Origin of the sequence: Bordetella genomosp. 7 (assembly GCF_002261415.1) — a bacterium.
In the GTDB taxonomy this organism is placed as follows: Bacteria; Pseudomonadota; Gammaproteobacteria; order Burkholderiales; family Burkholderiaceae_B; genus Bordetella_A.
This window is the reverse complement of sequence record NZ_NEVI01000016.1, coordinates 112,785-167,904: the sequence shown is the minus strand read 5'-3', so window position 1 is coordinate 167,904 and position 55,120 is coordinate 112,785. Positions and strand designations below refer to the sequence as shown.

At 66.1% G+C, this 55,120-nt stretch carries 57 protein-coding genes (2 of these 57 only partly in view); 43 read left to right on the top strand and 14 right to left on the bottom strand.

Annotated elements, in window-relative coordinates:
- Positions 1–598: the 3' portion of an acyl-CoA dehydrogenase gene (locus CAL18_RS11535; RefSeq protein WP_094817877.1), read on the top strand. 452 nt of this gene lie to the left of the window's left edge; only the last 598 of its 1,050 coding nucleotides appear in the window; its start codon lies beyond the left edge, outside the window; its stop codon occupies positions 596–598.
- A 6-nt stretch (positions 599–604) separates the two neighbouring features.
- On the opposite strand, the gene CAL18_RS11530 is transcribed toward CAL18_RS11535, so the two are convergent.
- Positions 605–2,182, bottom strand: coding sequence for a gamma-glutamyltransferase (locus CAL18_RS11530; protein ID WP_094817876.1), 1,578 nt, complete (start codon positions 2,180–2,182; stop codon positions 605–607).
- A gap of 59 nt (positions 2,183–2,241) precedes the next feature.
- Between CAL18_RS11530 and CAL18_RS11525 the strand changes: the two genes are divergently transcribed.
- The 9 genes from CAL18_RS11525 (at position 2,242) to CAL18_RS11485 (ending at position 11,572) form a co-directional block, all read left to right on the top strand.
- Positions 2,242–3,012 (top strand): spermidine synthase, encoded by a 771-nt coding sequence (locus tag CAL18_RS11525; protein ID WP_094817875.1) that lies wholly within the window; start codon positions 2,242–2,244, stop codon positions 3,010–3,012.
- Between the two features lie 110 nt (positions 3,013–3,122).
- Positions 3,123–3,872 (top strand): GntR family transcriptional regulator, encoded by a 750-nt coding sequence (locus CAL18_RS11520; RefSeq protein ID WP_094817874.1) that lies wholly within the window; start codon positions 3,123–3,125, stop codon positions 3,870–3,872.
- A complete protein-coding gene (locus CAL18_RS11515; protein ID WP_026639102.1) occupies positions 3,823–5,124 on the top strand; it encodes a malonyl-CoA decarboxylase domain-containing protein in 1,302 nt (433 codons plus the stop codon). Before CAL18_RS11520 ends, CAL18_RS11515 begins: the two co-directional genes overlap by 50 nt.
- 6 nt (positions 5,125–5,130) lie before the next feature.
- On the top strand, positions 5,131–5,925 hold the full coding sequence (locus CAL18_RS11510; protein WP_094817873.1) for an enoyl-CoA hydratase/isomerase family protein: 795 nt from the start codon (positions 5,131–5,133) through the stop codon (positions 5,923–5,925).
- 5 nt (positions 5,926–5,930) lie between these two features.
- Positions 5,931–7,472 carry a malonate--CoA ligase gene (locus tag CAL18_RS11505; RefSeq protein ID WP_026639100.1) on the top strand — a complete coding sequence of 514 codons (1,542 nt, stop codon included), beginning with the start codon at positions 5,931–5,933 and terminating at the stop codon, positions 7,470–7,472.
- 155 nt (positions 7,473–7,627) lie between these two features.
- Positions 7,628–8,611 (top strand): Bug family tripartite tricarboxylate transporter substrate binding protein, encoded by a 984-nt coding sequence (locus tag CAL18_RS11500; protein WP_026639099.1) that lies wholly within the window; start codon positions 7,628–7,630, stop codon positions 8,609–8,611.
- A 199-nt stretch (positions 8,612–8,810) separates the two neighbouring features.
- The gene (locus CAL18_RS11495; RefSeq protein WP_026639098.1) at positions 8,811–9,785 is read left to right on the top strand and encodes an ABC transporter substrate-binding protein; all 975 of its coding nucleotides are present in this window, start codon (positions 8,811–8,813) and stop codon (positions 9,783–9,785) included.
- A gap of 99 nt (positions 9,786–9,884) precedes the next feature.
- A complete protein-coding gene (locus CAL18_RS11490) occupies positions 9,885–10,775 on the top strand; it encodes an ABC transporter permease (protein ID WP_026639097.1) in 891 nt (296 codons plus the stop codon).
- Positions 10,776–10,777: 2 nt separating this feature from the next.
- Positions 10,778–11,572: an ABC transporter ATP-binding protein gene (locus CAL18_RS11485; RefSeq protein WP_094796854.1), complete on the top strand. Its 795-nt coding sequence runs from the start codon at positions 10,778–10,780 to the stop codon at positions 11,570–11,572.
- A gap of 68 nt (positions 11,573–11,640) precedes the next feature.
- Here the strand turns inward: CAL18_RS11485 and CAL18_RS11480 are convergent, their stop codons facing one another.
- The gene (locus CAL18_RS11480) at positions 11,641–12,444 is read right to left on the bottom strand and encodes a TOBE domain-containing protein (protein ID WP_026639095.1); all 804 of its coding nucleotides are present in this window, start codon (positions 12,442–12,444) and stop codon (positions 11,641–11,643) included.
- Positions 12,445–12,637: 193 nt separating this feature from the next.
- Here CAL18_RS11480 and CAL18_RS11475 point away from each other — a divergent pair, with 193 nt between their 5' ends.
- From CAL18_RS11475 to CAL18_RS11415, 13 genes are all read left to right on the top strand, one after another.
- Complete coding sequence (locus CAL18_RS11475) at positions 12,638–13,228, top strand: DUF4136 domain-containing protein (RefSeq protein WP_038852188.1); 591 nt, start codon at positions 12,638–12,640, stop codon at positions 13,226–13,228.
- Positions 13,228–14,412, top strand: a complete 1,185-nt coding sequence (locus CAL18_RS11470; protein ID WP_026639093.1) for a DUF3734 domain-containing protein — start codon at positions 13,228–13,230, stop codon at positions 14,410–14,412. Before CAL18_RS11475 ends, CAL18_RS11470 begins: the two co-directional genes overlap by 1 nt.
- Positions 14,413–14,593: 181 nt before the next feature.
- Positions 14,594–14,977: a helix-turn-helix domain-containing protein gene (locus CAL18_RS11465; protein ID WP_026639092.1), complete on the top strand. Its 384-nt coding sequence runs from the start codon at positions 14,594–14,596 to the stop codon at positions 14,975–14,977.
- 155 nt (positions 14,978–15,132) lie between these two features.
- Entirely contained in the window at positions 15,133–16,392 is a 1,260-nt protein-coding gene (locus tag CAL18_RS11460) for an efflux RND transporter periplasmic adaptor subunit (RefSeq protein WP_094796852.1), read from the top strand.
- A gap of 59 nt (positions 16,393–16,451) precedes the next feature.
- Positions 16,452–19,676, top strand: coding sequence for an efflux RND transporter permease subunit (locus CAL18_RS11455; RefSeq protein ID WP_026639090.1), 3,225 nt, complete (start codon positions 16,452–16,454; stop codon positions 19,674–19,676).
- Positions 19,673–21,175 (top strand): efflux transporter outer membrane subunit, encoded by a 1,503-nt coding sequence (locus CAL18_RS11450; protein ID WP_094817872.1) that lies wholly within the window; start codon positions 19,673–19,675, stop codon positions 21,173–21,175. Before CAL18_RS11455 ends, CAL18_RS11450 begins: the two co-directional genes overlap by 4 nt.
- Positions 21,172–21,912 (top strand): pyridoxine 5'-phosphate synthase, encoded by a 741-nt coding sequence (locus CAL18_RS11445; RefSeq protein ID WP_026639088.1) that lies wholly within the window; start codon positions 21,172–21,174, stop codon positions 21,910–21,912. Before CAL18_RS11450 ends, CAL18_RS11445 begins: the two co-directional genes overlap by 4 nt.
- 84 nt (positions 21,913–21,996) lie before the next feature.
- A complete protein-coding gene (gene acpS / locus CAL18_RS11440; RefSeq protein ID WP_094796851.1) occupies positions 21,997–22,434 on the top strand; it encodes a holo-ACP synthase in 438 nt (145 codons plus the stop codon).
- A gap of 40 nt (positions 22,435–22,474) precedes the next feature.
- Positions 22,475–23,530 (top strand): beta-N-acetylhexosaminidase, encoded by a 1,056-nt coding sequence (gene nagZ, locus CAL18_RS11435; RefSeq protein WP_026639086.1) that lies wholly within the window; start codon positions 22,475–22,477, stop codon positions 23,528–23,530.
- Complete coding sequence (gene uvrC / locus CAL18_RS11430) at positions 23,493–25,322, top strand: excinuclease ABC subunit UvrC (protein ID WP_094817871.1); 1,830 nt, start codon at positions 23,493–23,495, stop codon at positions 25,320–25,322. The genes nagZ and uvrC overlap by 38 nt, the downstream gene beginning before the upstream one ends.
- An 88-nt stretch (positions 25,323–25,410) precedes the next feature.
- Positions 25,411–25,983 (top strand): CDP-diacylglycerol--glycerol-3-phosphate 3-phosphatidyltransferase, encoded by a 573-nt coding sequence (gene pgsA / locus CAL18_RS11425; protein ID WP_026639084.1) that lies wholly within the window; start codon positions 25,411–25,413, stop codon positions 25,981–25,983.
- A gap of 60 nt (positions 25,984–26,043) precedes the next feature.
- Complete coding sequence (locus CAL18_RS11420) at positions 26,044–27,327, top strand: MFS transporter (RefSeq protein WP_094796849.1); 1,284 nt, start codon at positions 26,044–26,046, stop codon at positions 27,325–27,327.
- A 120-nt stretch (positions 27,328–27,447) separates the two neighbouring features.
- Positions 27,448–28,446 (top strand): cytochrome-c peroxidase, encoded by a 999-nt coding sequence (locus CAL18_RS11415; RefSeq protein ID WP_038852187.1) that lies wholly within the window; start codon positions 27,448–27,450, stop codon positions 28,444–28,446.
- Positions 28,447–28,461: 15 nt separating this feature from the next.
- Here the strand turns inward: CAL18_RS11415 and queF are convergent, their stop codons facing one another.
- On the bottom strand, positions 28,462–29,283 hold the full coding sequence (gene queF / locus CAL18_RS11410) for an NADPH-dependent 7-cyano-7-deazaguanine reductase QueF (protein WP_094817870.1): 822 nt from the start codon (positions 29,281–29,283) through the stop codon (positions 28,462–28,464).
- Positions 29,284–29,596: 313 nt separating this feature from the next.
- Between queF and aceA the strand changes: the two genes are divergently transcribed.
- The 13 genes from aceA to CAL18_RS11345 all read left to right on the top strand — a co-directional run bounded on the left by aceA (position 29,597) and on the right by CAL18_RS11345 (position 40,250).
- Complete coding sequence (gene aceA / locus CAL18_RS11405; RefSeq protein ID WP_026639080.1) at positions 29,597–30,922, top strand: isocitrate lyase; 1,326 nt, start codon at positions 29,597–29,599, stop codon at positions 30,920–30,922.
- Between the two features lie 184 nt (positions 30,923–31,106).
- The gene (locus CAL18_RS11400; protein WP_094817869.1) at positions 31,107–32,093 is read left to right on the top strand and encodes a hypothetical protein; all 987 of its coding nucleotides are present in this window, start codon (positions 31,107–31,109) and stop codon (positions 32,091–32,093) included.
- Complete coding sequence (ccoS, locus tag CAL18_RS11395) at positions 32,090–32,233, top strand: cbb3-type cytochrome oxidase assembly protein CcoS (RefSeq protein ID WP_026639078.1); 144 nt, start codon at positions 32,090–32,092, stop codon at positions 32,231–32,233. The genes CAL18_RS11400 and ccoS overlap by 4 nt, the downstream gene beginning before the upstream one ends.
- Before the next feature lie 86 nt (positions 32,234–32,319).
- Positions 32,320–33,801 (top strand): cytochrome-c oxidase, cbb3-type subunit I, encoded by a 1,482-nt coding sequence (gene ccoN / locus CAL18_RS11390; RefSeq protein ID WP_094796845.1) that lies wholly within the window; start codon positions 32,320–32,322, stop codon positions 33,799–33,801.
- Between the two features lie 10 nt (positions 33,802–33,811).
- Complete coding sequence (gene ccoO / locus CAL18_RS11385) at positions 33,812–34,504, top strand: cytochrome-c oxidase, cbb3-type subunit II (protein ID WP_026639076.1); 693 nt, start codon at positions 33,812–33,814, stop codon at positions 34,502–34,504.
- A 3-nt stretch (positions 34,505–34,507) separates the two neighbouring features.
- Positions 34,508–34,675 (top strand): cbb3-type cytochrome oxidase subunit 3, encoded by a 168-nt coding sequence (locus CAL18_RS11380; RefSeq protein WP_026639075.1) that lies wholly within the window; start codon positions 34,508–34,510, stop codon positions 34,673–34,675.
- Positions 34,672–35,622: a cytochrome-c oxidase, cbb3-type subunit III gene (ccoP, locus tag CAL18_RS11375; RefSeq protein WP_026639074.1), complete on the top strand. Its 951-nt coding sequence runs from the start codon at positions 34,672–34,674 to the stop codon at positions 35,620–35,622. Before CAL18_RS11380 ends, ccoP begins: the two co-directional genes overlap by 4 nt.
- Complete coding sequence (ccoG, locus tag CAL18_RS11370) at positions 35,622–37,139, top strand: cytochrome c oxidase accessory protein CcoG (RefSeq protein ID WP_026639073.1); 1,518 nt, start codon at positions 35,622–35,624, stop codon at positions 37,137–37,139. Before ccoP ends, ccoG begins: the two co-directional genes overlap by 1 nt.
- Positions 37,140–37,158: 19 nt before the next feature.
- Positions 37,159–37,383 (top strand): FixH family protein, encoded by a 225-nt coding sequence (locus CAL18_RS11365; protein WP_026639072.1) that lies wholly within the window; start codon positions 37,159–37,161, stop codon positions 37,381–37,383.
- Positions 37,380–37,634, top strand: coding sequence for a hypothetical protein (locus CAL18_RS11360; RefSeq protein WP_231494551.1), 255 nt, complete (start codon positions 37,380–37,382; stop codon positions 37,632–37,634). Before CAL18_RS11365 ends, CAL18_RS11360 begins: the two co-directional genes overlap by 4 nt.
- Positions 37,635–37,833: 199 nt before the next feature.
- Positions 37,834–38,760: an ABC transporter ATP-binding protein gene (locus CAL18_RS11355; protein WP_026639070.1), complete on the top strand. Its 927-nt coding sequence runs from the start codon at positions 37,834–37,836 to the stop codon at positions 38,758–38,760.
- Positions 38,757–39,518 (top strand): ABC transporter permease, encoded by a 762-nt coding sequence (locus CAL18_RS11350; protein ID WP_094796842.1) that lies wholly within the window; start codon positions 38,757–38,759, stop codon positions 39,516–39,518. The genes CAL18_RS11355 and CAL18_RS11350 overlap by 4 nt, the downstream gene beginning before the upstream one ends.
- A gap of 9 nt (positions 39,519–39,527) precedes the next feature.
- Positions 39,528–40,250 (top strand): haloacid dehalogenase type II, encoded by a 723-nt coding sequence (locus CAL18_RS11345; RefSeq protein ID WP_026639068.1) that lies wholly within the window; start codon positions 39,528–39,530, stop codon positions 40,248–40,250.
- Positions 40,251–40,292: 42 nt separating this feature from the next.
- Here CAL18_RS11345 and CAL18_RS11340 read toward each other — a convergent pair whose 3' ends face one another.
- A complete protein-coding gene (locus CAL18_RS11340) occupies positions 40,293–41,339 on the bottom strand; it encodes an NADP(H)-dependent aldo-keto reductase (RefSeq protein ID WP_026639067.1) in 1,047 nt (348 codons plus the stop codon).
- 115 nt (positions 41,340–41,454) lie between these two features.
- On the opposite strand from CAL18_RS11340, the gene CAL18_RS11335 reads away from it, so the two are divergent.
- Positions 41,455–41,877, top strand: coding sequence for a VOC family protein (locus CAL18_RS11335; RefSeq protein ID WP_094817868.1), 423 nt, complete (start codon positions 41,455–41,457; stop codon positions 41,875–41,877).
- Positions 41,878–41,896: 19 nt separating this feature from the next.
- On the opposite strand, the gene CAL18_RS11330 is transcribed toward CAL18_RS11335, so the two are convergent.
- Entirely contained in the window at positions 41,897–42,274 is a 378-nt protein-coding gene (locus tag CAL18_RS11330) for a c-type cytochrome (protein ID WP_094796840.1), read from the bottom strand.
- The gene (locus CAL18_RS11325) at positions 42,271–43,509 is read right to left on the bottom strand and encodes a sulfite oxidase (RefSeq protein WP_026639064.1); all 1,239 of its coding nucleotides are present in this window, start codon (positions 43,507–43,509) and stop codon (positions 42,271–42,273) included. Before CAL18_RS11325 ends, CAL18_RS11330 begins: the two co-directional genes overlap by 4 nt.
- Before the next feature lie 265 nt (positions 43,510–43,774).
- Between CAL18_RS11325 and CAL18_RS11320 the strand changes: the two genes are divergently transcribed.
- Entirely contained in the window at positions 43,775–44,611 is an 837-nt protein-coding gene (locus tag CAL18_RS11320) for a class II glutamine amidotransferase (protein ID WP_026639063.1), read from the top strand.
- Positions 44,612–44,618: 7 nt separating this feature from the next.
- Here the strand turns inward: CAL18_RS11320 and trhA are convergent, their stop codons facing one another.
- From trhA to CAL18_RS11305, 3 genes are all read right to left on the bottom strand, one after another.
- Positions 44,619–45,275: a PAQR family membrane homeostasis protein TrhA gene (gene trhA, locus CAL18_RS11315; protein ID WP_026639062.1), complete on the bottom strand. Its 657-nt coding sequence runs from the start codon at positions 45,273–45,275 to the stop codon at positions 44,619–44,621.
- A gap of 164 nt (positions 45,276–45,439) precedes the next feature.
- Positions 45,440–45,937, bottom strand: a complete 498-nt coding sequence (locus CAL18_RS11310) for a VOC family protein (RefSeq protein ID WP_038852186.1) — start codon at positions 45,935–45,937, stop codon at positions 45,440–45,442.
- A 118-nt stretch (positions 45,938–46,055) separates the two neighbouring features.
- The gene (locus CAL18_RS11305) at positions 46,056–46,469 is read right to left on the bottom strand and encodes a winged helix-turn-helix transcriptional regulator (RefSeq protein ID WP_026639061.1); all 414 of its coding nucleotides are present in this window, start codon (positions 46,467–46,469) and stop codon (positions 46,056–46,058) included.
- A gap of 254 nt (positions 46,470–46,723) precedes the next feature.
- On the opposite strand from CAL18_RS11305, the gene CAL18_RS11300 reads away from it, so the two are divergent.
- The gene (locus tag CAL18_RS11300) at positions 46,724–47,995 is read left to right on the top strand and encodes an NTP/NDP exchange transporter (RefSeq protein ID WP_026639060.1); all 1,272 of its coding nucleotides are present in this window, start codon (positions 46,724–46,726) and stop codon (positions 47,993–47,995) included.
- A 57-nt stretch (positions 47,996–48,052) separates the two neighbouring features.
- Positions 48,053–48,964: an SDR family oxidoreductase gene (locus tag CAL18_RS11295; RefSeq protein WP_231494550.1), complete on the top strand. Its 912-nt coding sequence runs from the start codon at positions 48,053–48,055 to the stop codon at positions 48,962–48,964.
- A 22-nt stretch (positions 48,965–48,986) separates the two neighbouring features.
- Here CAL18_RS11295 and CAL18_RS11290 read toward each other — a convergent pair whose 3' ends face one another.
- Positions 48,987–49,343: a DUF1428 domain-containing protein gene (locus CAL18_RS11290; protein ID WP_026639058.1), complete on the bottom strand. Its 357-nt coding sequence runs from the start codon at positions 49,341–49,343 to the stop codon at positions 48,987–48,989.
- A 135-nt stretch (positions 49,344–49,478) separates the two neighbouring features.
- Between CAL18_RS11290 and CAL18_RS11285 the strand changes: the two genes are divergently transcribed.
- On the top strand, positions 49,479–50,441 hold the full coding sequence (locus tag CAL18_RS11285; protein WP_026639057.1) for a GlxA family transcriptional regulator: 963 nt from the start codon (positions 49,479–49,481) through the stop codon (positions 50,439–50,441).
- Positions 50,442–50,471: 30 nt separating this feature from the next.
- Here the strand turns inward: CAL18_RS11285 and CAL18_RS11280 are convergent, their stop codons facing one another.
- Positions 50,472–51,350, bottom strand: a complete 879-nt coding sequence (locus tag CAL18_RS11280) for a LysR substrate-binding domain-containing protein (RefSeq protein WP_094796835.1) — start codon at positions 51,348–51,350, stop codon at positions 50,472–50,474.
- Positions 51,351–51,413: 63 nt separating this feature from the next.
- Between CAL18_RS11280 and CAL18_RS11275 the strand changes: the two genes are divergently transcribed.
- Together CAL18_RS11275 and CAL18_RS11270 are read left to right on the top strand one after the other, a co-directional pair.
- Positions 51,414–52,598, top strand: coding sequence for a YbfB/YjiJ family MFS transporter (locus CAL18_RS11275; protein ID WP_094817867.1), 1,185 nt, complete (start codon positions 51,414–51,416; stop codon positions 52,596–52,598).
- Complete coding sequence (locus tag CAL18_RS11270; protein WP_026639055.1) at positions 52,595–53,191, top strand: carboxymuconolactone decarboxylase family protein; 597 nt, start codon at positions 52,595–52,597, stop codon at positions 53,189–53,191. Before CAL18_RS11275 ends, CAL18_RS11270 begins: the two co-directional genes overlap by 4 nt.
- A gap of 31 nt (positions 53,192–53,222) precedes the next feature.
- On the opposite strand, the gene CAL18_RS11265 is transcribed toward CAL18_RS11270, so the two are convergent.
- The 3 genes in view from CAL18_RS11265 to araD are tightly spaced (at most 51 nt apart) and all read right to left on the bottom strand, a layout consistent with a single transcriptional unit that may run on beyond the window.
- Positions 53,223–54,212, bottom strand: a complete 990-nt coding sequence (locus CAL18_RS11265; protein WP_094817866.1) for a Bug family tripartite tricarboxylate transporter substrate binding protein — start codon at positions 54,210–54,212, stop codon at positions 53,223–53,225.
- A gap of 51 nt (positions 54,213–54,263) precedes the next feature.
- The gene (locus CAL18_RS11260; RefSeq protein WP_419670178.1) at positions 54,264–54,983 is read right to left on the bottom strand and encodes a ribonuclease activity regulator RraA; all 720 of its coding nucleotides are present in this window, start codon (positions 54,981–54,983) and stop codon (positions 54,264–54,266) included.
- 42 nt (positions 54,984–55,025) lie between these two features.
- Positions 55,026–55,120: the final stretch of an L-arabinonate dehydratase gene (araD, locus tag CAL18_RS11255; protein WP_026639052.1), read on the bottom strand. The gene runs 1,639 nt beyond the window's last position; the window shows 95 of its 1,734 coding nt (coding positions 1,640–1,734); the start codon falls outside the window, past its right edge; the stop codon is at positions 55,026–55,028.

Here is a 55,120-nt window from a genome sequence, read left to right as displayed (position 1 = left end):
CGGCATTCGGCTCGAATTGCACGGGCCGTGCGCCGGCCCCGCAGGCGTCGGCATCGACCCGACCGTCGGTTCACTGCGGCTCGCGGCAGGGCGGTCGGCTGATATCCTGGACGTGTCCATGAGCGATGGGCAGCGTGCCGCATGGCTGCAGGGCTATCGCCTGCTGCGCGCGGCGGAAATGCTGGGGGCGGCCTGGGCAGCGCTGGACGCGGCTGCCGCACACGCGCGGCAACGGCAGCAGTTCGGACGCGCAATCGGCGCAAACCAGGCCGTCAAACATCGGCTGGCCAACGACTGGATGGCGCTGGACGATGCCGCCTTGGCCGGCAAGGAAGCGGCGCGGCTGCTTGACGACGCCGCGGACCAGCCCGCCGCGCGCGCCTGCGCCGTGTTCGAGTTGCTGGCGCTGGAAAGCGCGCCGCGCGCCGCACAGCACGCAATTCAGCTGCATGGCGCGCTGGGCATCGCCTGGGAAAGCGGCATGCATTTGTACCTGAAGCGCGTGCTGCACATTGCCGCCATGCTGGGCGGCGGCCGGCGCCGCACCGAACTGCTCGACATCCTGTGGAACGACGGCGGCCAGGCCGCTGCGGCATGACGCCCGTCAGCCGCGCGGCGGCTCCGGCGCCACGTCACCCCATGGCGCCATGATTTCGGTGCAGCCTTCGTTCTCGCCGCCATCACGCAGCACGGCCGACGGGCAGGCATACGCATAGGGGTAGAAGGTGCGCGGCGCCTGTGCATGCGGGTATGCGGCGGCCACGGCCTGGTAGGCCTGAACGGGCAGGCCGGGATCCAGCGTCACGATGTCGGTGCTGGCGTCCAGCCGGGCATGGTGGAAGGCGTCTTCCAGGCTCATCCGGTAATCCACCAGGAACGACACCAGCTGCATGACGGCAGGCAGGATCTTGCGCCCCCCCGAGGCGCCCAGCGCAAAGCGGCGGCCGTCCGCCTCGCCGATCACGGGGCAGATATTCATCAGGCACCGCCGCGCTGGCGCCAGGGAATTCGCCTTGCCGGGTTCGGGATCGAACCACATGATGCCGTTGTTCAGCAGCATGCCGGTCGATGGCGAGACCACATGCGACCCGAAAGCCGACAGCAGCGTCTGCGTGACGGCGCACTGGTTGCCATGGCGGTCTACGACGCTGAAATGCGTGGTGCAGGCGGGCGTGCGCGGGTCTTCGTTGTCGCCCATGTTGGACAGCCGCCACCGGTATTCTTCGCGCAATACGTCGGCATAGGCGAGGAATGCACCGGCATCGGGCGCCTGCCCGGGTTGCAGCCGGGTCTGCAGGCGCTGCAGACAGCGGGCCAGGCTGGGGCCCGCCGTCATTTCGGGCGTGGCGTAGACCCGTCCGCCGCGATATGGAATAGACAGCGGCTCCTGGATCGACGCCCGATAGTCGCGCAGGTCTTGCGGGGTCAGGCATCCGCCCTTGTCCCGCACGTCGCGCGCCAGTTGCGCGCCGATGTCGCCTTCGTAGAATGCGCGTGGCCCGTCCTCGGCCAGGCAAGCCAGCGTGTCGGCGGCGCGGGCCATCATGATGCGCTGGCCCGCGGCGGTGGCCCACCCGCCGGTTTTGGGCCAGATGCCGTCATCCAGGAACATCTGCGCGGCATCGGCGTCGCGCGCGAGCCAGCGCGCCGAGCCCGCGATCATCAAGGTTGTGTACCAGTCGACCGGCAGGCCTTCGCGCGCCAGCGCAATTGCCGGCTGCAGCAACTCGCGCCAGGGCAGGCGCCCGTGCGTGGCATGGGCCAGCTCCATGCCCGCCACCGTGCCCGGCACCGCCACGGCGGTCGCGCCGCGCGCATTGCGGTCGTCTACCACCGCCGGCCAGGGGAACAGGTCGGTCGACACGGCGCCCGTGCCCGCCAGCGGATAGTGGGCGGGGTCGAGTCCCGCCGGCGACCGCATGCCGAAATACACCACCTGGGCGCGGTTCTGGTCTGCCCGGTACAGGGTCATGGCGCCGCCGCCCATCGGGCCGCTCATCCAGGGCTCGGCCACGCCGGCGGCAAACGACACCGCCACTGCGGCATCGACGGCGTCGCCGCCCGCAGCCAGCACCTGCGCGCCCGCTTCGGCCGCCCTGCGGTGTTGTGAGGCCACCAGTCCACCGGCGGTGCGAATGACGGTTTTACGTACGACTTGCGTGCTCGAGAGCGCGTTGGACATCGACATGGCTCCATCAACAGGGACAAGCCACAGGGTACCGCGCTGGCTACAATCGCGCGATGCCTGTCCGACCCGCTCCCCATACTCTCGACCAGCCCACGCTTTCTGAAGCCGACGGCATCCGCTATTTGCATTTCGGCACCGAATGGATCCAAGGCGCCATGCGCATCAAGACGCCCGCCGCCCTGGTGCTGGAATACACCGCGCAGATGATGGCGTGGCTGCTGTTTCTCGAGCCGCCCAAAGAACAATCCATCGGCCTGTTGGGGCTGGGGGCCGGTTCGTTGGCCCGCTTCTGCCTGAAACACACCCGCAGTCCGGTGGTTGCCGTGGAATGGAACCCGCAAGTCACGGCCGTATGCCAGATGTTCTTCCGCCTGCCGGCGGCAGAGCGCCTTTCGGTCGAGCACGACGACGCCGCCGCCTGGGTGGCGGACCCGCGCCACGCGGGTCTTTGCCCGGTGCTGATGGTCGACCTCTACGACGCTTCGGCGCGCGGGCCGGTGCGTGATTCCGTGGCCTTTTACAGTGGCTGCCGGCGCGTGCTGGGCGAAGTAGGGGTTCTGTCGGTGAACCTGTTCGGCCGGCACGAAAGTTTCGGCCGCAATATCGAGAACCTGCGCAAGGCGTTCGACGACCGCATCCTGTTGTTGCCCGAAATCGACGCCGGCAACCAGATCGTGCTGGCCTTCACCGGGCCGCCCCTGGCGGTCACACCCGCGCAATTGCTCGCCCGCGCCGAAGACGTAGAGGGGCAATACGGCCTGCCGGCGCGGCGCTGGGCGCGCGCCCTGATGCGCCACGCCGTGGACGGCATGCTGCATTTCTAGCCGCCCGCCACGGCGGTATCGGGATAGTACCTATGGCGCGGGGGCTTCCCGCGCCGGGGGGAGGTCGGTATGATGGGTGTTCATAATTATGAATTACGGCATCCCGCCTCATGACTGCTCCCATCGTCCGGCAAGCGCTGTACCTCGAGGTTGCCGACCGCCTGCGCGCCATGATCCGTTCGCACGCCCTGGCCAGCGGCGAATGGATAGACGAAACCCGGCTGACGGGCCTGCTCGGCATTTCGCGCACCCCCTTGCGCGAGGCGCTCAAAGTCTTGGCCACCGAAGGCCTCGTACGGCTGGAACCGCGGCGCGGCTGCTTCGTCAACGAACTGTCGCTGCAAGACCTCGAAGACATCTTTCCCCTGATGGCCATGCTGGAAGGGCGATGCGCCCACGAGGCCGCCATCAAGGCTTCGGACGCAGACCTGGCGGCGCTTGAACCGCTGCACCGTGCGCTGGCCGAACATGCCGCGGCCGGCCGCATCGACGCGTATTACGACACCAACGCCCTCATCCACGAAGCCGTGCAGGCGCTGGCCAGGAATCACTGGCTGTCGGACATGGTGGGCAACCTACGCAAGGTGCTCAGCCTGTTTCGCCACAAGAGCCTGGTATTGCCCGGCCGCATGGCCGACTCGTGCGCCGAGCACCTGGCGATCTTCGCGGCCCTGAAGGCCCGCGACCCCGAAGCGGCCGAAGCGCTGGCGCGCAAGCACCTGCTGCGCCAGCTCGACGCATTGCGCGTATTGGCCAGCCAGGCCGAGGCGGCGACCGAATCTTCCCCCACTTACACGCAGGAGCCCGCTCATGACCGCCCTAGACTCCAGTCCGTACGCACGCGGCACCCGGCAGCCTGAGCCGGACGTCGCCGTCGACGACAGCGCCGCGGCAGAAAGTGCCGGCCTGATGGCTCGCCTGGGGCGTTGGTGGGATCGCGGGCGCCTGCCGGGCGCCGCCGAGCTCCTGCCCCTGTTCCAGGCGCGCCTGACCGATGTCGCGGCCAACAAGCTGGCGCGCGGCTGGTGCAGCGGCTATACCGCAGCCGACAGCAAGCGGCGGCGCGAGCTGCTGGCCGGACTGGCCGGCGTCAGCGGCGGGCTGGAACCGCGCGGCGACCAGGGCCTGAGGCTTTTCAGGCGTTTCAACGCCTTGCCCGACGGCTTGCGTTTCCTGGTGGCGCTGCGCGCCGACATGCTGCGCTGGCGCAAGCAGGTGGCCGGGTTGCAGGCGCTGGAAAAAGACCTGGAATCGCTGCTGTCGGCATGGTTCGATGTCGGCCTGCTCGAACTGCGTCCGCTTACCTGGGATTCGCCCGCTTCACTGCTTGAAAAGCTCATCCTGTACGAGGCCGTGCACGAAATCCGGTCATGGGATGACCTGCGCCACCGGGTGGCGGCGCCCGACCGGCGTTGCTACGCATACTTCCATCCGCAGATGCCGGACGTGCCGCTGATCTTCGTCGAGGTCGCATTCGCGGCGCAGATCGCCGACAACGTGCAGACGCTGCTTGACACCAATGCGCCGTCGCACGACCTGGACAAGGCGCGCTGGGCAATCTTCTATTCCATCTCGAACACCCAGCCGGGCCTGCGCGGCATCAGTTTCGGCAACTTCCTGCTCAAGCGGGTAATCGAACGCCTGCTTGAAGAAGTGCCCAAGGTACGTTCGTTCGCCACTTTGTCGCCGATACCGGGGCTGGTCGACTGGCTGTCGCGCCTGACGGCGCAAGAGGTTGAAGACATTGTGCGCGATAAGGGTCGTACGCGCTCGGGCGCACCCGATGGCGCGCGGTGGGCGGCCCGCCTGTCCAAGGCGGCCACCGGCAAGCCGTCGGAAATCGTGCAGCGCACGGGCTTGAAGCTGGCTGCGCATTACCTGATGGCGATGAAAAACGGCCAGCCGCTGGATCCGGTGGCGCGCTTTCACCTGGGCAACGGCGCGCGCATAGAACGCCTGAACTGGGCGGCCGACACGTCGGCCAAGGGGCTGGCCCAGTCGTGCGGCATGATGGTGAATTACCTGTACGACCTGGATGACCTGGACGCGAACCTGGCCGAGCTGGGCGAGGGCAGGCCACGCGTCAGCCGCGGCATCGCACGCATCGGGTAGGGCGGCATGCAAGAGAAACCGACATCAGGGCAGGTATTGCTGGAACGCGAAGGCGAGCTGGCATGGGTCACCCTGTCGAACCCCGGCCGCCTGAACGCCATCAGCGTGGCCATGTGGGAACAGTTGCGCCACGTCTTTGCCAGCCTGGCCGCGGATGCCTCGGTGCGCTGCGTGGTCGTGCGCGGGGCGGAAGGTAACTTTGCCGCCGGCGCCGACATCCGCGAATTTCCTCAGGTGCGCGGCGACGCGCAACAGGTGCGCCATTATCACCAGCATGTGCTCGCGCCGGCGCTGGCCGCCGTCGCGCAATGCCCTCATCCCGTGGTCGCGCAGATCGAAGGGGTATGCGTGGGCGGCGGCCTGGAAATCGCCTGCCAATGCGACCTTCGCATCGCCGGCGCATCGTCGCGTTTCGGGGTGCCGATCAATCGCCTGGGTTTTCCCATGGCGCCCGACGAAATGCGCGGCCTGCTGGCGTTGGCTGGCCGGGCGGCCACGATGGCTATCCTGCTCGAGGGGCAGGTGTTCGACGCGGCCCAGGCGCAGGCGCTGGGGTTGCTGACCCGGGTGGTGCCCGACGCCGACGTGGCCTCCCAGGCGCGTGCCAGCGCCGAACGCATTGCGCGCGGCGCGCCGCTGGCCGCCCGCATCAACAAACGCCAGGCGCAAAGGCTGCTGCAAGGTACGCCGCTGTCCGAAGCCGACTATCAAGATTTCTTTTCTTATGCCGAAAGCCGTGACCATCGCGAGGGCGTCAGCGCCTTCCTGGCGGGGCGGCCGCCCGTATTTACTGGAGACTGAACAAGGTGAGCAACGCCAATCTGTATAGCGTGCTGGCCGGCGGTTTTCCGGCCGACCGCAGCAAGGTCGCGCTGGAGACGCCCGACCAGCAGTACACGTGGGACGATCTGGACCACGCCAGCGCCCGCATGGCCAATCTGCTGGCCTCGCTGGGCTTGCCCGAAGGCGCCCGGGTGGCCGTGCAAGTGGACAAGTCGCCCGAGGCGTTGCTGCTGTACCTGGCCACGCTGCGCGCGGGGTACGTATACCTGCCGCTGAACACGGCTTATCGCGAAAGCGAAGTGGCGTACTTCCTGGGCGACGCCGAGCCATCCGTGGTGGTGTGTTCCAGCAAGAACGCCGAATGGATGCGCAAGCTCGCCGAGCAGGCCGGCACGCAGCATGTGTACACGCTGGACGATGACCGCAGCGGTTCGCTGCTCGAGGCCAGCGCCGGCCTGGGCACGAGCTTCCAGGCGGCCGTGCGCGGCACAGACGACCTGGCCGCCATCCTATATACGTCGGGCACCACCGGCCGCAGCAAGGGGGCGATGCTCACGCACGGAAACCTTGCCTCCAATGCGCAGGTGCTGCACCGCTATTGGGGCTGGCGTTCCGACGATGTGCTCTTGCATATGCTGCCTATCTTCCATGTGCACGGCCTGTTCGTCGCGTCGCACGGCGCACTGCTGGCCGGCGCGCGCATGATCTGGCTGCCCAGGCTCGACGTAGACCAGGCGTTGCAGTATCTGCCGCGCTGCACGGTGATGATGGGCGTGCCCACCTACTACGTGCGCTTGCTGGCCGACGCGCGCTTTACCCGCGACGTCTGCGCGCGCATGCGCCTGTTCATCTCGGGTTCGGCGCCGCTGCTGATGGAAACCTTCAGCGAATTCCGCGAGCGCACCGGCCATACGATTCTGGAACGCTATGGCATGAGCGAAACCGTCATGCTGACGTCCAACCCCTATGATCCGGCCGACGGCGAGCGGCTGGGCGGCACGGTAGGCAAGCCGCTGCCCGGTGTGCAGGTGCGCGTGGTGGACGATGGCGGCGCGGAACTGGGCGAAGATCAGATCGGCAATGTGCAGGTGCGCGGGCCCAACGTATTCAAGGGATACTGGCGCATGCCCGAGAAGACTCGCGAAGAATTCACCGCCGATGGCTGGTTCCGCACGGGCGATGTAGGCCGGTGGGGCGGCGAATCGGGCGGGCGCAAGGTGCCCGGCGATTACCTGTCTATCGTGGGCCGCAGCAAAGACCTGATCATCTCGGGCGGCTACAACGTCTATCCCAAAGAGATCGAACTGATCATCGACGAGATGCCCGGCGTGCTCGAGTCTGCCGTGATCGGCGTGCCTCATCCCGATTTCGGCGAGGCGGTGGTGGCGGTGGTGGTGCCGCGTGCCGGCGCGACGGTGGACACGCTTGCCATGCAGGCCGAGCTGAAGTCGCGCATCGCCAATTTCAAGGTGCCCAAGCAGATCCACGTGGTCGAGCAGCTGCCCCGCAACACCATGGGCAAGGTGCAGAAGAACGTGCTGCGCGACACATACAAGGCCGCCTAGCAGAACCACGGGGAACGGCCGCGGGGCCGTTCCTTTTCCAACCTCGACAGAGGAGAAGATCCACCACACGAACCAGCCGACACAGCGTCCCGTAGCACCGTATAACAAAACTACATGCAAGCAGCCTCGCGAGCTGTTTTAACTGAGGAGATGAAATGAACCGCAACGCAATTCACGCGCTGGCCGTGGCGGCCGCGCTGAGCGTCAACCTGGCCCTGGCGCCCAGCGCCGCCGCCGCAGACTGGCCCGACCGCCCCATCACCCTGATAGTGCCGTTTCCCGCCGGCGGAGGCACGGACACCTTTGCCCGCCCGCTTGCCCAGCAGCTCAGCATGCAGCTGGGGCAGACCATGGTTGTGGACAACAAGGGCGGCGCGGGCGGCACTGTAGGCGCCGGCGTAGCTGCCAAGGCGAAACCGGATGGCTACACGTTCTTCATGGGCGGGGCGCATCACGCCGTGGCGCCGTCGCTGTACAAGAACCTGAGCTACGACATCCAGAAAGATTTCGTGCCGGTCGCGCTGCTTGCCCAGCCGCCGCAAGTCGTGGTGGTCAACGCGTCGAAGCTGCCGGTCAATAGCCTGCAGGAGTTCATCGAGTATGCGCGCAAGCGGCCGGGCGAGATCAACTTCGGCACGGCAGGCAAGGGCAGCACGCACCACCTTGCCGGCGAGCTGTTCGCCCTGCAGACCGATATCAAGCTGGTGGACGTGCCCTACCAGGGGGCGGGCCCCATGCTGTCGGCGCTGATCGGCGGCCAGGTGGACCTGGCCTTCGATGGCCTGGGTTCGTCGGCCGGCCATATCCGCGCCGGCAGCATCAAGCCGCTGGCCGTCGCCGCGGCGCAACGCTCGCCGTCGTTCCCGGACGTTCCCACGGTTGCCGAGGCGGGGCTGCCTGGCTACGAAGTATCGACCTGGTACGCGATGTGGGCGCCGGCGGGCACGCCCCAGCCCGTGGTGGACAAGATGATCGCCGAAGTGACCAAGGCGCTGAACACGCCCAAGATCAAGGAAATCTGGGCGGGCAACGGATCCACCATCCCCAGCGTCACGGGCGCGCAATTCGGCAGTTTTGTCGACAGCGAGATCGAGCGCTGGGCCAACGTGGTCAAGCAATCGGGCGTTACGCTGGACTGATCGTGCCGCTTGGCCCGGGCCTGCCGCGTCGGTGCGGCGGGGCCGGGCCCGGGGCGCGTGCACCATTTCAGGGATTTCCCGCGCCACAAAGCCGGCGCCAACACGTTAGACTACGCGGTTTCACCGGCTCGAGCGCCGACGGGAAGCCGTCGCGGGGCCGTGACAACAACGATACCTACACGGTGCAAGGAGTATCCCTATGCTGATCGGAAAAAAACATTTTCTGACGCTGGGCGCAGTGGCGGCGGCGCTGGCTATCCACGCTGTTCCTGCTGCGGCGCAACAAAAATCGGTGGCGGTGACCGCCATCGTCGAGCATCCGGCCCTTGACGCCGTACGCGACGGCGTGCAGGACGCCTTGAAGCAGGCCGGCTACGAGTCCGGCAAGAACCTCAAGTGGCAGTACCAGAGCGCGCAGGGCAATACCGGCACCGCCGCACAGATCGCGCGCAAGTTCGTGGGCGACCGTCCCGATGCCATCGTGGCCATCGCCACGCCCTCGGCCCAGTCGGTGGTGGCTGCCACCAAAGACATTCCGGTCGTATATTCGGCCGTAACCGACCCGGTCGCCGCACAGCTGGTGCCCTCCATGGATGCGTCCGGCACCAACGTCACCGGCGTTTCCGACCTGCTCGCGCTCGACAAGCAGATCGAGCTGATCAAAAAGGTGGTGCCCGACGCCAAGCGCGTGGGCATGGTGTACAACCCGGGCGAAGCCAACTCCGTGGTCGTGGTCAAGCAGCTGCAGGAACTGCTGTCGAAGTCCGGCATGTCGCTGGTAGAGGCCGCCGCGCCGCGCACCGTGGACGTCGCTTCGGCCGCGCGCAGCCTGATCGGCAAGGTCGATGTCATCTACACCAATACCGACAACAACGTGGTGTCGGCATACGAGTCGCTGGTCAAGGTCGGCAATGATGCCAAGATCCCCCTGGTGGCCTCGGACACCGACAGCGTCAAGCGCGGCGCCATTGCGGCGCTGGGCATCGACTACCATGACCTGGGCGTGCAGACCGGCAAGATCGTGGTGCGCATTCTCAAGGGCGAAAAGCCGGGCGCCATCGCATCGGAAACCAGCTCCAATCTGCGCTTGTTCGTCAACCCGGGCGCTGCTGAAAAGCAGGGCGTCACGCTGTCGGACGAGTTGCTCAAGTCGGCCGCCGAGGTCGTCAAGTAACAATGTGGCACGGCGGCCGGCGGGCCGCCGCGCTTTTTCACTGAACATACCCAAGGCTGCGCCCGCCGCGTTCACGAGACACGCCGGGCCCGACTCTCCATGTCCTTGTTTTCCTTGCTCGGCGCCCTGGAAATCGGTTTGATTTTCAGCCTGGTCGCGTTGGGCGTCCTGATTTCCTTCCGCCTGCTGCGGTTTCCCGACCTGACCGTGGACGGCAGCTTCCCGTTGGGCGGCGCCGTGGCCGCCACGCTGATTTCGGGCGGCATGGACCCGTTCCTGGCGACGATTGCCGCCACCGTGGCAGGGGCCGCCGCCGGGCTGGTGACGGGTTGGCTCAATGTGCGGCTGCGCATCATGGATTTGCTGGCCAGCATCTTGATGATGATCGCCCTGTACTCGATCAACCTGCGAGTCATGGGCCGGCCCAACGTGCCGCTCATCACCGAGCCGACCGTGTTCACGATTCTGCAGCCCGACTGGATCAGCGACTACGTGGCCCGGCCGCTGATTCTGGTGGTGGCGGTGATCATCGTGAAGCTGCTGCTCGATTGGTTCCTGGCCACGCAGACCGGCCTGGCCATGCGCGCCACGGGGTCCAATGGCCGCATGGCGCGCGCCCAGGGCGTCAACACGGGCGGGATGGTCCTGGCCGGCATGGCGCTGTCCAATGCGCTGGTCGGCCTGGCGGGCGCCTTGTTCGCCCAGACCCAGGGCGGCGCAGATATATCGATGGGCGTGGGCACTATCGTCATCGGCCTGGCCGCGGTCATCGTGGGCGAAAGCATCCTGCCGTCTCGCAAGCTGGTGCTGGCCACGCTGGCGGTCATTCTGGGCGCCATCGTATACCGGTTCTTCATCGCGCTGGCGCTCAATAGCGACTTCATCGGCCTGAAGGCGCAAGACCTCAACCTGGTTACCGCAGTGCTGGTCACCATCGCCCTGGTCATTCCCATGATGAAGCGCCGGCTGCTTGGCAAGAAAGGAGCCTGACCATGCTGCGCGCAGAAGACCTCAAAATTACCTTCAATGCCGGTACGCCCATCGAAACCCGCGCGCTGCGCGGCCTGTCGCTGGAGATTCCGAGCGGGCAGTTCGTCACCGTCATCGGTTCCAATGGCGCCGGCAAGTCCACGTTTCTGAATGCCGTCTCGGGCGACCTGCCCATTGATTCCGGCCGCATCGAGATCGAGGGCGCCGATGTCACGCGCGAGCCGGTCTGGCAGCGCGCCCGCCGCGTGGCGCGGGTATTCCAGGACCCCATGGCCGGCACCTGCGAAGACCTGACCATCGAAGAAAACATGGCGCTCGCGCAGCTGCGTGGCGCGCGCCGCGGCTTCGGCCGCGCGGTAAAGGCCTCGATGCGCGAGGGCTTTCGCGAACGGCTGGCCACGCTCGGGCTGGGGCTGGAAAACCGCCTCACCGACCGTATCGGGCTGCTGTCCGGGGGGCAGCGCCAGGCAGTCAGCCTGCTGATGGCGGCGTTGCAGCCTTCCCGCATCCTGTTGCTCGACGAACACACGGCGGCGCTTGACCCGCGCACGGCCGATTTCGTGCTGCAGCTCACTGCCCGCATCGTGGCGGAAAGCAGGCTTACCACCATGATGGTCACCCACAGCATGCGGCAGGCGCTGGACGTGGGTGATCGCACCGTCATGCTGCACCAGGGCCAGGTGGTGCTCGACGTGTCGGGCGACCAGCGCAAGGGCCTGGACGTGCCCGACCTGCTGGCCATGTTCGAGCGGGTACGCGGCGAGAAGCTGGCCGACGACGCGCTATTGCTGGGCTAGGGGAAAAGGCCGGGCCGCGTAGGCCGGGCCGCACGGGCCAGTTGCGGCACGGCCCGCAACCGGCCGGTTCAGGCAACGACCCCCAATATGACGCTGGACGCGTTGAATGCCGCCAGCGCCGGCAGGCCAGGCGCCAGTTCCAGGGCGCGCGCGCTGTCCTGGGTGATCACCGCGGCGACCGTTCCGCCGCCATCCAGGTCCAGGATCACTTCGCAATTCACTGCGCCTTCGCGCACCTGCGCGACGGTGCCGGGCAGTTGATTGCTGGCCGATATGCGCAGGCCGCCAGGCAGGGCGATCAGCACCGACGGCGCCTTGATGAGCGCAATCGCCTCGCTGCCCACGGCCAGGCCCAGTTCCGCCGTGCTTTCTTGCGTGATCGTGGCCACGACGTCGTGGCCGCCGCCGATGCGCAGCACGATTTCGTCATTCACCGCGCCGGGGCGTATTTCGGTGACCACGCCCAGCAGCTTGTTGCGGGCACTGGTTTTCAACATGATGCGCCTCATCAGGTTCAGGTTGCCGGCGTCGTCCAGGCCTGCCTGCGCCAGGTGCGCCATGATGCGCTGATGCTCGGCCTGCAGAGCCCTGAAGGTGGCCACCAGCTGGCGGGCGCGCGGCGTCAGTCGTGCGCCGCCTCCGCCTTTGCCGCCGGTGGCGCGCAAGACCAGCGGTTCGCCGGCCAGGTTGTTCATGGTGTCGATGGCGTCCCAGGCGCCCTTGTAGCTCATGCCCACGGCGCGCGCCGCGGCGCTGATCGAGCCGGTATCGTCGATCTGGGCAAGCAGGTCGATGCGGCTGCTGCCGCCCCAGGTCTGGGCGCCGGCGCGCAGCCAGATCGAGCCGTCGAGTTCAAGTGGGGCAGGGGACATGGCGGTCAGGAAAAAGCGTCGCGCATAGTTTAGCGGCGCGGCCCGTGCAGGGGTTGCCGATGGGTCCGGTGCGCCGCCCCGCCTGCCCACGCCGCGCCGCGTCCGCAGGACCTGCACAATGAGAATGAGATTGCATTGCAAGTTTGCCCGCTTCGCGGCATGATGCGCACGGTACTCACATACGGAGACCTTGATGAAATGCCATGCGTTCCTGCCCGCCCTGGCGGTCGCCAGCCTGTTGTCGGCCTGCGCCTCCGGCCCCACCATCCGTAGCGACTACGACCACAACGCCGATTTCGCTCAATATCGCAGCTTCGGCTTCATGTCTGCGCTGGGCACGGACAAATCGGGCTACAGCACGCTGCTCACCGAACGCCTGAAGACCGCGACGCGCAGCCAGATGGAAATGCGTGGCTACACCTATAACGAGCAGTCGCCCGACCTGCTGGTCAACTTCAACGCCAAGCTGCAGCAGAAAACCGAGGTCACCCCCGGCATGCCGATGCCCGTGCCGTACTACGGCTATCGCGCGGGCTTTTATGGCGGCTGGCCGGGCTACGGCTGGGGCAGCGATGTATATCAGTACAACGAGGGCACGCTCAATATCGACCTGGTCGACGCCCGCCGCAAGCAACTGGTCTGGGAAGGCGTCAGCGTCGGCGTCGTAGACAACGTCGCCCAGGCCAATTCGGCTTCCAGCGTCGAAGCCAACGTCGCCCAGATATTCAGCCGCTATCCGTTCCGGGCCGGCAGCGGTGTGGCGCAAGTGCCCGCGCCCAAGTAATGGCGCGGCGGAATCCGCGACACGGGGCGCGCAAGCCGGGCCAGGCCGCCTACGATACGGTGGCGCTGGTCCTGCAGGGCGGCGGGGCGCTGGGCTCATACCAGGCCGGCGTCTACGAAGGCCTGCACGAGGCCGGCGTGCGCCCCGACTGGCTGGCCGGCATTTCGATCGGCGCCATCAATGCGGCCATTATCGCCGGTTCGCCACCCGATGAACGGGTCGAGCGCCTGCGCGGGTTCTGGGAAAGCATATGCCGGCCCACCGGATTTTCGGCGCTGCCGTGGGGCGACACGATGGCGCGCATGTTCCAGGGCGTGCCGTTCGGCTACGGTTCGCCCGCCATGAATGCGCAGCTCGCCGCGTTCCAGGCCCTGACAGTAGGCCAGCCGGGATTCTTCCGGCCGCGCTACCCGCCGCCGTACTGGCTGCGCGGCGGGCCCGCAGCCACCAGCTTCTATGACACCGAGCCGCTGAAGGCCACCCTTGGGCAGTATGTGGATTTCGACCTGCTCAATCGCGGCGATGTGCGCGTCAGCCTGGGCGCGGTCAATGTGCGCACCGGCAATTTTTCCTATTTCGACAATACGCGTGTGCAGCTGCGACCCGAGCACATCATGGCTTCGGGCGCCTTGCCGCCGGGCTTTCCTGCCGTGGAAATCGACGGCGAACACTATTGGGACGGCGGTGTGGTGTCGAACACGCCGCTTGCGCACATTTTGTCGGCGCACCCGATGCCCGATACGCTGGCCTTCCAGGTCGACCTCTGGCCTGCGCGCGGCCCCTTGCCCACCAGCCTGGAAGAAGTCGCCGAACGTCAGAAAGACATCCAGTATTCCAGCCGCACCCGCGCTGTTACCGACATGTACAGGCGCGTGCTCAGGCTGCGGCGTTCGCTGCAGCGCCTGCTCGAACGCCTGCCCGAGCACGAGCGCAACAGCGCCGCGCTGGCCGACATCCGCGAGCAGGCCTGCACGCCGGCGGTCAATGTCATCAACCTGATCTACGAAGCAAAACACTACGAGCGCCAGTCCAAAGACTACGAATTCGGCTCCGAGGCCATGCGTGACCACTGGCAGAGCGGCTTGGCCGACATCCGCCGCACGCTGGCCGATCCGGCGGTGCTCGAACCTCCTTCGGCCGACGAGAGCTTCATCACTCACGATGTGCATCGGCGCCCCGACTGACCGGCGCGCAGGGCTTTGGTATCTGTAGTGGGTAACTTGGTCTGATTTCTGCAGGGGCGTGCCCGGGCGTCGCGCGACGCCCCGTACAACTCCGGTAGCCTTTCGGGCACACGGGCAACTCCATGTGATGTTGCGCCGCGCTTATTTCAACTCGTTGCCCTCTCCGCATTCCGAATTCCGCATGTCCACGCTTGCATCCGCTTCCCCTGTACCCGCCTTTCACCCGCCTGCGCATGCCGCGCAGGCCGTGGGCAGCGGCGCCGACGGCTGGTGGGGCCTGCTGTACCAGGGCTGGATACTCAGCACACCCGATGGCCAGCGCCTGCACCTTACAGCCGTCGAACGCGCATGCTTTCTGTGCCTGCTGGCCAGCCCGCAGCGCGAACTCACGCGAGACGCGCTCGCGCAGCGCGTTCCCCATGCCAGCATACGCACCATCAATGTCGCCATCAGCAGGCTGCGCAAGAAAGTGGCGGCGCTGGGCGCCGCATTGCCGTTGCACACGGTGCATGGCATGGGCTATGTATTCCTGGGCCACCTGATCGCCGAAGGCATGCCCTCATAGCCGGCATACAGGCCGCAATACAGCGCCATTGCGCGAAAAACTGCCGTTTTGCCGCAAAAATACGGTACAGTAACGGGCTTCTCGGACGCGTCTCCTGGTGTCCGATCCCGTGTGCACCGGCTGGCGTGCCCACGGTTCTACTCCGTGAGGAATCCATGCGTTTTTCGCCTCATCGTGTCTCGGGAATCGGGGCTGCCGCGCTTGTGGCGCTGGCTCTGGCAGGCTGCAAAGAACAGCCGCAAATGAACCCGGGCATGCCGCAGGTCAGCGTTATTACCGTTCAGCCCAAGCCCGCTTCCATCGTGTCCGACCTGCCCGGCCGGGTTGACGCCGTGCGCGACGCGCAGATCCGTGCGCGCGTGACGGGTATCGTCCAGCGTATCGAGTTCGAACAGGGCGGCGATGTCAAGGAAGGGCAGTTGCTCTTCAAGATCGATCCCGCGCCATACCGCGCAACGCGCGACCAGGCGGCCGCCCAGCTCAAGCAGGCGCAGGCCGATTTGTTCAGCGCCAAGGCCCTGGCCAATCGCTATGCGCCGCTGGTCAAGGCCAACGCCGTCAGCAAGCAAGAATACGACAACGCCGTGGCAAACAGCCGGCAGGCCGAAGCGGCAGTGGCTGCGGCCAAGGCCAATCTCGACGCCGCCGAGATCAACCTGGGCTACACCGATGTCACCTCGCCCATTGATGGCCGCATCGGCAAGCCGCTGGTTACCGAGGGCGCGCTGGTGGAAGGCACCTCGGCCACCCAGATGGCCGTGGTGCAGCAGCTCGACCCCATCTACATCGACTTCACGCAAAGCACGGTAGACCTGGCCAAGCTGCGCAAGGCTTTTGCCAGCGGACAGATGCAGCGGGTGGGCGATAACGCCGCCCGCGTCGAAGTCGTGCTCGAAGACGGTTCCGTCTACGAGCACGCCGGCAAATTGTTGTTCACCGGCATTACGGTCGATCCCACCACGGGGCAGGTCAACCTGCGCGCCGAGGTGCCCAACCCCGACAGCATTCTTCTTCCCGGCATGTACGTGCGCGTGCGCGTGAACGAAGGCATCGACCAGAATGCGCTGCTGGTGCCCCAGCAGGCGTTGCAGCGCACGGCCGATGGCCTGCAGAGCCTGATGCTGGTCAAGGACAACAAGGTCGAGCAAGTGCCGGTGACCACCGGTCCGGTCATCGACAACCAATGGCTCATCACCAGCGGCCTGAAGGGCGGCGAAGTGGTCGTGGTGGAAGGCTTCCAGAAGATCCGTGCGGGCGCGCCTGTGCAGGCCTCGCCGTGGCAGCCCGGGGCCAAGCCGGCTCAACCGGGGGCGGCGCAACCGGGCGCACAACCCGGCAAGCCGGCCGATGGCCAGGCCCAGCCCGCGGGCGACGGGGAAAAGTCCGCAAAACCGGCCGCGGGGCAGCCGTCCTGAACGGCACGCGGCCTTGCGCCGCATGCCGCTTTTCGTGAGCACTTCCTGAGTCAGCCCACATGCCGCAATTTTTTATCGATCGTCCAATCTTCGCCTGGGTAGTCGCCCTGTTCATCCTGTTGGCCGGGCTGTTGGCGATTCCCAACATGCCGGTCGCGCAGTATCCCGACGTGGCGCCGCCCGCAATCACGATTACGGCGACGTACCCGGGCGCCTCGGCCAAAGAAGTGGCCGAGTCGGTGACCAGTATCATCGAAGACCAGCTCAACGGCGCCAAGGGCCTGCTGTATTACGAATCCGTCAGCGACTCGTACGGCCAATCCACCATTACCGCCACCTTCGCGCCGGGCACCGACCCGGACATGGCGCAGGTCGATGTGCAGAACCGCGTGTCCAACGTGTCTGCGCAGCTGCCTGTCGCCGTGAACCAGCAGGGCATCACCTACGAGCAGACCAGCGCCGGGTTCCTGATGATCGTCACGCTGTCGTCCACCGACGGCTCGCTGGACCAGACCGCCCTGGCCGACTACATCGCCCGCAATGTCCAGAACCCGGTTTCGCGGGTGCCCGGCGTGGGCCAGTTCCAGCTGTTCGCGGCGCCGCGCGCCATGCGCGTCTGGATCGACCCTGACAAACTGGTGGGGTTCAATCTCAGCCCCGCCGAAGTCAACGCCGCCATCAGTCGCCAGAACGTGCTGGTATCGGCGGGCAGCATGGGTGCGCCGCCCAACCCGGCCAGCCAGCGTTCCACCGCCACGGTCATCGTCAACGGCCAGCTTTCCACGGTCGAGGCCTTCGGCAATATCGTGTTGCGCGCCAACACCGACGGTTCCACGGTGCGCCTGCGCGATGTGGCGCGCATCGAGGTCGGCGCGGACAACTATCAGTTCGGCGCCCGCCTGAACGGCAAGCCCACCGCCGCGTTTGCCATCGTGCTGTCGCCCGACGCCAATGCGTTGGCCACCGCCGAGGGCGTGCGCGCGCAGATGGAGACCCTGTCTCAGTATTTCCCCGGCAATATCAAGTACGACATCCCGTACGACACCGCGCCGTACGTCAAGATTTCGATCGAGCAGGTGCTGCACACATTGGCCGAAGCCATGGTGCTGGTGTTCCTGGTCATGTATCTGTTCCTGCAGAACGTGCGCTACACGCTGATCCCGGCCCTGGTGGTGCCGGTGGCCATGCTGGGCGCCTTCGCGGTGATGCTGGCGCTGGGTTTCTCCATCAACGTGCTGACCATGTTCGCCATGGTGCTGGCGATCGGGATCCTCGTCGACGACGCCATCGTGGTGGTCGAGAACGTCGAGCGCATCATGACCACCGAAGGCCTGCCGCCCAAAGAGGCCACCAAGAGAGCCATGCCGCAGATCAGCGGCGCCATCGTCGGGATCACGCTGGTGCTGGTCACGGTGTTCCTGCCGCTGGCTTTCATGAGCGGGTCCGTGGGCGTCATCTACCGCCAGTTCTCGGTGGCGATGGCCGTGTCCATTTTCTTCTCGGCCTTCCTGGCGCTGACCTTCACGCCCGCGTTGTGCGCCACCATTCTCAAGCCGGTGCCCAAGGGCCATCACGAATCCAAGAAGGGCTTCTTCGGCTGGTTCAACCGCAAGTTCGACGCCACCACCCACCGCTACCAGAACTGGGTCGCGCGCATTCTGCACAAGGGCGGCCGCATGATGCTGTTCTTCCTGCTGCTGGTGGTATTGCTGGGCTGGCTCTACCTGCGCCTGCCCTCGTCGTTCCTGCCCGAGGAAGACCAGGGCTACGTAGTAAGCAACATCGAACTGCCCACCGGCGCCAGCGCCAACCGCACGGTCGATGTGATCGAACAGGTCGAGCAGTACTTCATGGCGCAGCCCGCGGTCGAGAACATCATCACGGTGCAGGGCTACAGCTTCAACGGCAACGGCCTGAACGCCGCTATTGCGTTCTCTACCTTGAAAGACTTCTCCGAGCGCAAAGACCGCGCCGACTCCGCCGGGGCGATCGCATTCAAGGCGATCGAGAAACTCTTGATGGGCGTCCATGACGCGCAGGTATTCACCCTGGTGCCGCCCGCCATTTCGTCGCTGGGCAACGCCACCGGGTTCGACTTCCGCCTGCAGGATCGCGCCAACGCGGGTTCGGCGGCGCTGGCGCAAGCCACCGGCCAGCTGATGGGCATGGCCATGCAAAGTCCGGTGCTGTCGCAGGTGCGCATTACCGGCCTGGGCGAGGGCCCGCAGCTGAACCTCACTGTCGATCGCGACAAGGCCGCGGCGCTGGGCGTCGATTTCGATGCAGTTGCCACGCTGTTGTCCACGGCGCTGGGGTCGGCCTACATCGACAAGTTCCCCAACATGGGGCGCATGCAGAACATCTGGGTGCAGGCCGAGGCGCGTCATCGCATGCAGGTCGAAGACATCCTGCGCATGAACGTCAACAACAACCAGGGCGGCATGGTGCCTCTGTCCAGCTTCGTCACCGCGAAATGGACGCAGGGGCCGGTGCAGGTGGTCCGCTATAACAGCTACGAGTCGATGCGCATCAGCGGCGACGCGGCGCCGGGCTACACCAGCGGCGAAGCCATGGCCGAAATGGAGCGCCTGGTGGGGCAGCTGCCGGCCGGGTTCGGCTACGAATGGAACGGCCTGTCGTACCAGGAACGCCAGGCGGGTGCGCAGGCGCCTATCCTGCTGGGCCTGTCGCTGCTGATTGTGTTCCTGGTGCTGGCCGCGCTGTACGAAAGCTGGGCGATCCCGCTGTCGGTCATGTTGGTGGTGCCGCTGGGCATGCTTGGCGCGGTCGCCCTCGTGTCGGCCATGGGCATGTCCAACGACGTCTATTTCCAGGTGGGGATGGTCACCGTGATCGGCCTGGCGGCCAAGAACGCCATCCTGATCGTGGAATTCGCCAAAGACCAGTACGCGCGCGGCATGGGTCTCTACGAGGCCACAGTCGAGGCGGCACGGTTGCGTTTCCGCCCCATTCTCATGACCTCGCTCGCGTTCATCCTGGGGGTGGTCCCGCTGGCGATCGCCACGGGCGCCGGCGCCGCCAGCCAGCGTGCGGTGGGCATCGGCGTGCTGGGCGGCATGCTTGCGGCCACGCCGTTCGCCGTCATTTTCGTGCCCACTTTCTTCGTGGTGGTGCTTAGCCTGTTCAAGACCAAGCCCCGCCTGCTGGGCAATGAACTCAAGGAATTCGAAGCCGAGCAGGCCGCCAAGCGCGCCCGCGAGGCGCAGTCCGAACAATCCGGCCATGGGCCCGACGCGGCGCCCGGCCAGGAGGGCAAGCAATGACAGCCCTGATCCATAAACGAACCGCCCTGTCGGCGTGCCTGGTCGCGATACTGGCCGGATGCTCGCTGGCCCCCGATTACCACCGCCCCGCGTCGCCGGTGCCCGGCGACTGGCCGGCGCAGCCCAAGGTGCAGTACGGCGGCTATGACCGGCCCACGTCCCTGTCGGAGCAGTCCGCGCAGGCCGTGGCGCCGCCCGGCGCCGTGCCCGCCGCCGATATAGGCTGGCGCGAGTTCTTCCGCGATCCGCGCCTGCAGGCCCTCATCGAGCTCTCGCTGGTCAACAACCGCGACCTTCGTATCGCCGTCGAGCGCGTGGAAGAGGCCAGGGCCCAGTACGGCGTGCAGCGCGGGTCCCAGTGGCCCAGCATCGGGCTGGGCGGCGAAGGCACGCGCCAGCGCGTGCCGGCCAACCTGAGCCCGCAGGGCCGCGACACCGTGGGCAACACCTTCCAGGCAGGCATCGGCCTGACCTCGTTCGAGATCGATCTGTTCGGGCGCCTGCGCAATCTGTCCGAGGCGGCCTACCAGCAGTACCTGGCCACCGAACAGGCCCAGCGCAGCGTGCATATCACCCTGGTCAGCGCGGTGGCGCAGGCGTATTTCACGCTGCGCGCGGCCGAAGTGCAGCTCGATCTTACCCGCAAGACGCTTGCGTCGCGCCAGGAATCCTACGACCTGGTCAAGCGCCGTTACGACGGCGGCGTGGCGTCCGAGCTGGAGCTCAATCAGTCCAAAGGCCTGCTCGATTCGGCCTCGGCCGACCTGGCGCAACTGGCGCGGGTGCGTGCGCAGTCCGTCAACGCGCTGACGGTGCTGGTGGGCACGCCATTGCCCGATAACCTGCCTGCCCCCGTCGAATTCGGCCGCGACCAGCTGCTGGCAACAGTGCCGGCCGGCCTGCCGTCCGACCTGCTGGTGCGCCGGCCCGACATCATCGGCGCCGAGAACCAGCTCAGGGCTGCCAACGCCAATATCGGCGCGGCGCGCGCCGCGTTCTTCCCCACCATATCCCTGACCGGCATGCTGGGTTTCGCCAGCACGTCGATGGGGTCGCTCTTCGAAGGCGGGCAGCGCGCCTGGAACTTCACACCGTCGATCACCACGCCCATCTTTGCGGGCGGCAGTATCCGGGAAGGTCTGAACCTGGCCACCGCGCGCAACAACATTGCGGTGGCGCAGTACGAGCAGACCATCCAGCAGGCGTTCCGCGAAGTTTCCGACGCCCTGGCGGGCGAGGCCACCTATGCGGCGCAGCTCGACGCGCTGCGCTCGTTGCAGGAATCCACCTCGCGCACCCTCGAACTGTCGAACCTGCGCTATACCAATGGCATCGACAGCTACCTGCAGGTCCAGACTGCGCAGGTCGACTTTTTCAGTGCGCAGCTGGGGCTCGTCCAGGCCGGTCTCGAAGCGTTGAACAACCGCGTGGAGCTGTACAAGGCGCTGGGCGGCGGCTGGACCGAAGCCACTCAGGTTTCTTCTGCAAAAACACCATGATTGAACTAGGCGTCAATATCGATCACGTGGCCACGCTGCGCCAGCAGCGCCACACTGCGTATCCCGACCCGGTGGCGGCCGCGCTGCGCGCCGAAGACGCCGGCGCCGATCTGATTACGCTGCACTTGCGCGAAGACCGCCGCCATATCCAGGATGCCGACGTCCATGCCATCCGGCCGGTATTGCGCACCCGTATGAATCTCGAATGCGCGATCACCGACGAAATGCTGCAGATCGCCTGCGCCGTGCGTCCGCAGGATGTCTGCCTGGTGCCGGAAAAGCGCACCGAGCTCACCACCGAAGGCGGCCTCGATGTGCTGGGCGCGCAGGGCACGGTGCGCGACGCGGTGTCGCGCCTGCACGATGCCGGTATCCGGGTGTCGCTGTTCATCGACCCTGATATCGCCCAGATCCAGGCTGCGGCGCAGGCGGGCGCGACGGTCATCGAACTGCACACCGGCGCCTACGCCGAAGCTGGCCAGGGCCAGGCCGAAGCCGAATTGCAGCGCCTGCGCGCGGCCGTGGCCGAAGGCCTGCGCCACGGCATGCGGGTCAACGCCGGCCACGGCCTGCACTACGGCAACGTCGGGCCCATTGCCGCGCTCGATGGCGTTGCCGAGCTCAATATCGGCCACGCCATCGTTGCCCAGGCCGTGTTCGACGGCTGGGAAAAGGCCGTGCGAGACATGAAAGCCCTGATGGTGCAGGCGCGCCTGCAGGCGCAGCGGGGCCGCTAGGGCTGTCCGGCGGCGCGGCGGGGTCGCGTATGATCCCGGATATGGGGCGATAGGCGCCCCGCATCCGCGTGCGACCCGTATTCCATGTCTGATACGCCCACCCCATCGCCATCCATGCCTGCCGGCGCCATCGCCGGCATCGGCATGGATCTGATCCGCATCGAGCGCATCCAGGCGGCTCTTGCGCGGCACGGCGACCGCTTTGCGCAGAAAATCCTCGGCGAGCAGGAACTGCAAAAATTCCACGCGCGCCGGGCCCGCGATGCTGCGCGCGGCGTGCGTTTCCTGGCCACGCGCTTTGCCGCCAAAGAAGCTTTCTCGAAAGCCATCGGCCTGGGCATGCGCATGCCCATGACCTGGACCCGCGTGCAGACGCTCAACGCACCGGGCGGCAGGCCGGTGCTGGTGCTCGCGCCCGACCTGTCCGAATGGTACGAACAGCGTTTTGGCTCCGCCCACGTGTCCATCACCGATGAATCCGACCTCGCCGCCGCCTACGTGGTGGTCGAGCGCAAGCCCTGAGGCGGCTCGCGAAACACGCATAACCCAAGGACAAGCCAATATGGCAAAGAAACGCAAAACTGCGCTGCCCCCCGGCCCCGTCATGGTCGATATCGCCGGCGCCACCCTGACCAAAGAAGAAAAGCGGCGCCTGCGGCATCCGCTGGTGGGCGGCGTCATCTTGTTCGCCCGCAACTTCGAAAGCCGCGAACAGTTGCGCGCGCTGACCCGCAAGATCCATCGTGCGCGCCAGGAGCCCTTGCTCATTGCCGTCGACCACGAGGGCGGCCGGGTGCAGCGGTTCCGCACCGACGGGTTTACGCCGCTGCCGCCCATGCAGGCGTTGGGCAAAGTGTGGGACGCCGATCCGCTGGCCGCGATGCGCATGGCCACCGAGGCTGGCTATGTGCTGGCCGCCGAACTGCGAGCCTGCGGGGTAGACCTGAGCTTCACGCCGGTGCTCGACCTCGATTACGGCGTCAGCCAGGTCATCGGCAACCGGGCATTTCACCGGGACGCGCGGGTCGTCACCATGCTGGCGCGCGCGCTCGCGCAAGGCCTGGCGCTGGCCGGCATGGCAGCCTGCGGCAAGCATTTTCCGGGGCACGGTTTCGTGGGCGCTGACTCGCACCACGAAATTCCCGTCGACCCACGCACGCTCGAGCGCATCCTGAAAGACGACGCCGCGCCCTATGCGTGGCTGGGCGACGCGGTGTTGCCTGCCGTCATGCCGGCGCACGTCATCTACCCCAAGGTCGACAAGCATCCCGCAGGCTTTTCGCGCCGCTGGGTGCAAGACATCCTGCGCGGCCAGCTGGGCTACGACGGGGTGGTGTTCTCAGACGATCTCACCATGGAAGGCGCCTCGGTCGCGGGCGACATTCTGGCCCGGGCGCAGGCCGCGCTGCAGGCAGGGTGCGATATGGTACTGGTGTGCAACCGTCCCGACCTGGCCGATGAGCTGCTCGAACGCCTGGATGTCGCCCATCCGCCGGAATCGGTCGAGCGCATCCGGCGCCTGATGCCGCGCTTTGCCGCCCCCGACTGGGACACTTTGCAGGCCGAAACCCGCTATCAGAATGCCCGACGAATTCAATCTCAAATCGTTCCTGGCTGATCTTCCGCACCTGCCCGGCGTCTATCGCCATATAGACGCCGACGGTGTGGTCATGTACGTAGGCAAGGCGCGCGACCTGAAAAAGCGCGTGTCGTCGTATTTTCAGAAAAACCTGGCCAGCCCCAGGATCGCCCAGATGGTGGCGAAGGTGGCGCGCGTCGAAGTCACGGTGACGCGCTCCGAGGCCGAGGCGTTGCTGCTCGAGAACAACCTCATCAAGAGCCTGCGCCCGCGCTACAACATCCTGTTCCGCGACGACAAGTCATACCCGTACCTGTGGATCACCGGCCACGAGTGGCCGCGCATCGCCTATTACCGCGGCGCCACCAATAAGCGCGGCCAGTTTTTCGGGCCGTTTCCCAATGCGTGGGCCGTGCGCGAAACCATACAGATCCTGCAAAAAGTATTCCGCTTGCGCACCTGTGAAGACACGGTGTTCGCCAACCGGTCGCGGCCCTGTCTGTTGCACCAGATCGGCCGCTGTTCGGCTCCCTGCGTGGGCGCCGTGCAGGCCGACGAGTACGCGCGCGACGTCGAGCGCGCAGCGCGCTTTCTCAATGGCGAAGCGCGCGAAGTCATGGGCGAGATCGAGCAGCGCATGCTGCAGGCTTCGAGCGAATTGCGCTTCGAGGAAGCCGCCGCGGCGCGCGACCAGATGGGTTCGCTCGCGCGCGTCCTGCACCAGCAAACCATGGAAGACACCGCCGGCGAAGACACCGACATCATCGCCGTGGCCTCGGCCGGGGGCAAGACCTGCGTCAACCTTGCTATGGTGCGCGCGGGCCGCCACCTGGGCGACAAGCCGTTCTTTCCCGTGCATGTGGATGGGCAGGACGCGCCCCAGGTGCTGGAGGCGTTCATTGCGCAACACTACACCGACAATCCCTTGCCGCCCGTGCTCGTGTGTACGCACACCTTGCCCGATCCCGCGCTGATGACCCTGCTCGCCGAGCAGGCGGGCGCGCGTCCCGCGCGCGTGCTGACGCGTCCGCAGGGCGTGCGCCGGTCTTGGCTGGAGCAGGCCGTCAAGAATGCCGAGATGGCGCTTGCGCGCGCATTGACCGAGTCGGGCGCGCGCGCCGCCCGCACCCTGGCCCTGGCCGAGGTGCTCGACCTGGATACCGATGAAACGGCGCTGGACAGTCTGCACATCGAGTGCTTCGACATCAGCCACACGGCTGGCGAGGCCACTCAGGCGTCGTGCGTGGTGTACCGGCATCACGACATGCAGCCATCGCTTTACCGCCGCTACAACATCGCCGGCATCACGCCGGGCGACGATTACGCGGCCATGCGTCAGGTATTGACGCGCCGCTTCGGCAAGGTGGCCGACGGCGAGGCGCCGATGCCGGGCCTGGTGCTCATCGATGGCGGCAAGGGGCAGGTCGAGGTCGCGCGCCAGGTATTCGCCGAACTGGGCCTGGATATCCAGACGCTGGTGGGCGTGGCAAAGGGCGAAGGGCGCAAGGTGGGCCTGGAAACGCTGGTGTTCGCCGATGGCAGGCCCCCCGTGGCGCTGGGCCCCGGGTCCGCCGCGCTGATGCTCATCGCCCAGGTGCGCGACGAGGCCCACCGGTTTGCCATCACCGGAATGCGGGCGCGCCGCGCCAAGTCGCGCAACGTGTCGCGCCTGGAGGAAATCGAAGGCATCGGGGCGCGCCGCCGGCAACGCCTGCTGGTGCGGTTCGGAGGGTTCGCCGGGGTGGCCGCAGCCAGCGTGGAAGACCTGGCATCGGTCGAGGGCATTTCCCATGAACTGGCCGAACGCATATACGAAGCCCTGCGCGGGTGAGCCCCGGCCTTGCCGCGCCGCACGGGGCAGGGCGCCGGGCAACGCGGCCCGGGCTCTTTTCCCGCCGGTGATGTAGCATACGTTCATTATGCCTATCAACGTGCCTATTATCCTCACGTGGCTGCGCATCGCCATGATCCCGCTGGTGGTGGGGCTGTTCTATATCCCGCCCGGCTGGATGGCCGAGCCCACCCGCGACACGCTGGCTGCCTGCGCTTTCATCATCGCGGCCCTGACCGACTGGTTCGACGGCTGGCTGGCCCGCCGCTGGAACCAGACTTCGGCATTCGGCGCGTTTCTCGACCCCGTGGCCGATAAGCTCATGGTATGTGCGGCGCTGATCGTGCTGCTGGATCTGGGGCGCGTCGATGCGTTCATCTCGCTCATCATCATCGGCCGCGAGATCACCATTTCGGCGTTGCGCGAATGGATGGCCAAGATAGGCGCCAGCGCCAGCGTGGCGGTGCATCGCCTGGGCAAGTTCAAGACGGCCGCACAGATGGTGGCCATCCCGTGCCTGCTGTACAACCAGCCGCTGTACGGCGTGCCGAGCCGCCTGGTCGGCGACGTGCTGATCGTCATCGCGGCGGTGCTTACCGTCTGGTCCATGCTGTATTACCTGCAGCGCGCCTGGCCCGCCATCCGCGAAAAGTCCCAGTAACCAGCGCGCCGGCGCGCTGGCGCCGCGCTTGTTTTTCCCGGCCCCTGGCCGCCTCTTGCCATGTCTTCAGGTTCAGATAGCAGCTTCCTGGATGCCCCGGACATACGCCGCCGCGACTGGTTCACCATTCTGCTGATCGGTATCGCCCACGGTTCGTCGCATTTCTTCCAGTTGGTGCTGCCGTCGTTGTATGTGTCGCTGGGCGCCGCGTTCGATCTGGACTTTGCGCGACTGGGCCTGCTGGTGTCCACGTTTTTCGTGGTGTCCGGCATCGGGCAGGCGTCCTCGGGGTTCGTCGTCGATCGCATCGGCGCGCGTCCCGTGCTGTGGTTCGGGCTTTCGTGCTTCGTGCTGTCGGGCATCATGATCGGCTCGGCCAACGGGTACGCGATGTTGCTGATGGCCGCCGCCATTGGCGGAGTGGGCAATTCGGTGTTCCATCCGGTTGACTACTCCATCATGAACCACCGTGTCAGCGCGCCGCGCCTGGGGCATGCGTTCAGCACGCACGGCCTGACCGGCACCCTGGGTTGGGCCCTGACCCCCGTCTTCATCACGACCATCACCCTGCTGGCCAACTGGCGCGTGGCCGCGTTCAGCGCGGCCGGCCTGGTGGCCGCGATACTGCTGCTGACGGTACTGGGACGCGACCTGCTGGCCAGCCCGGGGTCGCGCGCCCGGCCGGCCGCAGCGGCGGGCAAGGGCGATGCGCCGGCCCAGGACGGCGTGCTTCCCACCCTGCTGGCGCTCCTGGCCAAGCCTGCGCTCTGGGGGGCCTTCCTGTTCTTTGCCTGCACGTCCATCGCGCTTTCGTCGGTGCAGAACTACACCATCCCCTTGCTGGACCAGCTCTACGATTTGTCCGGGGTCGTCGCCAGTTCCGCATTGTCCGGCTACATGCTCGCATCGGCCGTGGGTATGGCGGCGGGCGGGTTCCTGGTGTCCGATTCGTCGCGCACCGAACGCACCGTCACCGTCTCGCTCATTCTCGCGGGGCTGACCCTGGTCGTGCTCGCCGCAGGCTGGGTGCCCGCCGCCCTGGCCGCGCCCGTGGTCGGCCTGGCGGGATTCTGCTCGGGCGTCGCGGCTCCCTCGCGCGACATGCTGATCCGCCGTGTCACGCCCAAGGGCACCGTGGGGTCGGTGTACGGCCTTGTGTATTCGGGCATGGACGTGGGTTCGGCGCTGGGTCCCCTGGCTTTCGGCCTGCTGCTCGATGCGGGCCTGAGCCGCGGCCCCTGGATCGGCGCGGGCCTGGCCTTCGCCATGGCCGCCCTGCTGGCCCAATGGGTGGCGCTGCAGGCGCGCCGTTCGCCGCCGGTGGCGACCACGCCCGCCACCTGACTCTGCGGCGGCATGCCGCCGCGCTGCGGGCGGCCGGGCTTGACGCCCCGCAAGGTGCTTCCTGCAGGATATTGCTGTAATAACCCTACCGCCGATAAGGCTATCGTAGGAAAGCACAGCATGATCATTACCCGCCTGTTCCGGGCTGCCGCGTTGTCGACCATCGTCGCCACGGCAGCATATGCCCAGCAACAAGAACCCATTCAGCCCATTGAACCTGCCGTCATCAAAGACCCGGCGCAGGTCGAGCTGGGCAAGAAGCTCTTCTTCGAGCCGCGTTTGTCGAAATCCGGATTCATCTCCTGCAATTCGTGTCATAACCTCAGCCGCGGCGGGTCAGACAACCTGAAGGCTTCCATCGGGCACAACTGGCAGCAAGGCGGCATCAACTCGCCTACGGTGCTGAACTCCAGCCTCAACTTCGTGCAGTTCTGGGACGGGCGCGCCAAAGACCTGCGCGAACAGGCCGGCGGCCCCATCGCCAATCCCGTCGAAATGGCCTCGTCGCACGAACTGGCCATCCAGGTGCTCAGTTCCATACCGGGCTATCGCGCCGAATTCAAGCAAGTGTTCGGCACCGACAACATCACGATCGACGAAGTCACCCGTGCGCTGGCAGCATTCGAAGAAACGCTGGTCACCCCCGATTCGCGCTTCGATCAATGGCTGCGCGGCGACCAGGGGGCGCTCACCGTACAGGAACTGGCAGGCTACAACCTGTTCAAGAACAGCGGCTGCGTGGCTTGCCACAATGGGCCCGCCGCCGGCGGCAATTCATTCCAGAAAATGGGTGTGGTCGTGCCGTATGCCACCGACAACGCCGCCGAGGGGCGGGCGGCCGTCACCGGCGCCGATGCCGACCGCTTCATGTTCAAGGTGCCCACGCTGCGCAACGTGGAACTCACCTATCCGTACTTCCATGATGGCGCGGCCGACACGCTGGCGCAGGCGGTGGACGTCATGGGGCGCCTGCAATTGGGCCGCACCTTCACGCCAGAAGAAAGCGCCCAGATTGTCGCCTTTCTTAAAACCCTCACCGGCAAGCAGCCCAGCCTGCAGCTGCCTGTCCTGCCTGCGTCGGCCGACGATACGCCCAGGCCCGTGCCATTTGCAAACTAGGGCGGGTTGGCGCGGCTATTGCCGCGCCGTGCGTGCCTGGGCCGGTGGCGCAGCGGCAGCGTTGCTGCGCCACGGGTTGATGTCCAGGCCGCCGCGGCGGGTATAGCGTGCATATACCGTCAGCTGCTCGGGCCGGCAAGCCGTCATGATGTCCGTAAAAATGCGCTCCACGCAGTGCTCGTGGAACTCGGCATGGTTGCGGAACGACACCAGGTAGCGCAGCAGCGCCGCGCGGTCCAGGGCGCGGCCCTGGTAACGGATCTGCACGCTTGCCCAGTCGGGTTGCCCCGTGACCGGGCAGTTCGACTTCAACAGGCGCGAGCTCAGCGTTTCCTGGACGACTTCGTTGCCCGCACAGGCCAGCAGTCCGGCGTCGGGGGAATAAGCGTCTATCTCGATATCCTGTTCATCAAGGCTGTCGCCCTCCAGTTCGGCCATCGGCGCCAACGCAAACCGGTCCGGCAATATCAGGTCTACCTGCACAGGGGCGCCGGCGGCTGCAGACAGGTCGGCGACAAGTCGCTGCCGCACGGTGGCGGCGTCGCGCACGCGATCCTGGTTGTACGAATTCAAGTACAGCTTGAACGATTTGGATTCGATGATGTTGGGGCTTTCCGCCGGCACGGTGAACGTCGCCATGGCCACCTGGGGCTTGCCCTTGGGATTCAGCCACGACAGTTCGTACGCATTCCAGATGTCGGCTCCCGTGAAGGGCAGGGTGTCCGACACATTCAGGCTTGCCCGGTTATGGGCGCGCGGAATCGGAAAGAGCAGGCCGGGATCGTACTGCGCCGGGTAGGAAACAGATTGGCCCAACGGGGCGTTCGACAAAGACATGGACAGGGCGGCACGGGCACTAAAAGACGCATTGTAGGCCGTCGCCCGCCGCTTCGTTCCCGTATCGTGAAATGGGCATCGCGCATTATGAAAGGCAGTGCTGCGCAGCAGCGTCGCGGCATTTCACGGCAGGGAATTTCATTCCACGATATAAAAATAACCAAGTAAATAGCTGTTTTTTAACAAGAAAATTTTTGGTCTTATATAAGACATAAGTTCACATTGCTCTGCAGCACAGGCATAGACTTTTATCCAACGCGGGCGCTGCCGCGGCCGCCACAGGTTTCTGTCTTCTTTCTAACTGGAGCACATCATGAGCAATCGCGAAACCGAAATCCGCAACCTGCAGAAAGACTGGGCCGAGAGCCCGCGCTGGCAAGGCATCAAGCGCGCCTACAGCGCCGAAGAGGTGGTGCGCCTGCGCGGCTCGGTGGCGGTCCAACACACGCTGGCGCATCGAGGCGCCAGCCGCCTGTGGGACCTGCTGCACAGCGAGCCGTTCGTCAATTCGCTGGGCGCGCTCACCGGCAACCAGGCCATGCAGCAGGTCAAGGCGGGCCTGAAGGCTATCTACCTGTCGGGCTGGCAAGTGGCGGGCGACGCGAACCTGGCCGGCGAGATGTATCCCGACCAGTCGCTGTACCCGGCCAATTCGGTTCCGCAGGTCGTGCGTCGCATCAACAACGCCCTGGCGCGCTGCGACCAGATCCAGTGGATGGAAGGCAAGAATCCGGGCGACGCCGGCTACATCGACTACTACGCGCCCATCGTGGCCGATGCCGAGGCCGGCTTCGGCGGCGTACTCAACGCCTTCGAACTGATGAAGGCCATGATCGAGGCCGGCGCGGCCGGCGTGCACTTCGAAGACCAGCTCGCCTCGGTGAAGAAATGCGGCCATATGGGCGGCAAGGTGCTGGTGCCCACCCGCGAGGCAGTGTCCAAACTGGTCTCTGCCCGCCTGGCAGCCGACGTGATGGGCACGCCCACCGTGCTGCTGGCCCGTACCGATGCCGATGCGGCCGACCTGGTCACCAGCGACGTCGACGAGAACGACCGTCCTTTCATTACCGGCGAGCGTACTGTCGAAGGTTTCTTCCGCACCCGGGCCGGCATCGAACAGGCCATCTCGCGCGGCCTGGCCTACGCGCCGTACGCCGACCTGATCTGGTGCGAAACGTCCACGCCCAACCTGGAATACGCGCGCAAGTTCGCCGAAGCCATCCATCGCCAGTTCCCGGGCAAACTGCTGGCCTATAACTGCTCGCCCTCGTTCAACTGGAAGAAAAACCTGGACGACGCCACGGTGGCCAAGTTCCAGCGCGAACTGGGTGCCATGGGATACAAGTTTCAGTTCATCACGCTGGCCGGGTTCCATGCGCTGAACTACGGCATGTTCGAACTGGCGCATGGCTACGCGCGTCGCCAGATGAGCGCCTTTGTGGAACTGCAGCAGAAGGAATTCGCCGCGGCGGAGCTGGGCTTTACCGCGGTCAAGCACCAGCGCGAAGTGGGCACAGGCTACTTCGACGCGGTAACGCAAGTGATAGAAGGCGGCCAGTCGTCCACCACCGCGCTCACGGGCTCTACCGAAGAGGCCCAGTTCGAACATGGCGATCCGGCCGCCGTACGAGCCGCGTGATGCCTGGGCGTCCGGCTCTGGCCGGGCGCCATTGTGTGCTTAGCTGTAGCAGGGTGGTTGGGGTGCCTTCGGGCACCCTTTTTTTGCTGGCCGTTCTCGCGCCGTGCTCGGGATGAATCCGGTATTGGCCGTTTCTTGACATATATCAAGCGTAAGGCCGCGCCTACTCGCTACGATCGGGCGCATGCGCGCTAAATCCATCTTCGCGGTTCCCCCCGGCCTGCCGGCCCACCTGAAACAAGAGCGGCGCCATGCCTTGCTGCGCCTGGGCTGGGCCTGGCTGGCCATGATGCAGGTCATGATGTTCGCCTGGCCGGGTTACGTGCGCCACGAGGGCATTGCGCCCGACGCCCTGGCCACGCTCGACTGGGCCATCGTGCTCATGAACTGGGCCAGCCTGGCGCTCACGGTGCCGGTCGTGCTGTATTCGTCCTGGCCCATCTGGCAGGGGGCGGCCCGCAGCCTGCGCCGGCGCCAGGCGGGCATGGACGTGCCCGTGGCGCTGGGTATCGTGGCCGCCTTCGTGCCCAGCGTGTACACCACGCTTACCGGGCGCGGCGAAGTCTATTTCGACTCCGTCACCATGTTCGTGGCCTTCCTGCTCACGGCCCGCTACCTGGCCCTGTGCGCGCGCCAGTCCGTGGCGCCGTGCGCCGGCGCGGCGCCCGGGCGTTCCTATGTCCGGCTCGAAAGGCGCCAGCGCGCGCTGGGGTCGGCCGCCGACCGCCTGGCGGCGCGGTTCACCGCGGCACAGGTGGCGCTGGCGCTGGCGGCCGGCGCGGCATGGTGGTGGCTCGACCCCAGCCATGCGGTGCCCGTCATGGTGGCGCTGCTCGTCATCAGTTGCCCCTGTGCCATGGCCATGGCAGTGCCCACCGCGCTGGCCGCGGCACACGGGGCCGCCCAGCGCGGCATGGACGCCGCGCGCCTGCGGGCCTTGCTGGCGGCCACCACGCGCGTGGCGCGACTGAGCCTGTATGGGTCGCTTGCCTGGCACCTGCTCATGACGCCGCTGGCCCTGGCGGGCTGGGTTGCGCCCTGGCTGGCCGCGCTCACCATGCTGCTGTCGTCGCTGGCGGTGGCCGGTCACGCCTGGCATCTGTTCCGCCGCTACGCGGCGCCGCAGCATCCCGGCGGTCACCTGGCTGGCGAAGCCGCCGCTGCCCCATGACCATCCTCTATCTATTGCTGCCCCTGTCGCTCGTCTTTGTGCTGGCCATCGGCGCCGCGCTGGGCTGGGCCATCTTCAACGGCCAGTTCGACGACGCCCAAGAGGCCGGCAGTTCCATTTTGCGCGATCCCGATTTGTAGGAATTGTCCTACGCTTGATCGAAATCAAGACGGGCGTTTTCGAGTCGGCGGATCATTCAATCTCCGTATCAACTGGGGGACAGACCATGATTGATAGCAGTAATACTGCCGATCGACTCCAAGCGTTCAACTACAAGGTCGTCAGGCAGTTTGCTGTCATGACGGTCGTCTGGGGCATAGTGGGCATGGCCGTCGGCGTGCTGATCGCCGCGCAGCTCGTATGGCCGCAGCTCAACTTCGATATTCCCTGGCTCAGCTACGGGCGCCTGCGTCCGTTGCATACCAATGCAGTGATCTTCGCCTTTGGCGGCAGCGCGCTGTTCGCGACGTCTTATTACGTGGTGCAGCGCACCTGTCAGGCACGCCTGTTCAGCGACAAGCTGGCCGCCTTCACCTTCTGGGGCTGGCAGGTCGTCATCGTGGCGGCGGCCATCACCCTGCCGCTGGGCTACACAAGCAGCAAGGAATACGCCGAGCTCGAATGGCCCATCGACATCCTCATCACGCTGGTGTGGGTGGCCTACGCGGTGGTGTTCTTCGGCACGATTGTGCGGCGGCGGGTGCGGCATATCTATGTCGCCAACTGGTTCTTCGGCTCCTACATCCTTACCATTGCCATCCTGCACATCTTCAACAACATCGAAATGCCGGTGTCGTTGTGGAAATCGTACTCGGCGTACGCCGGCGTGCAGGACGCCATGGTGCAGTGGTGGTACGGGCACAATGCGGTCGGCTTTTTCCTGACCACCAGCTTCCTGGGCATGATGTATTACTTCGTGCCCAAGCAGGCGGGGCGTCCCATTTATTCGTACCGCCTGTCCATCGTGCACTTCTGGGCGCTGGCCTTCACCTACATGTGGGCCGGGCCGCACCACCTGCTGTACACCTCGCTGCCCGACTGGACCCAGTCGCTCGGCATGACCTTCTCGCTGATTCTGCTGGCGCCTTCCTGGGGCGGCATGATCAACGGCATCATGACCCTGCAGGGGGCGTGGCACCGCCTGCGCACCGACCCTATCCTCAAGTTCATGGTCACTGCGCTGTCGTTCTACGGCATGTCCACGTTCGAAGGCTCGATGATGTCCATCCGCACGGTCAACGCGCTGTCGCACTACACCGACTGGACAGTCGGCCACGTGCACTCCGGCGCGCTGGGCTGGGTGGCGATGATCACGTTCGGGTCGCTGTACTACCTGATTCCGCGCCTGTATGGCCGCACCGCCATGCACAGCACCAAGGCCGTCGAACTCCACTTCTGGGTGGCCACCATCGGCGTGGTGCTGTACATCGCCTCCATGTGGATCGCCGGGGTGCAGCAAGGCCTGATGTGGCGCGATACCGCCGCCGACGGCACGCTGGTCTACAGCTTTGTCGAAGAGCTCAAGACCCGGGTGCCGTACTACCTGATCCGGCTTGCCGGCGGCGCCCTGTATCTGTCGGGCATGGTCATCATGGCCTGGAACGTCTGGATGACGCTGCGCGGCCAGCGCGCCGTCAATCCGGCCATCCCGGCCGACCGCCCGCAACAGCCGGCCGGCCCTGCAGCCGCCACTCCCGCCATCGCCTGACGAGATTTCCATGGCCAACAAGCAACACGGTTTTTTTTCGCATCAGACGCTCGAGAAGAACATCGGCCTGATGATCATCGCCAGCATCCTGGTGGTGTCGTTCGCGGGCCTGGTGCAGATCATCCCGCTGTTTTTCCAGCATTCCACCACGCAGGCTGCGCCCGGCATCGAGCCATACAGCGCCCTGCGCCTGATGGGCCGCGATGTCTATATCCGCGAAGGCTGCGTGGGTTGCCACTCGCAGCAGGTGCGCATGCTGCAAGCCGAAGTGCAGCGCTATGGGTCTTATTCCGAAGCGGCCGAGTCCGTGTACGACTACCCCTTCCTGTGGGGCTCCAAGCGCACCGGCCCCGACCTCGCGCGCGTGGGCGGGCGCTATTCCGATGAATGGCATCGCATTCACCTGCGCGATCCGCGCCTGGTGGTGCCCGAGTCGAACATGCCCTCGTACCCTTGGTTGCAGCACGCCAGCCTCGATGGCCAGAACGTGCAAGACCGCATGCGAGCACTGCGCAAGCTGGGCGTGCCCTACACCGACACCGAGATCGACGCCGCGCCCGGCGACATCGCGGGCAAGACCGAAGAAGACGCCCTGGTCGCCTACCTGCAGGGCCTGGGCGTGGGCTTGCGCCAGGCGCGGCAGGCCGAAGCCGAGCAGGCCCGGCAGGCGGCCGGGCAGGGCGCCGGCGCACAAGGAAACTGATCCATGCTGATCATCACAGGAATCATGACGGCCATTTCCATGGCCACCTTTCTGGGCATAGTCTGGTGGGCGTACTCGCGCGGCCGCCAGCGCGCCAACCAAGAATCGGCGCTGTTGCCGTTCGCGCTGCCCGATGAAACCGGACCCGCAAAAGGAGCAACGCGGCCATGAGCGATTTCAGCCACGCATTCTTTGGCTACTTCATCGCCTTCATTGCATTGGGCGGCATTGCCTGGTGTATCTGGCTGCTTTACACGCAGCGGCGCTGGCTGGGCAGCCAGCCCACGGCAGGCGCGGTGGAAGACACCGGCCACGTATGGGATGAAGACCTTACCGAACTCAACAACCCGGTGCCGCGCTGGTGGACCTGGATGTACCTGCTCTTGTGCGTGTTTGCGCTGGGTTACCTGGTGCTGATGCCCGGCCTGGGAATGTTCCAGGGGGTGCTGGGCTATACCACGGCGGACGAGGTGCGGCGCCACCAGGAGCAACTGGCCGAGCAGGTGCGGCCCGTGTATGAACGCTATGCCACCATGCCGGTGGCCGACATCGCGGCCGACGCGTCCGCGCGCCAGATCGGCGAACGCCTGTTCCTGAACACGTGCGCGCAGTGTCATGGCTCGGACGCGCGCGGCTCGCGCAGCTTTCCCAACCTGACCGACGGCGATTGGCTGTATGGCGGCACGCCCGAAGCCATACAGCAAACCATCGCCCAGGGCCGGCACGGCATCATGCCCCCCTGGAAGGGCACCATCGACCCGGCCTCGGCCAGCGACGCGGCGCATTATGTGCGTTCGCTGTCCAAGCTGGCGGCCGACCCGCTGAAGGTACTGCGCGGCCAGCGTGTCTACGCCAACTACTGTGTGGCCTGCCACGGCGTGGACGGCAAGGGCAACCAGGCCCTGGGCGCGCCCAACCTGACGGACGGCACCTGGCTGTACGGCAGCTCCGAGGCCACAATCGTGCAGACCATCCTGGAAGGGCGTGACAACATCATGCCGGCACACGATACGGTGCTGACGCCCGAGCAGATCCGCATCCTGACCGCCTGGGTGTGGGGCCTGTCGAACGCTGCGACGGTTGCACAGGCCGGCGCGCCGCAAACGACGGAGCAGTAATGTCCGTAACCGATGCCTCGGGAGCCCCCGGCTCTTCATCGCCGCAGCAGGGCGCCGACGGCGGCGCGCCGCCCTGGCGGCCCTACCTGCGTGCCGATGACCGGGGCAACGGCGCCAACGCGGTCGAGGTCGCGCTCAACGAGGTGCGCGGCAAGATCTACCCGCGCTCGGTCAGCGGCGTTTTTGCGCGCTGGCGCGTCGTGTTCGTGCTTCTGACGCAATTGGTGTTCTACGGGTTGCCCTGGTTGCAATGGGAAGGCCGGCAGGCCGTGCTGTTCGACCTGGGCGCGCGCAAGTTCTACCTTTTCGGGCTGGTGCTGTGGCCGCAAGACGTCGTGTACCTGGCCGTGCTGCTGGTGATATCCGCGCTGGCCCTGTTCCTGTTCACCGCCGTGGCGGGGCGCCTGTTCTGCGGATACGCCTGCCCGCAAACGGTCTATACCGAAATTTTCATGTGGATCGAGCGCAAGGTCGAAGGCGACCGCCTGGCTCGCATCCGCCTGGACGAATCTCCCTGGACGGCGCGCAAGCTGCGCCTGAAGCTCACCAAGCACGCGCTCTGGATACTGGTGGCATGGTGGACGGGCTCTACCTTCATCGGCTACTTCGCGCCCATCCGCGGCCTGGGCCACGATCTGCTTACCCTGCAACTGGGGCCGTGGCAATGGTTCTGGATGCTGTTCTACGGCTTTGCCACGTGGGGCAATGCCGGGTTCATGCGCGAATCGGTGTGCAAGTACATGTGCCCGTACGCGCGTTTCCAGAGCGTCATGGTCGACCCCGACACCTTCGTGGTGACCTACGACAAGGGGCGCGGCGAACCGCGCGGCGGACGGTCGCGCAAGCTCGACTACAAGTCCGCCGGCATGGGGGACTGCGTCGACTGCAGCCTGTGCGTGCAGGTGTGCCCCACCGGCATTGATATCCGCAACGGATTGCAGTACCTGTGCATCGGATGCGGCGCCTGTATCGACGCCTGCGACCAGGTCATGGACAAGATGAAGTATCCGCAGGGGCTGATCCGCTATGCCTCGCAGCGCGCCGTGGAGCAGGGCTGGTCGCCGCGCCAGGCCAGGGCGCGCCTGCTGCGCCCGCGCGTGCTGGTGTATGCGGCGATCATCACGGCGTTGGCGGTGGCGTTCGTGGCCGCCCTGGCGTTGCGCAACCCCTTGCGGGTCGATGTCATACGCGACCGCGGCGTGCTGGCGCGCGAAGCGCCAGGCGGCATCATCGAGAACGTGTACCGCATCCAGTTGATCAATACGTCCGAATCCAGCCTGGTGCTGCAGCTGCAGGCCAGCGGGTTGCCGGGCCTGGACGTGCACGTCGAGCGCCAGGCCGCGCAAGCCATCGAACTCGAGCCCTATGCCAACAAGCTGGTTCCCGTGGTCATCCGCGCGCCGGCGCAGGCGGCGGCGCCCGGCGCGCATCCCATCATGGTGCGGGCAAGCGGACGCGACCGAGCCGGCAACACGGTACAGCGCGACGAGAACGCCAGCTTCTATATGCCCGAATGAACCAATCCCGGAGCCTTGCATGACAACTTCTTCATCGCCCAAGCCCTGGTATCGCGAGCCATGGCCGTGGTTCCTGATGGCGGGCCCGCTGCTGGCCATGGTGGGCTGCATCATCACCATCTATCTGGCCGTAACGCGCTTTGACGGACAGGCCATTGTCGAAGGCGCCGTCAAGCGCGGGCTGGTGGTAGAGCGCGCGGTGCCCGCCGTGGTCGACGGCTCCAGGCCGGCGGCGCAACCATGATCATGCTCGCCCGGCGCTGGCGCGTCACCATGCGCATTCTGTGGCCGTCGTTCCTGGCCGCGGGGGTCGGCAGCGGCGTGATCTTTGCCCTGATCGACCCGCTGGACGTGCTGGTGCTGGGACGCTGGCAGCCCGCGCGCATGGAGTTCTACACCGTGTCGTTCTTCGTACTGTGGTTGATGGCCGGCCTGGCCAGCGGCCTGACCGCCTGGCTGACGCCGCGCGACGCCGAAGAAGACGACGACTTCTAGCCCCTTTTGCGGGGCGGGTGCGCCAGCCCCGGGCATGACAGCCAGGCGGCGGCGCCGGACGGTGGCCGCAGTCCATCACCCAGTACCTGACGCCGCCCTGACGCACGGGGGGCGGCGGAACAGTGTAGTGCCGCCAGCGGAATGATCCGCGCACAACGACCCAGTAGAATGTGACGTCCAACGTCAAGCAGAGATCCGTGTGCAGCCCGTCATTTCCGTGCAGGGCCTGTCCAAGACGTACGCGTCGGGACACCAGGCCCTGAAAAACGTCAACCTCGATATACACCGCGGCGAAATATTCGCGCTGCTGGGCCCCAACGGCGCGGGCAAGACGACGCTTATCAGCATCATCTGCGGCATCGTCAACCCCGGCCAGGGCACGGTCTACGCCGACGGGCACGATATCGTGTCCGAATACCGCGCGGCGCGCTCGCGCATCGGCCTGGTGCCCCAGGAAATCTCGACGGACGCGTTCGAAAGTGTGTGGAACACCGTGACGTTCAGCCGCGGGCTGTTCGGCAAGCCGGCCAACCCGGCCTATATCGAGAAGGTGTTGCGGGACTTGTCTCTCTGGGACAAGAAAGATTCCCGCATCATGGCCCTGTCGGGCGGGATGAAGCGCCGGGTGATGATCGCCAAGGCGCTGTCGCACGAACCGCAGATTCTGTTCCTGGACGAGCCCACCGCCGGGGTGGATGTGGAATTGCGCCGCGGCATGTGGGATATGGTGCGGCAACTGCGCGATAACGGCGTCACCATCATCCTGACCACCCACTACATTGAAGAAGCCCAGGAAATGGCCGACCGCATCGGCGTGATACGCAAGGGCGAGATCATCCTGGTGGAAGAAAAGCACGCGTTGATGAAGAAGCTCGGCAAGCGCCAGCTGACGCTGGCCCTGAAAGAGCCGCTGGCCGCCGTGCCGGCGGGGCTGGCGGGCTATGGGCTGGAGCTGTCCGACGATGGGCACGCGCTGGTTTACACGTACGACAACCAGCAGGGGGGCGGCGAGATCGCGCGGCTGCTGCGGCAACTGGACGAGGCAGGCATCGAGTTCAACGACCTGAGCTCGTCGGAAAGTTCCCTGGAGGAAATCTTTGTCAGCCTGGTGAGCGCCAAATCATGAATTTCTACGCTATTCGCGCCATCTATATGTTCGAAATGGCCCGCGCATGGCGCACGCTGATGCAGAGCGTGGCTTCGCCGGTGATTTCCACTGCGCTGTATTTCGTGGTGTTCGGCTCGGCCATCGGGTCGCACATGGTGCAGATCGACGGCATCAGCTACGGGGCGTTCATCGTGCCCGGCATGATCATGCTGTCGCTGCTGACGCAAAGCGTGGCCAATGCGTCGTTCGGCATCTACATGCCGCGGTTTTCGGGCACCATCTACGAGATCCATTCGGCGCCGATTTCTTACATCGAGATCGTCACCGGCTATGTGGGGGCCGCTGCCAGCAAGTCGGTGATCCTGGGCTTGATCATGCTGGCCACCGCGCGGCTGTTCGTCGATTTCCATATCGAGCATCCGGTCTGGATGCTGGGCTTCCTGGTGCTGACTGCGCTGACGTTCAGCCTGTTCGGGTTCATCATCGGCGTGTGGGCCGATGGCTTCGAGAAACTGCAGATCATCCCCCTGATGATCATTACGCCCCTGACCTTCCTGGGCGGCACGTTCTACTCCATCAACATGCTGCCCCCCGTGTGGCAGACGGTGACGTTATTCAACCCGGTGGTGTACCTGGTCAGCGGCTTTCGCTGGAGCTTTTATGGGGTGTCTGACGTCAACGTGGCGATCAGCCTGGGCATGACGCTGGGCTTCCTGGCAGTATGCCTGGTGACCATACGGTGGATTTTCAAGACGGGGTATCGCCTCAAGACCTAGGAGACGGCCATGGCATGGCATGCAGTGCAGGCGCTGGTGTTCGATGTGTTCGGTACGGTGGTCGATTGGCGCAACGGCGTGGCTCGCGAGGCCGCGCCATTTCTTGAGCGGCATGCGCCTGGCAGGGTGGATGCCCATGACTTTGCCGACAGATGGCGCAGCCATTATGTGCCGTCGATGCAGGCCGTGAGCAGCGGCCGGCGCCCTTTCGTCAGGCTGGACGTACTGCATCGCGAGAATCTCGAAGCCGCCCTGCGCGACGTGGGCGTCGACCCGGCCGGCGTGCCTGCCAGCGAACTCGATGCGCTGAACCTGGCCTGGCACCGCCTGGACCCCTGGCCCGATTCGGTGGGCGGGCTGGCGCGCCTGAAAACGCGCTACATCATCGCACCGCTGTCCAACGGCAACATACGGCTCATGCTGGACATGGCCAAGCGTGCCGGGCTGCCCTGGGACGCCATCCTGGGAGCCGAGGTCGCGCAGGCGTACAAACCCACGCCGCAGGCTTACCTGCGCACGGCGGAAGTGCTGGGCTTGCAGCCCGCGCAGATCTGCATGGTGGCCGCGCACAATGGCGACCTGGCGGCTGCCCGGCAATGCGGGTTGCGCACCGCCTTCGTCCGGCGGCCTGCCGAGCACGGCCCTGGGCAGACCACCGACCTGCACCCGCAACAAGACTGGGACGCCGTGGTCGGCAGCCTGGATGAGCTCGCCGACCTGCTGGTGGAATAACAGCGCCACGCCGGCCGCGCGAGGCCTTGGCGGCGGTGGCGATTACGGCGCCGGGTTGGGGTTTTGCCGGTGGATGGCATCGACGGCGTCGAGCACGTCCTGCGATAGCGTGACGTCGACACTGTCGATGTTTTGCTTGAGCTGCTCGAGCGTGGTGGCCCCGATCAGATTGCTGGCGACCGAAGGCTGCTGGTTGACCCAGGCCAGGGCCAGGTGCACCGGCGACAGTCCGTGCTGGCGCGCCAGCTGCACGTATTGCTGCGTCGCGGCCTCGGCGCGTTCATTGCTGTAGCGTGTAAACCGCGTGAACAGCGTCAGGCGTGCGTTGTCGGGCCGTGCGCCGCCCAGATACTTGCCCGACAGCACACCCATGGCCAGGGGAGAATACGCCAGCAGACTGACCTGTTCGCGGTGGCTGAACTCCGACAGTCCGCTTTCATACGTGCGGTTGAGCAGGCTGTACGGGTTCTGGATGCTCTCGATGCGCGGCAGGCCCAGGGCCTCGGCATGCTTGAGAAACTGCGCCACGCCCCAGGGAGTTTCATTGGATACGCCGATGTGGCGCACTTTGCCGGCGCGCACGAAATCCTGAAGGACTTCCAGCGTTTCCTGTACCGGCACCGTGTAGTCATCGTCGACCCAGGGGTAATCCCGGCCGAACGTGGCGGTGGTGCGATCGGGCCAATGCAGCTGGTAGATATCCAGGTAGTCGGTCTGCAGGCGCCTGAGGCTGGCGTCGAGCGCTTCGGTAAGGTTCTTGCGATCCAGGAAGGTTTTGCCGTCGCGGATATGGCCGGGGCGCTTGGCGTCGCGCACGGGGCCCGCGGCCTTGCTCGCCAGCACGATGTCCTGCCGGCGGCCGGTCCTGGCCAGCCAGGTGCCGATGTAGGTTTCGGTGCGGCCCTGGGTTTCGGGCTTGGGCGGCACCGGATACATTTCTGCGGTATCCACCAAATTGATGCCGCGCGACAATGCGTAATCAAGCTGCTGGTGCGCTTCGGCTTCGGTGTTTTGTTCGCCCCAGGTCATGGTGCCCAGGCCGATCAGGCTGACGTCAAGATCGGTACGGCCGAGTTTGCGGTATTTCAATGCGTGCTCCCCGGTAAAGTGGTGGGTCGGGTGATGTTACTACCGTAGCATGGCCAGCAATGCGCGTCCGGCGGCGATGGCACCGGCATTCATGTCCGCATAACGGAATCATCGTATGAAACCTCGCATCAGCTTGATCACCCTGGGCGTCGACGACCTGGAGCGCGCCGTGCGTTTCTACCGCGACGGGCTGGGCCTGCCCTCGCAAGGCATCGTCGGCACGGAATTCGAACATGGCGCCGTGGCGTTCTTCGATCTGCAGCCCGGCTTGAAGCTTGCGCTGTGGCCGCGCGCGAGCCTGGCGCACGATACCGGGCTGCCGGTAGGGGCGCGCAGTCCGGCCGAGTTATCGCTGGCGCACAATGTGTCCGATCGGGCCGAGGTGGACCAGGTGATGAAGCAGGCCCGCGAAGCCGGCGCCAGCATCCTCAAGCCCGCGGCAAGTACGTTCTGGGGCGGCTATGCGGGGTACTTCCAGGATCCGGACCGCCATGTGTGGGAAGTGGCCTGGAACCCGCAGATGCTGCCGCAGGACTGAGCCCCGCGGCATGTGCGCGCTATGGGGCGGCGCCGGTTGCGCCCGCGACGTACCGGGCCAGCCGTTGCACGTCGTCATCGCTGAGCGTTTCGAAGGCGGGCATGACGCCCACGCCATTGCGTATCGCCTGGGCCACGCGCGCGGCGTCTGGCTTGAGCTCGTCCAGGTTCGGCCCTATGGTGCCGGTGGCGCCCGCATCGGCCAGGGTGTGGCATACCGCGCAGGCCGGTGTGGTGTCTTTGGTGAACAGCGCGCGGCCGGCGTCGGCGTCAGCGGGTTCGGCGGCGATGGCGCCTGCGGCACTGCACGCCAGGGCCGCCGCCCCGGCCAACATGCGCCAAGGCCTGGCGCGGTGGGCCGGCCCGCCCCGCCGCACCGCATGCATCGGTTGCGTCATGCCTGGGACACCGTGACCTTCAGGGCGTGGTCTCGCCAGCTGGAGTTCATGTATCCGCGCACGTTCTCGACGCGTTCTTCGACCTGCACGTTGCCTTCGGTATCTTCGACGCGGCTGGCCAGCAGGTGTTCTCCGGCGGGCAGCTCCACGGCCAACGCAAACTGGCGCCACGCATACTTGCCCAGGTCGGGCCCGACCAGCGCAGCCTGTTTCCAGGTCTTGCCGCCATCGATGGATACGTCGACACGCTTGACGGCGTGGATGCCGCCCAATGCCACGCCGCGCACCAGCTGCCGGCCCGCCTTGACGGCGGCGCCGTCCGCGCCCGGTGCGGTAATCCACGACTTGGGCGTCATGGCCCACGCCGACGGATACTCGGGCCCGGGCTTGGCATCCAGCGGCGCAAGACGGTAGCTGGTCTGCTGGATCTTGGCGGGACTTTGGTCGGCGGTGAACGCCAGGCGCTTGATGTACTTGATGTTGTTGACGCCGTTATACCCCGGCACGATCAGGCGCAGCGGCCCGCCGTGGGCCAGGGAAAGCGGCTCGTTGTTCATGTCCCAGGCCAGCATGGCGTCTTGCAGGGTGTCGCGCGGTACCGAGCGCTCGACGACGACGGTGTTGGGATCGAGCCCGTCGGGCAGTTTCTCGCCGCCCGTGCCTGTCAGGTAGGCCGGGTCGCCTTCCAGGCCGCCGAGGTGCTCGACCAGCGCGCGCACCGGCAGGCCGGTCCATAGCACGCAGCCGGCCGCGCCTACCTGCCAGGGCGTGCCGCTGGGTTTGTGCGGAAAGTAGCCCCGGCCGTTGCCCGAGCATTGCAGCACGGTGGCCATGGTTTCCACGCCCAGCGTCTTGAGTTCGCCCAGTGTGAGGGTGCGGGGCTGCTTGACTCCCTGGATTTCGATGGCCCAGGCGTCGCGGTCGTCGAGTACGGATTCGTCCGGGGGCGGCAGGTTGTTGCGCACGTAGAGCTCGCGCGACGGCGTGATGACGCCATCGCCGAACGCGCTGCGCCGGGTCTCGATGGTGTTGGCGCTATGGACGATGACGCTGTCGGGGTCTTTCCAGGCGGCGTAGGGCGGCAGCGGCTTGGCAGCGGGGGCGGCGGATGGGGCCGCCGGCGTTGCCGAACTGCCCCGTGCGAGGCCCGTGGCGCCCATGCCGGCGGCAGCCAGCGCGCCGGCGCTGCCGGCCAGCAGCCGGCGGCGTGCAAGGTTGGTAAGCGGTTTTTGCATTGCGGCTCTCCGGTTGCCGCGCGCTGCCGGGGCAGGCGCGGTTTCTTTATGATGGATACCAGCCTGGCCGCATGCAAAGCCGCCGCCTGCGCGCCCCTTCGGTGCAGCACGCCCAAGGGCAGCCGTGCACCCGCCGCCGCATGCCATTATGCTGGCGGCTGTGTGTCATCATCGGCAAAGCCGGCCCATATGTCAATCGGTCGCAGGCGGGCCGATTCCTACGAAAAAATAGTTATATATTGTTCTTACTCTGCAGGAGCCGCCCATGTGCCGCTGGCTGGCCTATACCGGAAACGCGATGCAGCTCGAAACCGTGCTCTTCAAGGCGAAGCATTCGCTGATCGACCAGAGCCTGCATTCGCGGCTGGGCGCCACCACCACCAACGGCGACGGCTTTGGCGTGGGCTGGTACAGCCACGACCCCGCCGAGCCGCCGTTTCGCTATCGCAGCGTGCACCCGGCCTGGAACGACCGCAACCTGCGCGAGGCGGCGCGCGCCATCCACGCGCCGCTGTTCGTCGCGCATATCCGCGCGGCGACCGATACGCCGGCCCAGGAAACGAATTGCCACCCGTTTCGCCACGGCCGATGGCTGTTCGTGCATAACGGGTTGATCCGCAACTACCCCGTGCTGCGGCGCGAACTGATGATGCAGATCGCGCCGCGCTACTTTGCTTCGCTGGAAGGATCGACGGATTCGGAAGTGATGTTTCTGCTGGCGCTTACCCTGGGGCTGGAGTCCGAGCCGGTGACGGCGCTGCAGCGCATGGCCGCGGTGGTGGAAGAAGCGGGGTACCGGCACGGGGTCGAGCATCCGCTGAACATGACGGTATGCGCGCTGGATGGCAAGCATCTGGTGGCGGTGCGCTATTCGAGCGAGCGCAACTCGCGTTCGCTCTTTCACAGCACGGATGTGCGTCACCTGAAGCACCTGTATCCCGACGAGCCGCGCATCGCGGCCCTGGATGACGACGCTTACCTGTTGTTGTCGGAGCCGCTGGTCGAGCTGCCGGGGGCATGGGAAGAAGTGCCCGAATCGACGGCCATTGTGGCCGGCGGCGGCCAGGTGCGGCGTTACCCGTTTGCGCCGGACCGTGGCTGACGGGCCGTCAGGCGGCCGGGGGCACCGCGTACCACAATGCGGCAAGAAAATGGCACGCCGTGCCCGCCAGCACGAACAGGTGCCACACAAAATGGGCGTAGCGCCAACGCGAATCGAACACAAAAAACACGACCCCGCCGGTATAGGCCAGCCCGCCCGCCAGCAGCAGCCATAATCCGCCGGGCGGCACGTGCCGCAACACGGGATCGACGGCGATCGCCACCAGCCAGCCCATGGCCAGGTACAGCCCGATGGAAAGGGCGGGGCGGTCCAGGCGGCGGCTGGCCTTGAGCGCCACGCCCATGGCCGCCAGCCCCCACACCAGGCCCAGCAGGGTCCAGCCCCACGGGCCGCGCAGCGGCCCCAGCGCAAAGGGGGTATAGGTGCCGGCGATCAGCAGGTAGATGGCCGAATGGTCCAGCACGTTGAAGAGCCGCTTGGCGCGGCCGCGCGGCAGCGCGTGGTACAGCGTGGAAGCCAGGTACAGCAGGCACATGCTGGCCGCGAAGATGGCGGCCGCGGCCACCAGGGCGGCATCGCCGCGGCGTGCCGCCACGACAATGAGCAGGGGAGCGGCCAGCATGGCGCCGAGCGCGCCCATGCCGTGACTGACACTGTTGGCGATTTCTTCGCCCCGGGTCTGGGGGCGGTCGGCTGCAAGCATGGGCGGGGTGTCCGGCGGATGGATGATCAAACACCTTAGGTGCGGAAGACCGGGGGTGCAAGATATGGACGACGCAGGGGTTGACGTCGAACAAGGGCCGGCCCCGAGCGCCGGCCCTTGCATCGGTGCGGCCGGGGCGCGGGGGCGGCCGCCGCCGGCCAAGCCTAGGGTGCGTCGGGTTTGCAGCCGTGGCCGTCTTCCTGGGCGAACGCGGCCTGCATGTTTTGCTGCACCTGTTCAGGCGTGAGGTCCTGCTTGTGCGTGGCGATCGACCACTTGTGCCCTAACGGGTCGGTCAGCTGGCCATAGCGGTCGCCCCAGAACATGTCGGCCGCGGGCATGGTGATGGTGGCGCCGGCCGCCTGTGCCTGGGCCATTGCCGCGTCCACGTCTTCGACATACAAGTGGAGGTAGACGGGCGAGCCCTGCAGCGCCTTGGGGCCCGCGCCCCCGCATTCGGGAAAGGCGTCGGCCAGCATGAGCGTCGAATCGCCGATGCGCAGGCAGGCATGCATGATGCGGCCGTCCGGGCCGGGCAGGCGGGCGAGCTCCACCGCGTTGAATGCGCGCACATAGAAGTCGATGGCCTGCGCCGCGCCTTCGCACATCAGGTGGGGAGTCAGCGAATGCATGCCGTCGGGAATGGGCTTTACTTGGGTCATGTTGAGCTCCGGTAGAGTGGGCCGGGATGGTGGCCCGTTGAACCTACGACGATTGGCGCGGGCCCGGATCGACAGGCCCAGGCCGGTTATTTTGATGCCATCGGGAAACAGCCGCCTTTCAGGCAGCGCGCCGGTCGAACTCGGTGCGCGCCCGTTCGATCGTGTCCAGGTTTTGCTGGGCCCATTCCCAGACGCCGCAGAACGCGTCGCCCAGGCTGAGGCCGAGGTCCGTCAGGTGGTATTCGACCTTCGGCGGGATCACCGGATATGCCGTGCGGATGACCAGGCCTTCGCGCTCCATTTCGCGCAGCGTCTGGGTCAGCATTTTCTGGCTGATGCCGCCCACGAGCCGGGACAGCTGGGTAAAGCGCAGCGCGCCGTGCTCGGCGAGCACGTCGAGGATGATCATCGTCCATTTGTCTGCCACCCGTGCGATGACCTCGTTGACCAGCGCCTGCACGCGCGGATCGGGTTTTTTTTCGCGTTGCAGCTTGCGCTGGACTTCTTTGTGCCTGGCGACGTCGATGGACATGCTTGCTCTCTTGCGGGGCGGTATTAACGGGGCGGTATGGCCTGGATGCGGCGGCGTCTGTGCATGCTGTGCCCGGATGCGGGTTTGGTCAAGCGCGGCCGTACCCGGTGCTGCCGCAATAGTTTCTTCCAGGTAACTACGGCACTTTTCGGTGCCTACTTCCCAAAAGTATGTGACCTACTTATTCTGCACGACATCACCTTCCTGGATGCAATCTCATGCCTGTTTCGTCCAGCCCGCCGAGACCCGGCGCCATGGCAAGACTGTTCAATGTAGAACAGCGGGAAGTGCCCGCCGTGGTGGCCGGGCTGCTGATGTTCTTTTTGCTGTTCACGTCTTATTTCATGCTGCGGCCGGTGCGCGAGACCATGGGCGTGGCAGGCGGCGTTCGCAATCTGCAGTGGCTGTTTACCGCCACCTTCGTCGCCACGCTGGTCGTGCTGCCGGTGTTCGGGTGGCTGGCTTCGAGATTGCCGCGCCGCACCCTGCTGCCCTGGCTGTATGGCGGCTGCGCGCTGGTGCTTGGAGGGTTCGCCGCCGGCCTGCAGGCCGCGCCGCAGGACATCTGGATCGCGCGCGCTTTCTACATCTGGCTGTCGGTGTTCAATCTGTTTGCGATTTCGCTGGCGTGGAGTGTGCTGGCCGACGTGCTCGTGCCCGGCCAGGCGCGACGCACCTTTGCGCTGATCGCCAGCGGCGCCAGCATAGGCGGGCTGGCCGGGCCCATATTGGGCGCGGTACTGGTAGGCCCCCTGGGCCACGCGGGGCTGCTGGCGATGTCGGCCGCGCTGTTGCTGGGCAGCGCGGCGGCCGCGGCGTGGCTGCACCGCTGGCGCGATGCGCACCCGGCCATGGCCGCCGGGCAAGACGAGGCGGCGCGGCGCAAGCCGCTGGGGGGCAACCCCTTTGCGGGCGCGACCGAGACGCTGCGCTCGCCGTATCTGTTGGGCATTACGGCGTTTGTGCTGCTGCTGGCAAGCATCAACACGTTCCTGTACTTCGAGCAGGCGCGCCTGGTGGCCGAGTATTTTCCGGACCGCACGACGCAGACCCAGGTTTTCGGGGCGATTGACGCGGCCGTGCAGGCCTTGTCGCTGTTCATTCAGGCGTTCATCACGGGGCGGCTGGCCAGGCGCCTGGGCGTGGGCGTGCTGCTGGTATCGGTGCCGGTTGCCATGGCCGTGGGATTTATCGCCCTGGCCATCGCCCCGCTGTTCGCGGTGTTTGTCGTCGTGATGGTCATCCGCCGGGTAGGCGAATACGCGCTCGTGCGCCCGGGCCGCGAGATGCTGTACGCGGTGGTGCCGGCCGAGCAGAAATACAAGGCGAAGAACTTTATCGACACAGTGGTTTACCGCGGCGGGGATGCCGTCAGCGGCTGGATCAAGCGCGCCATTGACGTGGTGAGCGACAGCCCCGCGGCGGCCATGATTTTCGGCGCCGTGCTGGCGGTGTGCTGGGGGCTGTGCGGTTTTTTTCTCGGGCGCCGGGAGCAGGCGCTCGAGGAGCGGCCGCCGGCCGCCTGAGCCAGGACGCCGGCCCCCACGTCGTGACCGACGTGCAACCCTGACAGGAGCTCTGTGATGCCAACTGAAACGCTGTCTTTTTCGAGCGGGATATCCCGATGGCTGCGCCGCACGTTGTTTGCGGCCACGGCGATGTGCGCCGTCGCACTGCCCGAGGCCGGCTATGCAGTCGAAAAAGCCCGCGCCACTGCGCGCGCGGGCCAGCCGACCATGCATGCGAGCGGCAACACCATACTGATCACCGGTGGCGGGTCCGGCATAGGACGCGAGCTTGCCTTGCGCTTCAATGACCTGGGCAACACCGTCATCGTGGCCGGACGCCGGCTGCAGCCGCTGCAAGAAGTGATCTCGGGGCGCCAGAACATGTACGCGGCCGAGCTGGACGTCACCGACCCCCAGGCAATCGATGCGTTTGCACGGCAGGTGGTGCGCGAGCATCCGCAATTGAACATCCTGGTCAATAACGCGGGCATCATGCGCTTCGATAATCCGGGGGCGGCGGGCGACCTGGCCGATGCCCAGGCGCAGGTTGCCACCAATCTGCTGGGCCCGATCCGCCTGACCAATGCGCTGATCGAACATCTGAAGGCGCGGCCGAATCCGGCGGTGGTGAATGTATCGTCGGGGCTTGGTTTTGTACCGCGTCCGGATGCGGCCGTATACAGCGCCACCAAAGCGGCCGTCCATTCTTACAGTGTGTCGCTGCGCGAGCAGTTGAAAGGCCGGGTAAAGGTGGTGGAACTGATTCCGCCCGCGGTGCAGACGGAGCTGACGCCTGGGCAGTCGGTGCGCGAAGGCTATATGCCGCTGGATCTGTTCATTGACGAAGTCATGGCGCTGTTCGGCCAGCAGCCCACCCCCGACGAGATCGTGGTGGAACGCGCCCGCGTGTTGCGCTGGGCCGAGCGAGACGGCCGCTTCCGGCAGGTGCTGGACCGCCTGGCGGACGCGGCGGCCCAGCAGCGCTGACGCGGCATGCATCGGGCGCGCCTCAGGCGTGCACCAGCGTGCGGAAACCGCCCCATGCCATGCGTTGGGTATCGAACACGCCTTCGCAACATTGCAGGCGCGGGTCGGCCATGACTGCAGCGTTGATGCGGTCGCGGTCGGCCCGGGACGGATACAGGATCCAGGCAAAGATCACGACTTCATCGTCGTTGGCGCGGGCGGCCTGCGTGAACGATGCAAACTGCGGGTCGGTGTTCAGGTCGTCGGCGACGCATTCGCGGTAGTCGAGCGCGCCGTGTTCCTTCCACACGGCGCCTGCCGTCGTGGCCATGGCGCGGTACGCGTCCAGCTTGTCTTGGGGAACGGCAAGCAGGAAGCCGTCTACGTATTGTTCGCTCATGGCAATGCTCCTTGGTTGGGATGTCGGCGCGCGAGGCCGAAGCGCCACTGTAGCGATAATTTTGCCCGCTGCGCATGGGGAATTGCGACAATCTAGCGGGTGGATTGCGACAGCGGCCGGGGGTATGCTGCACACATGAAAAACATTGCTTTCCTGCTGCCGCTGGGGGCCAACATCGCGTCGCTGGAGAACGCGCGCCAGGGCTTCCTGGTGGCCAACCAGTATCTGCAGTCGCAGGGCCGCGCGCCGCGCTTTGCGGTGCGCATCCTGGCCGCGACGCCCCAGGTGCAGCTGGACCAGGGCCGTATCCACGTCCAGGCCGACGCGCTGCTGGATGACGCCGGGCCCGTGGACATCTGCATCGTGCCGCCGCTGCAGGGGCCGGCGCCCGACGCGGTGGCCCGCAACGGCCCGCTTATCGACTGGCTGGCGCAGTACTACAAGAATGGCGGCGAGCTGGCATGCCTGTGCCTGGGCGCCGCGCTTGCGGCGGCGGCCGGCCTGCTCGACGGCCGGCAGGCGGTGGTGCACTGGGCCGCGCAGGCATCGTATGCGCAATGGTTTCCGGCGGTGCGCTGGGTGTGCGACCGTGTCGTCATCGCCGAGCGCGGCCTGTATACGAGCGGCGGCGCTTTTTCGGCGGCGCACCTGGTGCTGCACCTGGTCGAGAAATACACCGACCGCGATACGGCGATCTGGTGCGCCAAGTTCTTCCAGCTTGACTGGAGCCGGCAAAGCCAGCTGCCGTTCGCGGTGTTTGTGGGGCAGAAGGAGCATGCCGACGACACCGTACGGGCCGTGCAGCAGCACATCGAGTCGCGCTATGCCGAACGGCTTACCGTGGAGGGCCTGGCGCGACGCCATGCACTGGGCCGCCGCACCCTGGAGCGCCGCTTCCGGCAGGCCACCGGCAACAGCATCGTGGAATACCTGCAGCGCATCCGCGTCGAAGCGGCCAAGAAGCAGCTCGAAAGCTCGCGCAAGACCGTGGCCGAAGTGATGTACGACGTGGGCTACAGCGACAGCAAGGCGTTCCGGGAGATCTTCAGCAAATATTGCGGCATGTCGCCGGTGGAATACCGCGCCCGCTACGTCTAGCAGGGCCGGGCGCCTGGGGCGGCAAAACGGCTAACTGCCCGCCTGGTGCGCAGCCAACAGATCGCGCAGGCTGCGCAACGCCGGGGATTCCTGCCCTTCGTGCCAGAGCAGATGCGTACGGCTGTGTGCCAGATGTTCAGGCAATGCGTGCGCGCGCACCGATGCGGCCGACTTCAGGCCGGCAAGGACAGAGCGCGGCACGATTGCCACCCCCGTGCCGGCCGCGACGCAGGCCACGATGGCGGGATAGGACGTGAACTCCAGTACACCAGGGGTGATGATTCCACGTTCGCCTTGCCATTGTTCGAATATCCGGCGGTATGAGCACCCCCTGGCAAATGCAATCAGGGTGACGCGCTTCGTGTCGCCGATGCCGTTCAATGAACGGATGTGCCGCGCGGTGATCAGCACCAGCTCTTCTTCAAATACCGGTTGAGAGAGCAGGCCCGGCGCATGGAAAGGCTCGGAGACAAAGGCGGCCTCGACATCGTGGCGCGTAAGCCTGCCGATCAACGCGCCGGTGGTTCCTGTGACGAGCTCGATGCGCACGGCCGGGTTTTCGTGGTTGTAGCGCGTCAGGAGATGGGGCAGGCGAGTGCCCGCCGTGCTTTCGAGCGAGCCCAGTCGCAATGTGCCCAGGAGCCGGCCTTCTACCAGCGCCGATTCTGCTTCATGCGCCAGCCGAAGCAGCCGGTCGGCATAGCTGGTCAACAGGCGGCCTTCTTCTGTCGGCACCAGGTTGCGCCCGCGTCGCGCGAACAGGTGGACGTCCAGGCGCGCTTCAAGCTGCTTGATGCGAGTGGTGACGTTGGAAGGCACGCGGTGCAGCGCCTTGGCGGCGCGCGTGACACCGCCGTGCGTGACGACGGCGCGCACGATGGCCAGATCTTCCAGGTCGAACTTTCTCATTTCAAGAACCGTAATTCTTAAATATTCAATATACAAGAATATTATGCGGAGCAAGAATGACGCATGGCCACGTCACCGGCAACCCCATCCAGCAAACAGGGCATCGCCCTGCGCGGACTCGTCGCGCTGGCCGTTGCAATGGGCATCGGCCGGTTCGCGTTTACCCCGCAGCTGCCTGTCATGCAGGCGGACTTGGGGCTGTCGCTGCATGCCGCGGGGTGGCTGGCGGGCGCCAACTATCTTGGCTATCTCGTCGGCGCCGTACTGGCGGGCCGCAGTGGGGCGTGCGCCGCGCGCTTGATGCGATGGGGGCTGGCGCTGGTCGTTGCCGGCACGGCGGCGATGGCGGTTTCCGGCCCATTGGTGTGGTGGCTGGCAATGCGCTTTATCGCGGGGGCCGCCAGCGCCTGGGTGCTCGTGGGAACGGCGTCCGTGGTGCTTGCCCGGCTGGCGGAGCTTGACGGCGCCCGGCTGGATGGCGTCGTGTTTGCGGGCGTGGGGGCTGGCATCGCCCTGGCGGGCCTGGTGTGTCACGCCGGTCTTCTGGCGGGAATGCGCTCGACGGGTCTCTGGATGGCGCTGGCCGTGCTCGCGCTGGCAGGCGTGTCGTTCGTGTGGTCGGGCGGTCAGCCCGCGGTGGCCACCGAAGCGGGCGCGGCCCCGCATGCTCATCCCGCCAGCGGAAATGCAAGGGGCGCGTGGCGGCTGGTGCTGTGCTATGGCCTGTTCGGCTTTGGCTACATTTTGCCGGCTACCTACTTGCCCTCGCAGGCGCGCGCGCTGTTGGACGACCCGGCGCTGTTCGGCTGGGTCTGGCCCATATTCGGCCTGGCGGCGGCGCTGTCGACGCTGGCCGTCACCGTGCTTGCGCGCTGGCCGCGCAAGCACGCATGGGCTGCCGCCCAACTGATCATGGCCGCGGGGGTATTGCTGCCCATACTGGTTCCCGGCCTGTTCGGGCTTGCACTGGCTGCGCTGTGCGTGGGCGGCACCTTCATGCTGATCACCTTACTCGGCCTGCAGGAAGTGCGTCACAGGCTTGGACCCAGGGCGCGTGAATGGCTGGCAGCCATGACCGCCGCGTTTGCCGTCGGGCAACTCGCCGGGCCGCTCATTGCGAATGCGTTGATGGGCGCGGGATGGCCGTTCAACGCTGCACTATGGCTTGCCGCTGCCGCCTTGCTGGTCAGTAGCGGCCTGCTTGTTTTCACTCACCACGAAGACCGCATCATCAGGAGAAAGGAATGAATGCCGCTATACATCAGGGGTTCGGCCCGGACACTACCGAGCGTTTGCCTTTGCCGCCCCAGGACAGCATGAACGATGCACAGCGCGCCGCTGCGCAAGCGCTGATTGCCGGGCCCAGGAAAGGCGTGAAGGGGCCTTTTATTCCGTTGATGCGCAGCCCGGTTCTGCTTGAGCGCCTGGCCAGTGTCGGAGAGTACTTGCGTTTTGAGTCGACACTGCCGGGCAACGTCAACGAGTTTGTCATGTGTATTGTTGCGCGCGAGCTGGGCAACCAGTTCGAATGGGCGACCCACTATCCGCTGGCGATCAAGGCGGGCGTATCGGAAGCAACACTGAAGGCCCTGGCGCAGGGCGCGCGGCCGCGCTCCATGACGGACGAAGAAGCGCAAGCCTGGGCATTCACCGTTGAGCTGTTGCACCGGCACGGCGTCAGCGACTTGACGTATGACGCGGCGCTCGAGCGCTGGGGCGAGCAGGGCGTGATAGAGATCGGGGCGCTCATCGGCTATTTCGCCTGCATCTGCTGGATCATGAACATCGCCCGCACGCCCGCGCCGGGCGGTGTCACCGCTTTGGCGGGGTTCCCGGCTTGAGATCGCCGGGCGCGCCCGCCAGCAGGGGCGATCAATCGACCGTGGCGCCGGATTTTTCAACCACTTCGGCCCACCGCGGAATTTCGCTGGCCATCAGGTCGCGCAAGGCCTCGGGCGTACTGCCGACCAGCTCCATGCCCATGGTCTTGCCCAGTTTTTCCTGTACGTCGGGTTCTTTGAGAATGGCCGAGATTTCCTGAGACAGCCGGTCGACCACGGCTTTGGGCGTGCCCTTGGGCGCATAGACGGCCTGCCACGACGCCATCTGGAAGCCGGGCACCCCGGCTTCTTCCATGGTGGGCGTATCGGGCGCCAGCGCAATGCGCCTGGGCGTGGTGACCGCCAGCAGCTTGAGCCTGCCGTTTTGCAGCAGGGGCAGCGCGGCCGTCATCTGGTCGAACATGAAGGTAACCGCGCCCGACGATACATCGACCATGGCGGGCGGCGTGCCCTTGTAGGGCACGTGCGTAAGAGGCACGCCTATCGTGTCGGCGAACAGTTCGCCGGCCAGGTGTGTGGACGTGCCCGGGCCGGACGAGGCAAAGGTGCGTTTGGCCGGCTCGCGCTTTAACAGGTCGATGAGCTCGGCCACGGAATTGACGCCGAGGTTGGGATCGACCAGCAGCACATTGGGCAAGGTCGCCACCAGCGATACGGGCTCGAAATCCTTTACCGGGTCGTAGCGCAGGTTCTTGTACAGGCTGGCATTGATGGCGTGCGTGCTGATGGTGCCGCCGAACAGGGTGTAGCCGTCGGCCGGCGCCTTGGCGACATACGTTGCGCCGATGGCGCCCGCCGCGCCGGGCTTGTTCTCGACGACGACGCTCTGCTGCAGGCGATCGCCCAGCTTCTGCGCCAGCAGCCGGCCCACTACGTCGGTGGAGCCGCCCACGGTAAAGGGCACGACATACGAAATGGGTTTGGCGGCCGGCCATTCGGCCGCGTGAGCGGCAAGCCAGCACGATGCCAGCGTGGCGGCGGCCACGATCAGTGCCGTGCCGCGTCGTCGGATTGGGTTCATGAGTTGTCTCCGTAGTTGTTGGTGAAAGCGTTTGGGCCGGGGGCGGCGCGGTCAGCGCCCGTGTTGCGCGCGCCAGGCCGCGTAGCGCTCGCGAGTTGCCGGGTCGGTGGGCGGGTATAGGCCGACGATGCTGCGGCCCGCCTGGACTTCCGCGGTAACGAAATCTTCGAAAGCCGTCATCTCTTCGGCTTCGCGCGCGATATCGTCGGCCAGGTGCGCGGGGATCACCACCACGCCTTCGGCATCGCCCACGATGATGTCGCCCGGAAACACGGCCACGTCGCCGCAGCCGATAGGCACGTTCAGGTCCATGGCCTGGTGCAGGGTAAGGTTGGTGGGCGCTGACGGACGCTGGTGGTAGGCCGGAATGCCCAGCCGCGCGATTTCAGGCGAGTCGCGGAAACCGCCATCGGTAACCACGCCGGCCACGCCGCGCTTCATCAGCCGCGTCACCAGGATGGACCCCGCCGATGCGGCGCGGGCGTCCTTGCGGCTGTCCATGACCAGCACGGCGCCGGCGGGGCAGGCCTCGATGGCGACGCGCTGCGGATGCCGGGGGTCTTCGAATACCTGGATGGGGTTCAGGTCTTCGCGCGCCGGGATGTAGCGCAAAGTGTAGGCAGGCCCCACCATGTTGGGCAGGCCAGAGGCCAGCGGATGTACGTCCTGGATGAACTGGTTGCGCAGGCCGCGCTTGAACAGCGCCGTGCACAGGGTCGCGGTGCTTACGGCCGACAGGCGGGCGCGGGTTTCTTCGGACAGGGCAGTCATGGCAATCGTGGGTCTCGTGTCGGTCGGGCCAGGCAGGCCCGGTCAGAAAATGTCGGGTTCGGCCACGGGGGCGCCGAAGCCGGTTTCAAGGAAATCGAAGTCGCATCCGTCGTTGGCCTGCAGGATGTGCTGCGAGT

Coding starts and splice junctions, on each gene's coding strand:
- CAL18_RS11530 (WP_094817876.1), bottom strand. CDS start 2,182: ATGTCCAACGCGCTCTCGAGCACGCAAGTCGTACGTAAAACCGTCATT.
- CAL18_RS11525 (WP_094817875.1), top strand. CDS start 2,242: ATGCCTGTCCGACCCGCTCCCCATACTCTCGACCAGCCCACGCTTTCT.
- CAL18_RS11520 (WP_094817874.1), top strand. CDS start 3,123: ATGACTGCTCCCATCGTCCGGCAAGCGCTGTACCTCGAGGTTGCCGAC.
- CAL18_RS11515 (WP_026639102.1), top strand. CDS start 3,823: ATGACCGCCCTAGACTCCAGTCCGTACGCACGCGGCACCCGGCAGCCT.
- CAL18_RS11510 (WP_094817873.1), top strand. CDS start 5,131: ATGCAAGAGAAACCGACATCAGGGCAGGTATTGCTGGAACGCGAAGGC.
- CAL18_RS11500 (WP_026639099.1), top strand. CDS start 7,628: ATGAACCGCAACGCAATTCACGCGCTGGCCGTGGCGGCCGCGCTGAGC.
- CAL18_RS11495 (WP_026639098.1), top strand. CDS start 8,811: ATGCTGATCGGAAAAAAACATTTTCTGACGCTGGGCGCAGTGGCGGCG.
- CAL18_RS11490 (WP_026639097.1), top strand. CDS start 9,885: ATGTCCTTGTTTTCCTTGCTCGGCGCCCTGGAAATCGGTTTGATTTTC.
- CAL18_RS11485 (WP_094796854.1), top strand. CDS start 10,778: ATGCTGCGCGCAGAAGACCTCAAAATTACCTTCAATGCCGGTACGCCC.
- CAL18_RS11480 (WP_026639095.1), bottom strand. CDS start 12,444: ATGTCCCCTGCCCCACTTGAACTCGACGGCTCGATCTGGCTGCGCGCC.
- CAL18_RS11475 (WP_038852188.1), top strand. CDS start 12,638: ATGAAATGCCATGCGTTCCTGCCCGCCCTGGCGGTCGCCAGCCTGTTG.
- CAL18_RS11470 (WP_026639093.1), top strand. CDS start 13,228: ATGGCGCGGCGGAATCCGCGACACGGGGCGCGCAAGCCGGGCCAGGCC.
- CAL18_RS11465 (WP_026639092.1), top strand. CDS start 14,594: ATGTCCACGCTTGCATCCGCTTCCCCTGTACCCGCCTTTCACCCGCCT.
- CAL18_RS11460 (WP_094796852.1), top strand. CDS start 15,133: ATGCGTTTTTCGCCTCATCGTGTCTCGGGAATCGGGGCTGCCGCGCTT.
- CAL18_RS11455 (WP_026639090.1), top strand. CDS start 16,452: ATGCCGCAATTTTTTATCGATCGTCCAATCTTCGCCTGGGTAGTCGCC.
- CAL18_RS11450 (WP_094817872.1), top strand. CDS start 19,673: ATGACAGCCCTGATCCATAAACGAACCGCCCTGTCGGCGTGCCTGGTC.
- CAL18_RS11445 (WP_026639088.1), top strand. CDS start 21,172: ATGATTGAACTAGGCGTCAATATCGATCACGTGGCCACGCTGCGCCAG.
- acpS (WP_094796851.1), top strand. CDS start 21,997: ATGTCTGATACGCCCACCCCATCGCCATCCATGCCTGCCGGCGCCATC.
- nagZ (WP_026639086.1), top strand. CDS start 22,475: ATGGCAAAGAAACGCAAAACTGCGCTGCCCCCCGGCCCCGTCATGGTC.
- uvrC (WP_094817871.1), top strand. CDS start 23,493: ATGCCCGACGAATTCAATCTCAAATCGTTCCTGGCTGATCTTCCGCAC.
- pgsA (WP_026639084.1), top strand. CDS start 25,411: ATGCCTATCAACGTGCCTATTATCCTCACGTGGCTGCGCATCGCCATG.
- CAL18_RS11420 (WP_094796849.1), top strand. CDS start 26,044: ATGTCTTCAGGTTCAGATAGCAGCTTCCTGGATGCCCCGGACATACGC.
- CAL18_RS11415 (WP_038852187.1), top strand. CDS start 27,448: ATGATCATTACCCGCCTGTTCCGGGCTGCCGCGTTGTCGACCATCGTC.
- queF (WP_094817870.1), bottom strand. CDS start 29,283: ATGTCTTTGTCGAACGCCCCGTTGGGCCAATCTGTTTCCTACCCGGCG.
- aceA (WP_026639080.1), top strand. CDS start 29,597: ATGAGCAATCGCGAAACCGAAATCCGCAACCTGCAGAAAGACTGGGCC.
- CAL18_RS11400 (WP_094817869.1), top strand. CDS start 31,107: ATGCGCGCTAAATCCATCTTCGCGGTTCCCCCCGGCCTGCCGGCCCAC.
- ccoS (WP_026639078.1), top strand. CDS start 32,090: ATGACCATCCTCTATCTATTGCTGCCCCTGTCGCTCGTCTTTGTGCTG.
- ccoN (WP_094796845.1), top strand. CDS start 32,320: ATGATTGATAGCAGTAATACTGCCGATCGACTCCAAGCGTTCAACTAC.
- ccoO (WP_026639076.1), top strand. CDS start 33,812: ATGGCCAACAAGCAACACGGTTTTTTTTCGCATCAGACGCTCGAGAAG.
- CAL18_RS11380 (WP_026639075.1), top strand. CDS start 34,508: ATGCTGATCATCACAGGAATCATGACGGCCATTTCCATGGCCACCTTT.
- ccoP (WP_026639074.1), top strand. CDS start 34,672: ATGAGCGATTTCAGCCACGCATTCTTTGGCTACTTCATCGCCTTCATT.
- ccoG (WP_026639073.1), top strand. CDS start 35,622: ATGTCCGTAACCGATGCCTCGGGAGCCCCCGGCTCTTCATCGCCGCAG.
- CAL18_RS11365 (WP_026639072.1), top strand. CDS start 37,159: ATGACAACTTCTTCATCGCCCAAGCCCTGGTATCGCGAGCCATGGCCG.
- CAL18_RS11360 (WP_231494551.1), top strand. CDS start 37,380: ATGATCATGCTCGCCCGGCGCTGGCGCGTCACCATGCGCATTCTGTGG.
- CAL18_RS11350 (WP_094796842.1), top strand. CDS start 38,757: ATGAATTTCTACGCTATTCGCGCCATCTATATGTTCGAAATGGCCCGC.
- CAL18_RS11345 (WP_026639068.1), top strand. CDS start 39,528: ATGGCATGGCATGCAGTGCAGGCGCTGGTGTTCGATGTGTTCGGTACG.
- CAL18_RS11335 (WP_094817868.1), top strand. CDS start 41,455: ATGAAACCTCGCATCAGCTTGATCACCCTGGGCGTCGACGACCTGGAG.
- CAL18_RS11330 (WP_094796840.1), bottom strand. CDS start 42,274: ATGACGCAACCGATGCATGCGGTGCGGCGGGGCGGGCCGGCCCACCGC.
- CAL18_RS11325 (WP_026639064.1), bottom strand. CDS start 43,509: ATGCAAAAACCGCTTACCAACCTTGCACGCCGCCGGCTGCTGGCCGGC.
- CAL18_RS11320 (WP_026639063.1), top strand. CDS start 43,775: ATGTGCCGCTGGCTGGCCTATACCGGAAACGCGATGCAGCTCGAAACC.
- trhA (WP_026639062.1), bottom strand. CDS start 45,275: ATGCTTGCAGCCGACCGCCCCCAGACCCGGGGCGAAGAAATCGCCAAC.
- CAL18_RS11310 (WP_038852186.1), bottom strand. CDS start 45,937: ATGACCCAAGTAAAGCCCATTCCCGACGGCATGCATTCGCTGACTCCC.
- CAL18_RS11305 (WP_026639061.1), bottom strand. CDS start 46,469: ATGTCCATCGACGTCGCCAGGCACAAAGAAGTCCAGCGCAAGCTGCAA.
- CAL18_RS11300 (WP_026639060.1), top strand. CDS start 46,724: ATGGCAAGACTGTTCAATGTAGAACAGCGGGAAGTGCCCGCCGTGGTG.
- CAL18_RS11295 (WP_231494550.1), top strand. CDS start 48,053: ATGCCAACTGAAACGCTGTCTTTTTCGAGCGGGATATCCCGATGGCTG.
- CAL18_RS11290 (WP_026639058.1), bottom strand. CDS start 49,343: ATGAGCGAACAATACGTAGACGGCTTCCTGCTTGCCGTTCCCCAAGAC.
- CAL18_RS11285 (WP_026639057.1), top strand. CDS start 49,479: ATGAAAAACATTGCTTTCCTGCTGCCGCTGGGGGCCAACATCGCGTCG.
- CAL18_RS11280 (WP_094796835.1), bottom strand. CDS start 51,350: ATGAGAAAGTTCGACCTGGAAGATCTGGCCATCGTGCGCGCCGTCGTC.
- CAL18_RS11275 (WP_094817867.1), top strand. CDS start 51,414: ATGGCCACGTCACCGGCAACCCCATCCAGCAAACAGGGCATCGCCCTG.
- CAL18_RS11270 (WP_026639055.1), top strand. CDS start 52,595: ATGAATGCCGCTATACATCAGGGGTTCGGCCCGGACACTACCGAGCGT.
- CAL18_RS11265 (WP_094817866.1), bottom strand. CDS start 54,212: ATGAACCCAATCCGACGACGCGGCACGGCACTGATCGTGGCCGCCGCC.
- CAL18_RS11260 (WP_419670178.1), bottom strand. CDS start 54,983: ATGACTGCCCTGTCCGAAGAAACCCGCGCCCGCCTGTCGGCCGTAAGC.